A 56,753-nucleotide genomic window follows, 5' to 3' on the forward strand; every position below is an offset into this window, starting at 1 on the left:
TGGTGCGGCTGCGTCGGCCGCGGCAGCGGGTGCGATGAAGACCTTCTGAGTTGAAAGTCTCTCCGCTGGCCGAGAGGTCTAGAGTTGAACTACGCCCGGCCAATCCGGGCGGTCTCCCCGGACCCCGGTGACGCTTCGCGCTCCTGCGGCAGGTCTTAGGAGGCCGTCATGGCGGGCATCGGCTCAGGCGCCGACTCGGGTGCCGACTTACGTGGGCGGACCGATTCCGGTCAGCGGGATATCGGCGCCGCCGCCACTACATCGCGGGCCTTGTTGACCATATCGGTCGATCCGGCCGCGAGCAGACCGGTGGTCGCCCTGACCGGTGAGCTGGATATCGCGACCGCTCCCGCCGTCAAGACCGTCTGCTTCGAAACGTTCGAAGCCCGCCCCCGCCCGTACGTCGTCGTCGACCTGGCCGGGTTGTACTTCTGCGACTGCGCGGGCCTGAACGCGTTCGTCCTCATCCACAACTGGGCTCTCACAGGTGGCGGGTGGGTCCGGCTGTGCCGCACGGACCGTCGCATGCAGAAGATGCTCGACATCACCGGACTCGCGGCGACGCTGCGCTGCTATCCGACCGCCGTCGATGCCTTCGCCGATATCTGAACTATCTGCGCCACCCCGTTTGGATCCGGCGATTCGGGTACTCATGGGCGGAAGCCCCTTTGAGGAGGCCCTCATGATCACCGCCGTGGTCTTCATCGCCATCGCCATAGTCCTGGTCGTCGCCGTCGTGGCGTACAGCGGCCGGCACGAGTACGCCAAGCGCCGGATCCGTACCTCGTTCGGGCCCGAATACGCCCGGGTGCGGGCCGAGCAGGGCGGAACGCGGGCCGCGGACCGGGAGCTGGCGCGGCGCAACCAGATGCACGACAGGCTGCGCCTGGAGCCGATCAGTGCGAACGACCGGGACTTCTACGCCACGTCCTGGCAGCACATCCGAGGCGGCTTCCTCGAAGACCCGGGGGTCGCCGTGACCAGTGCCGCGCAGCTGCTGGCCCGGCTGCTGGAAGCCAAGGGCTATCCCGGCGACGATCAAGGCGAGCAGCTGGCTCTGCTTTCGGTCCAGTACGGACCCGCCCTGGCGGACTACCGCCAAGCGCTGTGGGTCAGCGAACGCCTGCGGTCCGATCCGGCGTCGATGCCGACCGAGGTGAAACGCGAAGCCCTGATGCAGTACCAGACCCTCTTCGAAGACCTGCTGACCGAACCCGGTGCAGTGGTGTCGCGCAGGATCAAGGAATCGGAAGTCACGCCGTGAACGCCGAACCGGTCGTGGACCAGGACACCTTCCCCACCGAGCCGACCCACCGGTGGGCTGACGACGGGGGCGTGCTCACCGAGGAGCGGCAGCCGGAGCCGGAATCCATGGAGCCGCTCTTGAGCGACGAGGCGGAGCAGGCGTTCCTCAGCCGCTGGGCCGAGATCCAGGCCGGCTTCGTGGAGGACCCGGCGGAGTCCGTGCGGGAGGCGGACCGGCTCATCAACGAGATCGCCGCGGCCCTGCAAAGCGCTTTCCAGGCCCGCAGAATCGATCTGGCGGCCGACTGGCAGGACGGCAGCCCCGGAACCGAGGGGCTGCGCATGGCCCTGCGGCGCTACCGAGCTTTCATCGGGGTCATCCTCCCCAAGTAACACCCCCTGGACCGGTGCCGCGTCTCACCCCGCGAGGCGCGGCATCGCAGCGGGGGACGCCGTCGTCCGAGCACGCCGTCCCGCTGCCCGGCACCGCTCCTGGCCTGCGCCCGGCCAGCGGCCGTAGAATGCCCGCAACGCACCCGACCATCGCAGCCCGACCGAGTTTTCGATCAGGTCTAGACCTTATGCCGGTCTCGTGACCCGCCTCGCTGCAATCAACCAGTGAGGTAATCGCTATGGCTGCTATCCCCTATGACGGCGTAGAGCCGTTTCCCGGCCACCCGCCGACCGCCACGACACCGGTTCAACGCAGAATTCAAGTGGCCGTGACGGCCTTGCTGGTCATCGCGCCGCTGCTCGGTCTCGTCGCCGCGGTGTGGTTGTTGTGGGGCAGGGGCGTCGGGGTCGTCGACCTGCTGCTGGCGGGCTTCTTCTACTTCCTGACCGGGTTCGGCGTGACCGTCGGCTTCCACAGACTGCTGACCCACCGGAGCTTCACCGCCAAACCGGCTCTGCGCGCGGGGCTCGCGGTCGCGGGATCGATGAGCTTCCAGGGTTCGGTCATCAGCTGGGTCGCGACCCACCGGCGGCATCACGCGTTCACCGACCGGCCCGGCGATCCGCACTCGCCCTACCGGTACGGCACCGGACCGGTGGGCCAGCTGCACGGCCTGGTCCACGCCCACTTCGGCTGGCTGTTCGGCGACGACCCGACCGACGTCGGCCACTTCGCCCCGGACCTGGTGGCCGAACCGGTCATGCGCCGGATCTCCGGGCTGTTCCCCGTGCTGTGCGTGGCGTCCTTGGCCTTGCCGGCCCTGGCCGGCTGGGCGATCGGCGACTTCGCCTGGACCGCGGGAGTCACGGCACTGATATGGGCCGGGCTGGCCCGGGTGTTCCTGCTCCAGCACGTGACGTGGAGTGTCAACTCCCTGTGTCACCTGATGGGGACGCGGCCGTTCGCGACCCGCCGCCACGACCGGGCCACGAACCTGTGGCCGCTGGCCCTGCTGTCGATGGGCGAGAGCTGGCACAACACCCACCACTGCGATCCGTCCTGCGCCCGGCACGGCGTGGATCGCGGCCAGATCGACCTGTCCGCCGGGGTGATCCGGCTGTTCGAGCGCCTCGGCTGGGCCACCGATGTTCGTTGGCCCGACCCCCGACGCTTGGCCGAACACCGGCTCGGTCCGGCGGCCGCGGCCGCGGCCGCATCCGCATCGGTGTCCGCATCCGCTTCCGCGTCTGCGCTTCCGCGCACCGGGCCGCTGACTCCTCGCGATCGGGCCAGGTAAGAGGCAGGGGCGCTATATACGCACCATCCCGATTCGCGCTATTGTGGCAGTACCTTCATACGCCCAAGACTCTGGCGCCGTGAATTCCGACGCGCCGTATGCGGTCGGGGCAAAAACCGGTTTCATCTTCGGCCGCGAAAGCCCTCCCACGCAGCCGACGCCCCACATGCGAAAGCGTAGGGCGCTCAATGGGCAGGACTTCCATCAGCACGCCGACATGCGAGGTCCGGCCTCGCGTGCCACGAGGTCAACCGCGCCGTTCCCGGTTGGGCCGCCGACTCCGCGCCCGTCCCGATGCCACAGCCGTGTTTCTCCCGCACCAGCGAGACCGGGCCCGCGTGCCCGCCTTCGAGCCCGCCTCCGCCTCCGAGCCCGCCTTCGAGTTCGCCTCCGCCCCCGAGCCCACCTCCGAGCCGCGGATCGGTCACGGCCGCGATCGCCACGGCCGCGACCGGACCGACCAGCGGGCCGCGGCGCTGCGGTCTTTGGACCGGATGCACCGCCTGGCGCCCGGTGACGCCGAACGGTCCGCGCTGCGGGTGGCCGTGATCACCGAGTACATGCCCTACGCCCGCTACGTCGCCGGCCGCTACGGCGTGCACGGCCAGGCCGCGGAGGACGTTCTCCAGTCCGCTTACGTCGGCCTGGTCAAGGCGGTCGACCACTTCGATCCCGACTTCGGCACCGCGTTCCTCACCTTCGCCACCCCCACGATCCTCGGGGAACTCAAGCGCTACTTCCGGGACACGACGTGGGCGGTCCATGTGCCGCGGCGCATCCAGGAGCTCAGCAGTGAACTGCGAGACGCCACCGAGACCCTCTCGCAGGATCTGAACCGGGCTCCGACCGTCTCCGAACTCGCCGTGCTGCTGGCCGCCGATCCGGGGGAGGTGGCCGACGCGATCGGCGCGACCGGGCTGCACGCCGTGGGGTCGCTGGACGTGCCGGCCGCCACCGAGGACGGGGCCGGCTCGATGCCGGGCGACCTGATGGGTGCCGACGATCGTGGCATCCAGAACGTCATCGATCGCGAGACCCTGCGGCCGCTGTTGGCGACTTTGTCCGCGCGGGAGAAGGAGATCCTGCTCATGCGCTTCTTCCGGAGCATGACGCAGACCGAGATCGGCCAGGAGCTCGGGGTCTCGCAGATGCAGGTCTCCCGTCTGCTCACCGGGATCCTCGGCAGGCTCAGGACACACGCCGACGGCGACGCGCGGTAGTCGTCGGCCGCGATCGTCTACCGGCTGGTGAGGCGGTAGGGGATGGTGCAGATGACGACATCGGTGCTGGCGCGCAGAACCGCTGCCAGCAGCAGACCGCGCTGGTTCTGCAGGATCCGGTAGCGCCATCGGCGCGGCTGGACCTCGACGATGAGGACGGCGACCTGCCGACTGCCCTCCGCCGCCTGCCGGACGTAGGAAACCATCGGGTGGACCAGCGACCGGTGCGGACTCACCAGGGTTTCCAGCCGGACACCGGGATCCCACCGGTCCCAGGCGTCGCGGAACTGCGAGCATTGCCCGGGATCGGGCCAGACGCTGACCGCGACGACATCGTCGGCCAGCGATCGGGCGGCGTACAGGGCGTGCTCGGTCAGCTTGCTGACACTGCCGACCGGGACGATCACCAGGCTTCGGGTCGGCGGGGGCGCGGGTGTGGGGTTTCTGGACAGGTCCAGTTCGCGGCCGACCGCCGTGTAGTAGCTCTCGATCCGGGCGAACAGCAGCATCAGCGCCGGCACGGTGATCACCACGACCCAGGCCCCGGCGGCGAACTTGGTCATGATGAACACGACGGCGGCCAGCCCGGTCAGGGCCGCGCCGGTCCCGTTGAGGGCGGCGCGCAGCCGCCAGCGGGGCGGGCGTTCGCCGAACCAGTGGCGGACCAGCCCGGTCTGGCTGATGGTGAATCCGATGAAGACCCCGATCGCGTACAGCGGGATCAGCCGGTCTGTGGCCGCGTGCACCGCCGTCAGCAGCAGCCCGGCCAGCAGCGCCAGGGCGACCACGCCGTAGCGGTAGACCGGGCGTTCGGCGCGCAGGCCGAACAGGTGCGGCAGGCGGTTGTCCCGGGACAGCAGGCTCATCAGGACCGGCAGTCCGCCGAAGCTGGTGTTCGCGGCCAGGGCCAGGATCAGGGTGACGATGATGTTCGTGGCGTAGTACGCCCAGCCGGTGCCGAACGAACCGGCGGTGAGCTGTGCCAGCACCGTGACGCCGCCGCGCGGTGCGACATGCTGCCGGTGGATCAGGATCGCCAGTCCGAGGAGCATGGCGGCCAGCAGCCCGCCGAGCATCAGCTCCGTGCGCTGGGCGCGTTCGGCGCGCGGCTCGCGGAAGGTCGGCACCCCGTTGGCGATGGCCTCGATCCCGGTCAGCGCCGAGCAGCCGGCGGCGAAGGCCTTCAGGATCAGCAGCACGCTCACCGCCTCGACGGCATGGACGGGCACTGCGGTGCCCACCACCGCCGCCGGATGGGTCCGGAACAGCCCGGCGCCGATGACGGCGAAGATAGCGCCGAGGAACAGCAGCATCGGCACCATGAAGGCCCGGGCGCTCTCGGCGACGCCCCACAGGTTGATGCCCGCGATCAGGACCAGTCCGAGCAGGGTCAGGCCGAGGATGTGGTGCGCCAGCGACGGGAACACCGAGGCCAGGCTCGCCGCGCCGGCCGCCAGGCTGACCGCGACCGTCAGGACGTAGTCGACCACCAGGCTGGCGGCGGCCAGCAGGCTGACCGTGCCGCCCAGGTCCTTCTTGCCCACCGCGTAGGCGCCGCCGCCGTCCGGGTGCACCGCGATGACCTGGCAGTAGGAGACCACCAGCACCGCCAGCAACACGGTGATGGCCACGGTGATCGGCAGCGTCAGGCGCAGCGCGGAGGTGCCCGCCACGGCCAGCACCAGCAGTATGGACTCCGGGCCGTAGGCGACCGAGCTCAACGCGTCCAGCGACAGCGCGGCCAGGCCGCCGAAACTCGTCAGATGATCTTTCTCGCCCTCGCCGTGCCGGTGCGGGACGCGTGGCACGAGCTTCTTCGACGCCGTTCCGTAGCCCATGGCAGATCCAGATCCCTGATGTCGAAGCCCAGTCCAGACCAACGCTATCGATCGGTCGCGGGAATCGATCGCAACGCCACCGGCCGAAACGCGGGTCGGCCGACGGGCTCCTGCTGTCCGGAACGCCGGAGATCAAACCGGAGACCAAATCAGAGACCGAACCAGAGACCAAATCAGAGACCGAACCGTGCGGCGCCGACGTGATCACGGAGCTCGCCGGCTCCATGGTGTTCGTTCCAGCGGTCAGGCGCGCCACAGTTCGGCCGCCGCCGCCGAGCGTTCGGCGACGTCACGGGCCAGATCGGACAGCCGCAGATTGCGGTGGCGGGCGTGTTCGCGCAGCAGCGCGAACGCTTCGTCGACGCTGATCCGGTGGCGCTCGGCCAGCACGCCCTTGGCCTGTTCGATGACGATGCGGCTGTTCAAGGCGCTCTGCAACTGTGCGGCGAGCAGCTCGGCCTGGTGCAGGCTGCGCTGGGCCAGGATGCCGATGGTCGCCACGTCCGCCAGCGCCTGTCCGGCGCGGACGTCGTCCTCGGTCAGCACCCGGCTCTCGGCGCTGAAAAGGTTCAGGGCCCCGATGACGTTCTCCCGCAGGCGGAGCGGCAGGGCGTGCACCGCCACGAAACCCGAATCCCGCGCGGCCTCGGCGAATTGGGGCCAGCGCCCGGCATTGGCCCCCAGATCGGCGTTCACCACGGGAGTGCCCGTGCGGCAGCAGTCGATGCACGGACCGGCGTCGGTCTGTAGTTCGAACAGCTCCACCAGCCGCGCGCTCTCGGTGGAGGCTGCCGCGGCGTGCAGATGCCCGCGCTGGTCGATGAGCATGATGCCGGCGGCGTCCACGTCCAGGAGCCGCACACAGCGCCCGGCCAGAGTGAGCAGGAAGTCGATGACGTCGAAGTCGTCGACCAGGGTGTCGGCCACCTCGACGAACGTCTCGACGAGTTGTCGTTCACGGGTCACGCTCATGCCTCCAAGGTAGACCCGCCAGGCAGGTCGCGGGGGTGGCCGCGCCGTCCTGTCGAGGTCGGGGATGTCTCTGATCCGGGTGTCACTGATCGGGCTGTCACTGAGCCGGGTTTCATGGCGTAGGTCCGGGTGCCGCAGGTCCGGGCGCTGTAGGTCCGGCTGCCATTAGGCCCGGGCGCGCCATTAGGTACGGGCGCCATCGGTCCGGGTGTCACCGATCCGAGGCGTTGAAGCGCAGGCGCCGGGCCACCACGTCGGCGGCGACGTCGGCGAGCGGACGGTCCTCGGCCCAGGCGCGGGCCCGCAGCCGGACCAGCGCCTCGGCCAGGTTCACCTCGAGCTGCACGCTGACCATCCCGGTCGCCTGGTGCACCTCGGCCCGATAGGTCACGGGCTGTGCCCAGCCGGGGCCCGGTTGCCCACCGTCCTCGGGCGTGGACCATTGCCGGTGTAACAGGGCGAGCGTCACCGCGTCGGCCAGGGCGAGCGCGTCGGCGATCTGGGCCGCCGCCAGGGCGCCGGGGGCGCGACGATGCGCGAGCATCGTGCCGACCCCGATCGCGCCGATCCGCAGCGGGAACACGAACAGCGCCCGCGCGCCCAAGCCCATCGCGGCCGGGGTGAACGCAGGCCAGCGGGCCAGGGCGTCGGCCAGATCCGGCGTCAGAACCGGGACCCCGGTCACCGCGGCGTCCCGGCTCGGTCCCTCGCCGAGCGTGAACTGCAGGTCCTCCAGCGCGGTGCCGACCGCCTCACCGCCCCAGGCCGGCACCGTGCCCGCGGGCCCGGTGCCCACCCCGGCACACATGCCGTCGACTCCCACGATCACTGCGACTGTCGAAGAGGCCAGATGCGACAAGCCGTCGGCGCCGTCACCGCTCCCGCCACGGTCCAACTGCGCCAGGACCATGGCCATCCGGTCGCTGACCACCTCGGCACCGCTTTCTTCGGAACACGCCAACGACACCGGACATCACCTACGGTAGTGCCCGCCCAGCGGCCTCGAAGGCCACCGTGCCGAGTCACGATGCGGCCGGATCGCCCGCCCGCGGCCGGGGCGCTCTCTGTGTACACCGACGTTCATGACGGCTATCCTCCTGGCGGGAGTCGGTCCCGGTGCATGGCGGCATTCGTATGGGGGGTTGTCGGTGGCTGAGATCGGGACGTTGGTGGGGGGTCGCTACCGGCTGATCGAATTATTGGGCGTAGGCGGCTTCGGCCGGGTCTGGGAAGCGACCGACGAGCAGCTGGGCCGGGCCGTGGCCGTCAAGGAAGTCATGCTGTCGCTGTTGCCGCCGGCGCAGCACGCGGAGCGGCTCGACCGGGCCCGGCGCGAGGGGCGCAACGCCGCGGCTCTGGCGGATCACGCCAACATCGTCACCGTCTACGACGTCGTCATCGAGGACGGCGCGCCGTGGATCGTCATGCAGTTGGTACGCGGCACCTCGCTGCGGACCGCGTTGCTGTCCGATCACGCGGATCCGGAATCGGCCGGCGCTCCGCTGGAAGTGGACGCCGTGGCGAGGATCGCCGAAGCCATGCTGTCCGCGCTGGGCTTCGCGCACAAGGCCGGGATCGTGCACCGGGACGTCAAACCGGCCAACATCCTGCTCTCCGACGACGGACAGATACTGCTCACCGACTTCGGGATCGCCAAGGCCGAGACGGATACCACCATGACCGTCTCCGGATCGGTCATGGGTTCCATGGCGTACATAGCGCCGGAGCGCGCCGAAGGCGAGAACGACGGTCCGGCTTCCGACCTGTTCTCCCTCGGGGTGACGCTGTTCGAGGCAGTGGAAGGCGTCTCGCCGTTCGCGAAGAAGAACAGCCGGACCGGCACGCTGACCGCGATCCTCACCAAACCGCTGCCGCCGATGACCCGCGCCGGACGGCTCGCCTCGCTCATCACCGCACTGACACTGAAGCCGCCCGAGCAGAGGCCCACCGCCGCCCAGGCCCAGGCGCTGCTGTCCGGCGGCAAGGCCGACGGGTGGACCGCCCCGTCTCCGGACCTCGTAGCCACCGAAGCAGTACCTCAGCACGCGAAGGCGGCCCCGAATAAGAACTCGAAGATGCCGTGGGAATCAGTGACCTTGGGCGCCAGCTCCGGGCTCCCGCGCCCGCCGGTCATCGACACCCCGCAACCGCAGGCGCCGAACAGTCCTGCGCCCTCGACGTCTTCCAGTTCAGGATGGGGCTCCATCATCGGCGGGCTTCTCTTCATCGTCGTCTTGGTCTTGCATCAGCCCATCTGGAACTACGTCCACGACCATTTCACGAGCGCGACGCCCTACGACATCAAGAACATCAAGCAAGGCGAGTGCTTCTATGCGATGCCGCCGGGTGCCGCCAAGAACGGGCCCTGGGCTCCGCTGGCGTGTGGAGCCGCACCGCCTGCCGGTGAAGCGGTCTGGCAGGTGCTCCGCCGCTTCGACGACCCGACGGCCACGTGCACCACGGATACCGTCCCCGGATGGGGCGGCTCTGACGAACGCTGGCAGCCGAGCGACAAATCGTACACACTCTGTGCCGGACTGGTGAACGACCCCACGGCGACCGCGGCACCGTCGTCGTGACGGGTAGGAGCAGGACGCCGGCTCACACAGGGGCCGGCCGGACACGGGCTGGGGGTCGGGCGATGGAGATTGTCACCGCACAGATGTTGGCCGGTGCGTTGTCGAAGGCACTGGACGCGGCTGGCGGCGAAGCCGGGCGGCGAAGCCTGGCGGGTCTGGCGTGGATCGTGGGGAAGTGGAAGACGCGCTCCGGCGGCGAGGCCGGGGAAGCGCTGCCCGCATTGGACGGCCCGCTGAACCCCGAGCAGATACCAGGACTGGCGCAGGCCCTGGCCGCCGCGGCCGCCGCCGATCCGACGCTCGCCGCCGAACTGGCCGACTGGCACCGCGCGGCTGTCGTCACGGTCACGGTCACCGGCGCCGGCGACGTGACCGGCACGGTCTCGGGGACTGTGGACGGTTCTGTCGTGCAGGCTCGTGACATCGCCGGACCTGTCACCTTTAACTAGCGCGCCTCCGGCTAACGCACCTTCAACCAGCGCGCCTTCAGCCAGCGTTCAACGAGCGCCTATCCATTGCGCTGTTCGCAGACGCCGCCGGTGGCTGGATCCCCTGCGGCGCAGCGCCAGGAAGCACTCTGCGTCGTCGCAGTATGTTCCTGTCTGCTATTGCCGCAAGGGATTCGGCCGATCAGCAGGGGCCTTCGCTACGGATGCGGATGGTCGTCGATCCGCACCAGGTTGTGCCCGCGCAGGGTGTAGAGCAGCCCCCGCTCGTCGTTGTTGAGGCTGGGGCCGCTGTACCAGGCGCCGTTGATGCCGGCTGCGACCACTGTGACTGCGAACGTCTTCGGGTCGAAGCGGAACAGCGTTGTGTCGGAGACCGCGTAGACGACGCCGCGGTTGACGAGTAACTGTGAGAAGCCGGGGCAGATGGCGCCCAGGTTCTGGGTGTGGACGATCGCGTGGGTGTTCAGGTCGACGACGAAGAAGCCGCCGCTGAGGCTGAGTCCGTACAGGTGCCGGTCGCGGACTGCCAGCGCCGACAGGCCCAGGGTCTGCTTCGACTCCAGGCGCCACAGTTCTCGGCCGGCCACCGGGTTCCAGGCCAGGATCGTGCCGCGCGGGCCGGTGTGCTGCGCGTTGTCGCCGCCCAGGTACGCGATGCCGTCGTGCGAGGCGACGGCGCGGATCATCTGGTACTGGTCGATCGGGTTGATCCAGGATCTGGCCTTGCCGGTGCACGGGTTGTAGGCGACTAACGATCCGCCGCCGTCGCTGTCGTCCTGGAGCCCGACCAGTATCAGTTCGTTGGTACTGTCCCAGCACATGCCCACCGGTCGGTTCTGTGCCGGTGGGAACTGCGCAACCTGGTGCTGTGGCTTGCCTGAGGCCGGGTCGTACCGCCAGATGCCCTCGGAGTCGTACTGCGACGTGTACAGCACCCCGTCCAGGACCACGGCGTGCTTCGCCTCGCCGGGGAACTGGAGGTCGACGACCGTGCCGTCCTTCAGCGAGTGGCGCGCGATGCTGCCGGTGCCGCCGATGTAGGCGTAACCGCCGCCGGCGGCGACTCCCATGCACAGCTGCGGGTCCGTCGGCGCTCCCGCGCTCCCGAGGTCGGTGACGGTGGCGGCGCCGGTCTGCGGGGCGATCTCGGCGACGAACCCGTACGCGGAGGTGACCTCGACTTTGCCCGCGTAGGCGTCGACGCCCCAGATCTCGCCGAGGTCCAGGCCGTTCAGCCCGATGGTGGTCAGCGTCTTGGCCGTCGTCGAGTAGGCCTGTAGCCCCAGGTCGGTGGAGTAGTAGATGTCGCTGGCGACAGCGGCGAACTTCTTGACGGTGAGGCCGTTGGAGGCCAGGACGGTGTAGGACGAGTAGTCGTCCAGGTCCATCGCCGCGAAGTGCGCCGTGCCCGGCCCGCCCGAGCCCGAGGTGCCGATCGCCAGCAGGTCGCCGATGACGGCGAGGTCGCGCAGGCTCGGGTCGCCCGCCAACTCCCGCGGCACGATCGAAGTGAACTTCTTCGACGCGCGGTCGTAGGCGAACAGTGATGCCTTGCTGGCACCGTTCCCGCCCGCCAACAGGCTGCCGGCGCCGAAGAACACCGTGGTGTCGGTGGCGGCGACGCATTTGGCCAGGGTGGCGCCGGGATCGGGGATTCCGAGGTTGGAGATCGCGCCGGACGCCGGATCGTACTGCCACAACGCCGGTGCGGTGTCCGAGCCGCCGCCGACGGCGTAGAGCGTGTCGTCGGGAGCCGTGGCCACGGCCCGCACGTCACGGTCGCCGATCTCGCCGAGGGCGACGGCCGGTGCGCCGGGGTTCGTCAGGTCCCAGCGGAACAGGTTCGCCGGGTCGGTCGGGGTCTTCGAAAGCGTGCCGGCGTACAGGTAGCGGCCTGTCGGATCCGCGGCCAGCGCCTGGATGGTGTAGCCGGCGCTGAGCTCGGTGTGCGAGACGACCTTGCGGGTGCCCAGGTCGAACCCGATGACGCGCGGCGGGCTGAGGTTGCGGGAGCCGATGTAGAGCACATCGCCCACTCGCAGGCCGCTCATCAGCGAGAACTGGACGACGCCCGGACCGAGGTCGGTGATCGTCGGCGCCCGGCCGGCCGCGGTGGCCGGAGCCGCCGCCGCTGCCAGAGTCGTTGCCGGAGCCGCTGACGCCGACGTGCTCAGCAACGGCCCGGCGGCCGTACCGAGTATCCCCGCGCCGCCCGCTTGTAACAGCCGACGCCTGGAAAGGGCAGAATTAGCCATCGTTTTCTCCTTGATCATCCCTGGTCGTCGATGCGGACGAGGTTCCGATCGCGCATCGTGTAGAGGTAGCCGTTCTCGTCGCTGCCGATGTGCGGGCCGCTGTACCAGGCGCCGTTGATACCGGGGACGACCGCCGTGACGGCGAAGGTCTCGGGATCGATGCGGAAGACCGTGCTGTCCGAGACGCCGTAGACGAATCCGCGGTTGACCACCAGCGCCCCGAAGTCGGTGCAGACGCTGCTCATGTCGACGGTCTGGACGGCCGTGGCGGTCGTCCGGTCGATCACGGTCAGTCCGGCGGCGTGCCGTCCCATCGCGAACAGGTAGCGGCCCTGGACCGCCAGCGCCGCGATACCCGCGCCCATGGTCGGGACCAGACGCCACAACTCCCGTCCCGCGACGGGGTCCCAGGCGACGACGGTGCCGCGGGGCCCGGTCGGATAGATGTTGTCGCCGCCGAGGTAGGCGATCCCGTCGGCCGTGGCGACCGCGCGCACCGTCTGCGAGGTGTCGATCGGGTTGACCCAGCTCGTGATTCCGGCGGTCTTCGGGTTGTACGCGGCCAGCGATCCGCCGCCGGCCGTGTCGTCCTGCGCACCCGCCAGCAGTAGGCCGTTGACGGCGTCCCAGCAGATGTTCAGCGGCCGGTTCTGTCCGTTCGCGAGCGCCGCGACCTGATGCGGCACGCCGCTGTTCGGGTCGTAGGACCAGATGCCCTCGTTGTTGTACTGGCCGGTGTAGAGCACGCCGTTCAGCACCAGCGCGTCCTTCGCCTCGCCCTCGAAACTCAGGTTGACCACCGCGCCGGTCGACAGCTCGTGCCGGGCGATCGTGGAGGTGCCGCCGAGGTAGGCGTAGCCGCCGCCGGCTGCGACTCCCATGGCGAGTTGGGCGCCCGCCGGGGCGCCGGCCGCCACGAGATCGGTGCGCACAACCGATGCCGCGGTCGGGTCGATCTCGGCGACGAAGCCGTCCGCGGACACGGCTTCGAGCTTGCCGTCGCCGGTGACGTCCAACCCCCACAAGGTCCCGAGATCCGCGGTCTCCACCTGAGTGGTCGACTTCGATGTCGTGGAGTAGGCCCACACGTAGGGGTCGTTCACGAAGTAGACCTGATCGCCCTGCTGGCGGAACAGGACCGCGGTCCTGGGGATGACTGTGGCGGACGTGTAGTCGGCGAGGTCGATGAGGGCTGACTTGCCCAGCCCGTTCACCCCGACGGCGAGACTGTCATCGAGCACTGACAGTGAGGTGACGGAGACCCCGGTGGCGAACGCCGGCGGCAGAATCGAGGTCGGCTTCCGGGTAGTGCGGTCGAACGCGAACAGCGAGGCGTTGCTCGCGCTGCCGCCCCCGGCGAGCACACTGCCCGCACCGAAGAACACCGCCGTGTCCGTCGCCGCCACCGCTTGCGCGAGGGTGGCGCCCGGATCGGGCACGCCCCAGCTGGTGATGGCGCCGGTCGCCGGGTCGTACTCCCAGAGCGCGGGAGCGTTCTGCGCGTTGCCGCCGACCGCGAACACCTTGCCGTCCGGCGCGACGGCCAGGGCCCGGACGTCGCGCTCGCCGGTCTGGCCGAGCGCGACCGCCGGGGTGGCGGGCGTGGTGAGATCCCAGCGGTACAGGTTCGGCGTGCTGTCGGCCGCGTTGCGCAGCACACCGGCATAGAGGTAGCGGCCGGTGGCGTCGGCGGCCAGTGCCTGGATGCTGTAGCCGGACCCGAGGTCAGTGCTCGACACGACTGTGCGGGTCGGGACGTGGAACCCGATCAGGCGCGCCGGCGCGAGATTGCGCGAGCCGATGTAGACGGTGTCGCCGACGAGCAGCCCGCTCATCAGTGAGAACTGGACGACACCGGGCCCGAGGTCGGTGATGGTCGGTGGCGTGGAGCCCGGGTGGCCGGGCTCGTGGTGGTGCGTGGGCGGTGCCGCCGACGCTCGGGCACCCAGCAGCGTGGTCGCCGCCGCGGCCAGGCCGAATCCGCCGCCGGCCTGCAACAGCCGACGCCGGTTGATGGGACGAGGATCCAGCATTGTGACTCCTCATGATTGGGTTCGGACCGTGGATTCCCCCGTTCGGAAGCGCGCTGTCCGATCGCTGGTGGGGGAGAGTAACGGAGGACTTTCGCTTACGGCAAGAGGCCTTCGGCGCCTAGAGCCTTCAAAAGCAAGGTCAACAAGGCGATCCATGCGCCTATTCATAGGAGGCACGCGAGTCCTCGACCAGAACTTCAAAGGGCCTGCCAGCAGCGGCCTTTGATTGATATCTTTTCTATCAAGTGAAAGCAGCGGTATCACTCGCTACCGAGAGGGGACGGCAAGGTGCTGGCTGATGAGCGGCGGCGCGCGATCCTGCGCGCCGTGGGCCGTGAGGGTTCGATCACCGTGCAGGAACTGGCGACGGAGATGGGCGTCTCCGCCGTCACCGTGCGCCAGGACGTCAGGGAGCTGGCCGAGCGCGGGCTCCTGACCCGGGTGCACGGCGGCGCGCGGGCGCTGGCCGCCGCCACGGCTCCGGCACCCGGGTCACCGGCCGCACAGGGGCGGTACACCCTCGGGCTGGTGGTGCCGCCCGGCGGCTACTACTACCCGGAGGTGATCCGCGGCGTCCAGAACGCGGCCCGCGCCCGCGACGTCCGGGTCGTACTGGCCGTCTCGGGGGAGTCGCTGGCGGCGAACCAGGAGCAAGTCCGCCAGCTCACGGTCGGTCGTGGCATCGACAGCCTGCTGCTGATGCTGCACCCCGGACTGCAACTCCTGACCGACGTCGAGCAGTGGCTGGACAGCCTCGATGTTCCCGCCGTCCTGGTCGAGCGCCGCGCCGGGCGGGGCGCCGGCCGGCTGGAACAGGTGGCCTCCGACCACGCCTACGGCGCGGCGCTCGCCGTGCGCCACCTCGCCGGGCTGGGGCACGACAACGTGGCCTTGGTCGCCAGAGCCGAGAGCCCCACCTCGGCCCTGATCAGCGCCGGATACACCGATGCCGTCCAGGCCCTGGGGCTGACGGCCGGGCCGGAATACCGCATCAACACCTCCGACGACGCGGCCCCGGCGGAGGCTCGTTTCGAGGACGTGGTCCGGGCCGTGGAAGCCGGCGAGGTCCGGGCGGCGCTCGTGCACAACGACCTGGACGCCATCGCCCTCGTCGGCGTCCTGCGCGCGCGGGGACTGCGGGTGCCGGAGGATCTGGCCCTGGTCACCTACGACGACGAAGTCGCCGAGCTGAGCGACATCCCGCTCACCGCGGTGGCCCCGCCCAAGCAGGCGGTGGGGGCGTGGGCCGTGGACCTCGCCGTCCGCCGGCTGTCCGATCCCGCCGCGCCGCTGGCCGAGGTCCTGCTCCGGCCGGAGCTGCGGGTGCGCGCGTCGTGCGGTGCCGACCTCCGGACTACCGCCTGATCCGCCTGATCCGCCTGATCCGCCTGATCCGGCCGATCCGCCTGATCGGGCCGGTCGGCTCTTTCACTTACTTTCGAATGACATCGAACTGTTGACTTGCTGTCGACTGTAACGAATGATTGCGGTGACACCCCAGCGAACGAACGGTGACACCTCATGTTTCGTAGACGTCTGACAGCTTTGGCCTGCTCCATATCGGCTCTCGGCCTGCTCGTCGCGGGATGCGGGAGCTCGAGCAGCGGGGGATCCCCGGCGGCTCAGAAGCAGACCGGACAGGTCACCTTCTGGTCCTTCGTCAAGGGATCCGACCAGGTCGCCGCGGCCTTCAACCAGACCCACCCGGGCATCAAGGTGACCTTCCAGACGGTGCCCTCGGGCCAGGAGTACTACTCCAAGCTCGAGAACGCCGTGAAGGCGGGGACCGCCCCGGACGTCGCGGTGGTCGAGTTCCCCCAGCTCCCGGAGTTCGCCACCCAGGGCATGCTGGAGAACCTTGATTCGACCCTCGGTCCGGTGGTCCAGAGCGATTTTCCGGACTCGGTGCGACAGCTGGTCGATCTGGGAGGTCACACGTGGGGGGTGCCCCGCGACGTCGCCCCGCTGATGCTGTACTACCGCAACGACTTCTTCGCGGCTCATAAGATCGCCGTCCCGAAGACCTGGGACGAGTACCAGACCATGACCCAGCAGGTGAAGGCCGCCGATCCGATGGCCCGCGGCGGCGTTCTGTTCACCGACAACCCCGGACTCCTGACCGCGCTGGCCTGGCAGGCCGGAGCACAGTGGTTCGGCACGAAGGGCGACGCCTGGCAGGTGTCCCTGGACGACGCCGCCTCGACGAAAGTGGCGGACTACTGGGGTGACCTGGCCCAGCACGACCTCGTCTCCTCTTTGACCACGCTCGATCCGTTCTGGACCAGCGTTCAGCAGAACCGCACCGTCGCCTACGTCTGTGCCAGCTGGTGCGCGGGATCGCAGCAGGCGACCGTCCCGGACCAGACCGGCAAGTGGTCGGTGGCGCCGGTCCCGACCTGGGACGGCAAGCCGGCCTCGGCGATGTACGGCGGTTCGTCCTTCGTCATCCCGAAGGGTGCCAAGGACAGCGCCGCCGCCGCGGAGTTCATCAAGTGGATCACCACCGATCCCGCGGGGATGAAGGCCTGGGTCGCCTCCGGCACCAGCAGCATGTTCCCCGCCGATCCCCAGCTCGTGCCGGTCACCAAGGCGGCGTTCCAGACCGGCTACTTCGGCGGCCAGGACATTTACGCCGTGGGCAGTTCCTCCTATGACGCGGTCGTGCCCGGTTGGACGTGGGGACCGGTCATGGGCACCACGAACACGGCGATCGTCGACCAGATCTCGAACGTCGCCGGCGGCGGCGTGCAGCTCTCCGCGATCTTCGCCGACGCGCAACAGGCCACTGTCAAGGACATCGAACACCGCGGCATGAAGGTCGCCCCCTGAAGACGTGAGCCCTGGTCCATTCATTCCGTCTCAATTGAGGAAGGCCGGTATGGCTAGCCCGTCCGCCCGTGCACAGCGCCGTACCGCCGCGCTGCTCCTGGCACCGTTTTTCGTCCTCTTCGCCGCGGCCACCCTCGCCCCGCTGTTCTACGCGGGGTGGATGAGCCTGTTCACCACCCGCACCTCCGGTCTCGGCTTCGGCGGCACCCGGCAGGTCTTCATCGGCCTGGGCAACTACGTGACCGCGTTGGCGGACCCGGCGTTCCGGAACGGGTTCCTCACGATCGCCGCGTACGTCGCCGTCTACATCCCGGTGATGATCGGCGGCGCACTCGTCCTGGCCCTCCTGCTCGACTCGGCTCTGGTCAAGGCGCGCTCGTTCTTCCAACTCGCCTTGTTCCTGCCGCACGCGGTGCCCGGGCTGATCGCGGCGCTGATCTGGGTGTACCTGTACACCCCCGGGCTGAGCCCGGTGATCAGTTTCCTGAACTCCGGCGGTCTCCACGTCAGTTTCCTGTCCTCAGGCAACGCGGTGTTCTCGGCGGCGAACATCGCGGTCTGGGAGTGGATCGGCTACAACATGGTCATCTTCTACGCCGCCCTCCAGGCGGTCCCGCGCGAGACCCTCGACGCGGGGAGGATCGACGGCGCGGGAGGCATCCGCACCGCCCTGTCGATCAAGGTCCCGATGATCCGTCCCGCTATCGCCCTGGCTCTGCTGTTCACCGTCATCGGTTCGATCCAGCTCTTCACCGAGCCGATGGTCATCTACAGCGCGTCCGGCGCGATCGGCAGCAGCTGGACCCCCAACATGTATGTCCAGACCGCCGCCTTCACCCGCGGCGATTTCGGTCAGGCGGCAGCCGCCTCGCTGCTGATCGCCTTGTTCGCCGCGGCGTTGTCCTATCTCGTCACCCGCTTTTCGCGCAGTAGGAGGCAGCCGTGAGCGAACCCACGACACTCAGCGCCCCGGCATCCGCCCCGGCCCGTGAGCGGAACAGCGCGGGCAAGCTGGACCGGCGCCCGGCACCGACTACGCGGAAACAACCCTCGGCGCTGCTCTCCAAGACCGCCGTGACCGCGATCCTGGCTCTGGCCGCCCTCTACACCCTGCTGCCCATGCTCTGGCTGATCATGTCGTCGACGAAGAGCCGCCAGGACCTGTTCGCCACCAACGGCTTCGCGCCGGGACACGGCTTCGCCCTCTTCAGCAATCTCAGCCACCTGTTCACCACCGACAACGGCATATACCTGCGCTGGATCATCAACACGGTCTTGTACGCCGGCCTCGGCGCCCTGCTGGCCACCGTGTTCAGCGTGGCCGCCGGATACGCGTTCGACAAACTGGCCTTCCCCGCCAAGGAGAAGATCTTCGCCCTGGTGCTGATCGGGGTGATGGTGCCCGCGACGGCGATGGCCATCCCGCTGTATCTGATCGCTGCCAAGGTCGGACTGGTGAATACCTACTGGGGTGTCTTCATCCCCGGCCTGGTGTTCCCCTTCGGGGTCTACCTGGCCCGGGTGTTCAGCGCCGCCTATGTCCCCGACGAGGTCCTGGAGGCCGCGCGGCTGGACGGGGCCGGGGAGTTCAAGGCCTTCCTGCGCATCGCCTTCCCCATGCTCGGGCCGGCCTTCGTGACCATCTTCCTGTTCCAATTCACCCAGATCTGGAACAGCTTCTTCCTGCCTCTGGTGATGCTCTCGGACCAGAAGCTGTACCCGGTCAACCTCGGGCTGTACGACTGGTACTCCTCGGCCCTGTCCCAGGGCCACCCAGAGGACTACCTGCTCGCGGTCGTCGGATCGCTGGTCTCCGTCGCGCCCCTGATCATCTTGTTCCTGATGCTCCAGCGGTACTGGAAGGCCGGCATGACGGCCGGCGCCGTCAAGTAGCACTCGTCATAAGGATCGTCTTGCTTCCGACTCAGCCCCGCCCGCACGCCCTGTTCGCCATGGGCCGCCGGCACCGCGACGCACTGTTCCCACCGGCCGCGATCCAGCGGCTGACCCGCCTCGTCGACATCGATCCGCAACTGCTCGCCGAGGACTTCGACCGTGCGCCGGACCTGGCACCGGTCGAAATCCTGATCACGTCCTGGGGATGCCCGCCGCTCGATGACAGGGTCTTGACCCGCATGCCGGCGCTGAAGGCGGTCGTCCACGCCGCGGGGAGCGTCAAACACCATGTGACGGACGCCTGCTGGGACCGTGGACTGCTGGTCTCCAGCGCGGCCGCCGCCAACGCCGTCCCCGTCGCGGAGTACACAGTCGCCGCCATCCTGTTCGCCAACAAGCGGGTGCTGGAGCTCGGCGCGCTCTACCGCGAGCACCGGGCCGCCCTGGACTGGTCGGCGCACTTCCCGGACTTCGGCAACTATGGCAGGACGGTCGGCCTGGTGGGCGCGTCCCTGGTGGGTCGCAGGGTTCTGGAACTATTGCGTCCCCACGACTTCGACGTCCTGCTCGCCGATCCGCACGTGGACCCGGCGACGGCCCGGTCGATGGGCGCCCGGCTCGTCGGCCTCGACGAACTGCTCACCGCGTCGGACGTCGTCTCGCTCCACGCCCCGGCCCTGCCGGAGACCCACCACATGCTGGACGCCCGCAGACTGTCGCTGCTGCGGGACGGCGCCACGCTCATCAACACCGGCCGGGGCTCGCTGATCGACGGCCAGGCGCTCACCGCCGAGGCTTCGTCGGGCCGCATCTACGCCGTGCTCGACGTCACCGACCCGGAGGTGCTGCCGGCGGCCTCGCCGCTGTACTCGCTGCCGAACGTGCTCTTGACGCCGCACATAGCGGGCTCGCTCGGCGGGGAACTCCAGCGCATCACCCGCAGCGCGCTGGGGGAGATCGAACGCTACTGCGCCGGGCTGGACTTCGCACACCCGGTGACCCGCGCGGCACTGGCTACCTCTGCCTGAGGCGTCTGAGTACTCCTCTTTGTCAATCAGTTGTCTGCTCTGAACGAGCTAAGGGGTCTGATCGCCAGTGGCGCCTTCCCGATCCGGGGCTGGTCCTGGCCTAGCCTTCGCCTGAAACCAATCGGTTCCAGGAGGGATTCACGTGCACACAACCATGCGTATCGGGGCCGCGGCCGCGGCGGTTCTCGCGGCCACAGGTATCTCGGCGGGAACAGCTTCGGCCGCGGAACGCGGCCATTCCGCCTTCGACCGGGGCGCCGACCGGGTCGTGTTCGCCCAGACCGACGCCACTACCGGCAACCAGGTCGTCGTCTACCACCGCGGCGACGATGGCCGCCTCACCCGGCTCGCGGCCTACGACACCGGCGGGCTCGGCGGTGTCCTGGACGGGTCGGCGGTGGACCACCTCGCCTCGCAGGGTTCCCTGACCTACGACCGCGAGCATCAGCTGCTGTACGCCGTCAACGCCGGCAGCAACACGGTCTCGGTCTTCGCCGTCTACGGAGACCTGCTGCGACTGCGCCAGACGCTCCCCTCCGGCGGCACCTTCCCGGTGAGCGTCGCAGTGCACGACGACGCGGTCTACGTACTCAACGCCCTGGACGGCGGCTCGATCCAGGGATACACCGTCGAGGACGGCCGCCTGCGCGAGCGGCGCGCGTGGAACCGTCCGCTCGGGCTGGACCCGAACGCCACGCCGCAGTTCACCAACACCCCCGGGCAGGTCGGATTCGCTGACTGGGGGCGCAAGCTGGTCGTGACGACCAAGGCCAACGGCAACGACGTCGACGTCTTCGCCCTCGGCTACGACGGCGCCCCCGCGCCGGCCCCGGTGGTGACCAACCTTCCGAGCGCGGTGCCGTTCGCTTTCGTCACCGAGCCGGACAGCGCAACGCTGTATCTGACCGAAGCCGGGCCGAACGCCGTGGCCTCGTTCCGCGTTAACGGCGACGGGACGCTCACGCCGCTGCACACCGCCGCCACCGGCCAGGCGGCGACCTGCTGGATCACCGCGGTCGGCGACCTGTTGTACGTCTCCAACGCCGGCAGCGCGACCGTCAGCATCTACCGCGCCGGCGTGGACGGCTCGCTCCAGCCGATCGGCACCGCGGCCACCGACCCGGGCACCGTCGACTCGGCCGCGTCCCGCGACGGCCGGTACCTCTACGTGCAGACCGGCGGCCAGGGCATCCTGGACGGGTACGCGATCAACCGCGACGGCACGCTGCGCCCGATCGGCTCTGAAACGGTGCCGAACGCCGTCGGCGGCGAAGGCATCGTGGCCAGCTGAGCAGAGATTCTCCGCGCGACCGGTCCTGGCAGTCGGCCTGTTTGCCGGCTGCCAGGGCCGGCGAACGTCGACCACTCGGCGTAACTACGCAGGCCAAGGCATGAGAACGCTGCTTAGCGTTGGCACCATGCATCCTGCTCGCAACCATGCCTTGTACTACAGCAACGGGAACTACGAAGCATTCGCGCGGCCGCGCAAACCGGCGGGTGTCGAGGACAAGACGGCGTGGTTCGTGGGCGCGGGCCTGGCCTCGATGGCCGGCGCGGCTTTCCTGATCCGCGACGGACAGATGCCCGGCGACCGGATCACGATCCTGGAGCGCCTGAAACTGCCCGGCGGTGCCCTGGACGGTATCGAGAAGCCGAAGAAGGGCTTTGTGATCCGCGGCGGCCGGGAGATGGAGAACCACTTCGAGTGTCTGTGGGACCTGTACCGGTCGATCCCGTCGATCGAGGTCGACGGGGCCAGCGTTCTGGACGAGTTCTACTGGCTGAACAAGGATGACCCGAACTCCTCCCTGTGCCGCGCCACCTGGAAGCAGGGCGAGGACGCGCACACCGACGGGCAGTTCACCCTGTCGGACGCGGCGCAGAAGGACATCGTGAAGGTGTTCCTGGCGACCCGGGAGCAGATGGAGGGCAAACGGATCGACGAGGTCTTCGGGGAGGACTTCTTCGCCAGCAACTTCTGGCTGTACTGGCGCACCATGTTCGCCTTCGAGACCTGGCACAGTGCGCTGGAGATGAAGCTGTACCTGCACCGATTCATCCACCACATCGGCGGCCTGCCGGACTTCTCGGCGCTGAAGTTCACCAAGTACAACCAGTACGAGTCCCTGGTGCTGCCGCTGTACCGGTGGCTGGTGGATCAGGGCGTGACGTTCATGTTCGACACCGAGGTCACCGACGTCGACTTCCACATCACCGGCGAGCGCAAGCAGGCCACCCGGATCCACTGGGTCAGCGGCGGCACGCCCGGCGGCGTCGGCCTCGGCGAGAACGACCTGCTGCTCATGACCATCGGCTCGCTGACCGAGAACTCCGACGACGGCGACCACCACACCCCGGCCCGGCTGGACACCGGCCCGGCTCCGGCGTGGGACCTGTGGCGCCGCGTCGCCGCCAAGGACCCGGCCTTCGGCCGCCCCGACGTGTTCGGCGCCCACATCCCGCAGACCAAGTGGGAATCGGCGACCGTCACCACCTTGGACCGGCGGATCCCGGCGTACATCGAGAAGATCTGCCGGCGGGACCCGTTCAGCGGGCGGGTCGTCACCGGCGGCATCGTCACCGCCAAGGACTCGGCCTGGCTGCTGTCCTGGACGGTGAACCGCCAGCCGCACTTCAAGCAGCAGCCGCGGGACCAACTGGTGGTGTGGGTGTATTCGCTGTTCGTCGACAAGCCCGGCGACTATGTGAAGAAGCCGATGCAGGAGTGCACCGGCGAGGAGATCACCGCCGAGTGGCTGTATCACCTGGGCGTGCCGGTCCAGGACATCCCGGAGCTGGCTGCCGGGGCCGCGACCTGCGTGCCGGTGATGATGCCGTACGTGACCGCGTTCTTCATGCCGCGCACGGCCGGCGACCGCCCCGACGTGGTCCCGGAGGGCGCGGTGAACTTCGCCTTCATCGGCCAGTTCGCCGAGACCACCCGCGACTGCATCTTCACCACCGAGTACTCCGTGCGCACCGGCATGGAAGCCGTCTACCGGCTGCTCGGCGTCGATCGCGGCGTGCCGGAGGTCTTCGCTTCCACGTACGACATCCGTGCCCTGCTGGCCGCCACCACCCGGCTGCGGGACGGCAAGGAGCTGACCCTGCGTGGCCCGGCCAAGCTCCGCAAATGGCTGGGCCGCAAGCTGGACACCAACGAGGTCGGGGAACTCCTTAAGGACGCGGGACTCGTCGGCGAGGAATGAGTGCGTCCGGGGGCCGACCGACTGCGTAGGCATACCTGGGGCGACCTCGACGTGACCGAGGCGCGAACGCCCGACCCGGCGCTCGTGTAAGCGGTGCGCTCCGGCGGCCGCTGCCCGTTTGACGTCCGGCCGGCTGGTACAGTGGAGGCCGATACCGCCGCACGGTGGCGGTGCAACCCACCGGCACAGCGGGACCGTCTGTCCCGTGCTTTGGTACCCGGTCAGGGTCGTGATCGCTGAGATGCCGCGATCGCCTTGAGTTCTTGCGACGAGCAGAGCTTTGAACCGTCGCGCCGGTCGTTCGGTCGAGCGTTTCGCAGAGCACGAAGTAGTGAGGACCCCGCTGTGACCACGTATGGCTTTCTCAGCACCTATCCGCCCACCCGCTGCGGACTGGCGACGTTCAGCTCGGCGCTGCTTCATCAGCTGACCGGCCAGGGCTTCCGGGACCGCGCCGGCGTGGTCCGGGTCGTGGACGAGGTGTCCGCCGAGGTCCACCCGGACGTCGTCGCCAACCTGGTCAACGGCTCGCCGAGCGGCCCGTCCGCCGCCGCCGCGGTCCTCAACCGCTTCGACATCGCCCTGGTGCAGCACGAGTACGGCGTCTACGGCGGTCCGGACGGCGCCGAGGTGCTCGACGTCCTGGCCGAGGTGACGGTTCCGACGATCGTCGTGCTGCACACGGTGCTGTCCGCCCCGTCCGCGCGGCAGCGCCAGGTGCTGGAGCGGATCGTGGACTCCGCCACCGCCGTCGTGGTCATGTCCGCCACGGCCGCGCGCCGTCTCGACGAGGTGTACCGGGTCGACCCGGCCAAGGTCTCGGTCATCCCGCACGGCGCGCTGACCGGCCGGCGGCTGTCCCCGCCGGCCTCGTTCGACCCGTTCACCCCGCCGGACCCGACCCCGAAGCGTCCGCTGATCCTCACCTGGGGCCTGCTCGGGCCGGGCAAGGGCGTCGAGGCCGGGATCGAGGCCTTCGCCGGCCTGGCCGACCTGGACCCCGCGCCGCGCTACCTGGTCGCCGGCCAGACCCACCCCAAGGTCCTGGCGCGCGAGGGCGAGGCCTATCGCGACTCCCTGGTCCGCCGGGCCGAGGAGCTGGGCGTCAGCGCCGACGTGGAGTTCGCCCCGGAGTACCGCAACGCGGAATCGCTGATGGACCTCGTGCGCGCGGCCGACGTCGTGCTGCTGCCGTACGAGTCGACCGAGCAGGTGACCTCCGGCGTCCTGATCGAGGCCATCGCGGCCCGCCGCCCGATCGTCGCCACCCGGTTCCCGCACGCCGCCGAACTCCTCGCGGACGGCTCCGGGCTGGTCGTCGCGCACGGGGATGCGGCCGCCATGACGCAGGCTCTTCGCACCGTCCTCACCAAGCCCGCCACGGCGGCGTCCATGACGGCGGCCAGCAGCCGCCTCGCTCCGACCCTGGACTGGTCCGCCGTCGCCGCCTCCTACCGGACGCTGGCCACCACGCTGCTCCAGGCTCGTGCCGAGATCGCGGCCTGATCGCGTCCTGATCGCCGTGTGATCGCGATGTGGTCCGCGGCCGCCACGCCTCGTCGAACAGTCCGGTGCCCGGTGCCCGGTGCCCGGCGACCGGCGCCCAGGCCGAAAGATGCTGGTCGCGAAGGTCGCGAAGGTCGTGCGGGTCGGCTCAGCTGCGCGGCGGTTCCTCGTCGGGTCCGGCGTCGACCGCGTGCCGTAGGTCGGACAGCGCCTGCCGCATCAGTGCGCTGAAGTCCGCCGTGGCGTCGGCGGCCCAGTCGTCGTAGGCGGCGTCGAAGGCGGCGACCGCAGCCTGTGCGGCGAAGGCGGCGGTTCTGGCCGGGGTCTGGCGTTCGCCCAGGGACTTGGCGATGGCGGCGGTGAGGGACGCCATCTTGATCAGGTTGCGTTCCTGCAACTCGGTCGAGGAGGCGATCAGGCCTCGACGGATTCGGGCGGGTTCCCGGTACGGCGTCAGGTCCAGGCCGCCGCGGGTGAGGGCGGCGACGGCCGCGTCGATGGGTTCGGCGTCGGCATCGGTTTCGGCCAGGTAGCCGAGGATGTCCGCTTCGAAGGCCTGCGCTCCGGCGAACAGGACTTCCCGCTTGTCCGCGAAGTGGTTGAAGAACGAGCGCTTGGTCAGTCCGGCCCGCTCGGCGATCTCGGTGACGGTCACGTCGGCGTATCCACGCTCGGCGAACAACTCCCAGGCAGCTTGTTGCAGCCGCTGCACGGCGTTCGGTTCCCAGCGTCCCATGGCCTCCAGCCTACCCGGTGACTGCACCTGGTGCCATCGCTGATTGCACTTGGTGTAGTCCCGTGCCAGACTCGTGACTGCACCCCATGCAATGCACTCAGTGCAGTCACTGATCCGGAAGGAGAAGGCCTTGAGCACCGACCCCGCCGCCAACCGCGCTGCTGGCACCGCCGCCAACACCGCGGCCTGGATACCGGCCAAGCGCGCCCGACTGGAAGTCGGACCCGCCCCCTACACCCCGCCCGCCGACGACCAGATCGTCATCCGCAACCGCGCCGTCGCGATCAACCCGCTGGACTGGATCATCCAGGTCGAGCCCTTCGCCTACCGCTGGCTGGGCTACCCGACGGTGCTGGGCTCGGACGTCGCCGGCGAAGTCGTCGAGGTCGGCGCGGCCGTCACCCGGTTCCGGGCCGGCGACCGGGTACTGGCCCACGCGGTCGGCACCGACAAGGACGCCAACCGTGCTGCCGAAGGCGCCTTCCAGCTCTACACGGTCGCGCTGGAGCGGATGGCCAGTCCCATCCCGGACACGATGCCCTTCGCCGAGGCCGCGGTCCTGCCGATGGCGGTCTCGACGGCCTCGGTCGGCCTGTTCCAGACCGACCACCTGGCGCTGCGGCACCCGTCGGCCGGGCCCGAGCCGACCGGGCAGACCGTGCTGGTGTGGGGCGGCTCCACCAGCGTGGGCAGCAACGCCGTCCAACTCGCCGCGGCCGCCGGGTACGAGGTCGTCGCCACCTGCTCACCGCACAACTTCGGATACGTCCAGTCCCTGGGCGCCACCCGCGTCTTCGACTACAACAGCCCGGACGTCGTGGCCGACATCAGCGCCGCCTTCGCCGGCCGCACGCTGGCCGGCGCGATCGCCTTCGGCACCACCGGCGCCGCCGCGTGCGTGCGGATCGCCGGGGCATGCCAGGGCACGAAGTTCGTGTCGATCGCCACCCCGCCGGTCTCCTTCGCCCCGGCCGACAACACCGGCCGCCTGGCCCGCCCGCGCATGATCGGGCGAATGATCGGCGGCAACATCGGCCTCCAGCTCGCGGCCCGCCGGCGCGGAGTCCGGACCAAGTACATCTTCGGCACCGCGCTGAAGGCCAACGAGGTCAGCCTCGCCGTCTACCGCGACTTCCTGCCCGCCGCGCTGGCCGAGGGCCGATATGCGGCCGCGCCCGAACCGATGGTCGTCGGGCAGGGCGTCAAAGACTTCCAGCACGCCATGGACGTGCAACTCAAGGGCGTCTCGGCCGCCAAGGTCGTCGTCACCCTCGACTGACGGCCCACATAGCCGGACAGCCGCGGAAGCAGCCATGCCAAGGCCATGACTCAGGACCCTCAGGACCGGTCCTGCGGGCGGTTGCAGGCGCTTCTAGAGGCGGCGCGCACCGCAAAAGGCAGCACCGGCCGGGAACGGATGGTTTCCGTTGCCGGCCGGCGACTGGGCGTGGCAGATCGCTGGTGGGGGACCGCGAAGACCGCGACCGACGGCTGAAACCAGCGATCGGCGATCGGCGACCGGGTATCAGCTGTCTGCGACTGTCTCCGGGCGTTAGGCCGATGCCCGACGGCCGTCACGGATTCAGGCGGAGCCGCCGGGCCGAGGCGGGGGAGCGGAATGGGTCCGCGAATCGGAGCCGGCGTCCCGGTCGACGGTCGCGGCCCAGCCGGCCAGCAGGTCCAGGGCATCGCGGGTGGGGGTGGCGGGCTCGGCGCTGTAGGCCATGATGGTCAGCCCGGTGTCTGCGGGCAGTTCCAGGGCGTCGTAGCTGAGGGTGAGTTCGCCGACGACCGGGTGGTGGATCTGCTTGACGCCGCCGTGGTGCAGCAGGACGTCGTGGGCGGCCGGCGCGGGCGAGGGCTTCCAGGACGCCGTCGGAGACGCCGCGGGCGTTGCCGCGTTCGAGCTTGATGTAGTAGTCGGCGCTGACTCCGGCCAGGAGCGCGACTTCCTCGCGGCGCAGACCGGTGACCCGGCGCTTGCCGCCGTTGGTGGACAGGCCGGCTTGTTCGGGGGTGATTCGGGCCCGGCGGGAGGTGAGGAAGTCGCGGAACTCGGTGCGGGCGTCCATGCCCACCACGGTACGTCCGTCTCTGTGTGCGTGAGGGGGCCTGGCAGTACCTGGAATGACAGGAACCCTCTGGTCGCAGGCCAAAGGTGGCGACCCGTGCCAGGGTGGGAGACATGGAGTACACACGATTGGGAACGTCAGGGCTCAAGGTCAGCCGGATCGCCTTGGGCTGCATGAGCTTCGGCGACCCCGCCAAAAGGCTGACCTGGGTCCTCGACGACGCCGCGGCCGAGCCGGTCTTCCGCCAGGTGGTCGAGCTCGGCATCACGTTCTGGGACACCGCGAACATCTACGGCCTGGGCACCTCCGAGGAGATCGTCGGGCGCGCGCTGCGCAAGTACACCCAGCGTGAGGACGTCGTCCTGGCGACCAAGTTGTGGGCGCCGATGCATCAGGGGCCGGGCGGTTCGGGCTTGTCCCGCAAGGCGGTCATGGAGCAGATCGACGCCTCGCTGCGGCGCCTGGACACCGACTACGTCGACCTCTACCAGATCCACCGCTTCGACCCGCAGACGCCGGTCGAGGAGACGATGGAGGCGCTGCACGATGTGGTCAAGGCGGGCAAGGTCCGCTACATCGGCGCTTCGTCGATGTGGGCCTGGCAGTTCGCCACCATGCAGTTCGCCGCGCAGGCCAACGGGTGGACCCGCTTCGTCTCCATGCAGGACCAGTACAGCCTGATCCACCGCGAGGAGGAGCGCGAGATGTTCGGCCTGCTCGCCGACCAGGGCGTGGGCAGCATCCCGTGGAGCCCGCTGGGCGGGGGGATCGTCACCCGGCCCTGGGGCGAGCGCTCCACGCAGCGCGCGGAGGTCGGCCGGACGGTCGACGACCAGGACCGGCCGATCTTCCTGGACAGCGACCGGCCGATCGTCGAGGCCGTCCAGCGCATCGCCGAGGCCCGCGGCGTGTCGATGGCGCAGATCGCGATGGCCTGGGTGTTGAAGAACCCGGTGGTCTCCGCCCCGATCGTGGGCGCGACCAAGCCGCATCACCTCGCCGATGCCGCCGCCGCGCTCGACATCGAGCTCACCGCCGAGGAGATCGGCTCCCTCGAAGAGCCCTACGTCACGCGCCAGCCCACGTTCTTCTGACCCCGACCCCGGTTGACTTTTGGTCGCTGACCAACTTTACTGAGCTCAGGATTTGGTCAGTGACCAAAATCGAGATCGGGAGCACGACATGACCGCGAAGACATGGTTCATCACCGGCGCGTCCAAGGGATTCGGCAGGCAGTGGGCTGAGGCGGCACTGGAACGGGGCGACCGGGTCGCCGCGACGAGCCGGGCCGACGGCGCGTTCGACGACCTGGTCAAGACCTATGGCGACCAGGTGCTGCCGATCCGGCTGGACGTCACCGACCGCGCGGCCGTCGAGGCCGCGGTGCGTCAGGCCGCCGAGGGCTTCGGCCGCCTCGACGTCGTGGTCAACAACGCCGGCTACGGCCTGTTCGGTATGGTCGAGGAGATCAGCGAGGAACAAGCCCGCGCGCAGATCGAGGTGAATCTACTCGGCCCGCTGTGGGTCACGCAGGCCGCGCTGCCGTACCTGCGCGCCCAGGGCGGCGGGCACATCATCCAGGTCTCCTCGATCGCGGGCGTCTTCTCACTGCCGGGCCTCGGTGTCTATCACGCCTCGAAGTTCGGCCTGGAGGGATTCACCGCGAGCCTGGCCAAGGAGGTCGCGGACTTCGGTATCAAGGTCACCCTGGTGGAACCCGCCGGATACGCCACCGACTGGGCAGGACCGTCCGCCGTCCACGCCGAACGCCTGCCCGCCTACGACGGCCTCCGCGCCGGCATGCAGCGGCCGGCCGGCGTGCGCGGCGAGCCGGTCGCCACCCGCTCGGCGATCCTCGCGGTCGTCGACGCCGAAGAGCCGCCGCTGCGGATCTTCTTCGGCAAGGGGCCCCTCGCCGTGATCCGCGCCGAGTACGCGTCCCGCATCGAGGAGTGGGAGCGTTGGGATACGGTGTCCCAGGCGGCGTTCGGCGCCTGAACGGGGTGTGAGCATGCGCTGGACGCTGGACGACGTGATCGAGGCGGCGTTCACCGAGCTCGAAGCCGAAGGGCTCGACAAGCTGACGCTGCGCGGGGTCGCCCGCGCCCTGGGCTCCCACCTCAACTCGGTGAGCTCCTACGTGAAGACGAAGCAGACGCTCATCGAGACGATGGCCGACCACATCGTCGGCTCCGTCGACGTCACCCGCCTCCCGGACGAAGCGGTCGAACGCGCCCGCACCGTCGCCACCCGCTACCGTGATGCCCTGCTCGCCCACCGCGATGGCGGCCGCCTGGTCGCCGGCACCTTCACCGGCACCGGCAAGACCCTGCGTGTCGCCGACACCATGGCCGGCGCCCTGCTGGACGCCGGATGCGACAAGCCCGAGGCGGCTCGCCTGTGCTGGGCGATCGTCTACTTCACGCTCGGCCTGACCCAGGAACAGCAGACCCCCTCGGCCAACCCCCGCGGCTCGTTCGACGAACTCATCGCCACCGGCGGCTACCCCTCGCTGGCCCGGATCGGCGAGCACCTCATGGTCGCGGACTCCTTCGACGATCGTTTCCAGTACGGGCTGTCACGGCTACTGCCCCGCGGCGCTTGAAACGCCTACGACGGCACCTGAAACGGTCAGCCCGATCACGAGAATCGCGATCAGGGCGAACCGTCTGTCGGCGAGGCGCACGAAATGCGCGGCCATCATCGTCAGCCTGCTCACCGGCAACATGACGAGCAGGCTGCTGCCACCGGCGAGGACCACGGTCGCCAGGTCGGAGTCGAGCCAAATCAGCGCCGTGCCGACAGAGAAGAGTGCGGCGGCTATGAACGTTCCGACGCGCATCAGGGTGGCGATTCGGTCGGCTAGGAGTTGGTCGGCGACTCCGGTCTGCGCGGTCTGCGCGGTCGGTGCGGTCCTTGCGGTCCGTGCAGTGCGTGGGTACATGAATCCACCTTCGAGTATTCATACCCTGACATGCGGCGGAGCGTCCGACTCGGGCGCTGCACCGCTGATCTGGCCGCGTATCGGCCGCGAGCACCGAGGCAGCCTGCACCATCATGACCGTGTTCTTGGCTGGCCTCCTGCTCGCCCCGGCGCCGCTCATACCGCATGCGGATGCGTGACTACGCCATCCAAGGAGCGCCGTACAAAGGTCTCGATCTGTCCTTGCTCTCGGCGCCGAAAGCGCGCTTAGGAGTGATCATTGCGCACTGCTTGGTCGTGTAGAAGAGCCAGAAGTGCTTGACTGACACCAACCGCACAAAGCCAGGGCGTCGGTGCTGCGCGGGGCGAGGTTGGCCAGTGATCGTTTCAGCGCCGACCACACGCCTTCGACTGGATTCAGGGTTGGTGTGTAGGCGGGAAGATAGAATACGGCCAGCCAGTCGCGCTCGGCGAGCAACTTCTTCATCGCGGCGTCGTGGTGGCTGGTGTGTCCCAGACCACGACGATGTTGGCGCGCCCAAGCTGCTGGTGCGCGGCATCCAGCATCCCGGCCAGGTCGCGCTCGCGGAAGCCCTTCTTCTCGTTCTTCCGGCCGTGGTACGCGATCGCCCGGTAGATCAGCCGGGTGCGGCACCCGGGCCCCACCGCGATCATCCCGGCCAGGTTGACCCGGCCCGAGCCCTTGCCCGACACCAGGACTTGCGGGGTGTGCCCACGCCGGGACCAGGTTCGGGCCTTGGGCGGACGCAGCGACTGCCCGGCTTCGTTCTCGAACAGGATCCAAGCGCTCAGCCGGGCGGCAGTACTTTTACCTGCGGCCAGGTCTTCTTCACCCAGGTGACGACCTTGTCCTCATCGCGCTCAGCCGCGACATGCTGCGGTACCTGCGGCGTCCAACCGATACGGTGCAGCAGGTAGGACACATCACGCGGGGTGTAGCGGACCCGGAACAACTCGAAGATCAGCCGTGTCACCCGGGCCAGGGTCCAGCGCTGGTCCTCAACTCAGCCGTGCGCGGCCGAGCCCTCCTCCAGCGCCTGGCCGAGGGTCTTAAGCTGCACTTCATCCAGCCGACACGGGGCCCCACCCGGGCCCTTCGACGCCAGCGCCTCGGCTCCGCCGGCCTGCCAGGCGCGCTTCCACCCGTTCACCGACTTGCGGGTCACCGCCAGCCTACGCGCGATCTCGCCGACATCGTGCCCGTGCTCGAAACGCTCGGCCGCGGCGAACCGCAGCGCCTCCCGCCGCGGCCCTGGCTTTCATGCTCAGGCCGCCTCTATCCGGGTACCTCATAGTTCGAACATGCAGCAGCCGCGCGGCCGCCGTCACCATGGCGAACCCGGCGAAACGTCAGCCCTTCATCCTCAGTGGCTTCTCACAAGGATATAGACAATCACCACTTCAAAGATCGGGATGACGACGGCGTCGGTGGCTCGCAACCTGCGAAACCCGTTTGTTCCAACGGTGACCGGGATCAGCAGCATCACCACATAGATCGCCAAAAAGCCGCACGGGTGCAATCGCGAGCATCCCGCTCCGCACTTCCTTCGGTGACATATGGTGCTGCGCGCTGATCTCCATACCCGAACCCCCTCGTCACGAACTGCGGCCCATGACACACCAGCCTGGTCAGCCACGGTAAGACAGCCAACGGTGCCTCTACCCCGGGCGCCGGACGGGGGCATGCGACGACGCATCGTCGATGAGGCCTGCCTACAACCCTCTGAGATGTGGGTTGACATGGACGATTGGCTTCTGGCTAGCCATCTGTACCAGGCTCGGCTCGTCAGCCTCTGCGTTGTTCATTAGAGCATTGAGTTTCCCCTTGAGCCCGCCCCAGTCGTTCTGTCGCCACAAGTCGGCCGGCGGTCCGCCCCACGTGTCCGGACCGCACAACTTCTCGACGTCAGCGATCGCGTTGCGGATGTTCGTGAACAACCTGTTGACCGTTTCCATGTCGGCTTGGCACTGCGGTCCCTGCGTACCGTCGGGGGGCGGGGTCATGATGTGGCCTTCAAATTGATCGAGGTGGGTTGGGTTGTCAATTGTTTGGCGATTTGTGCGTCTGTCGCTCCACACAGATGGTTCCCTGCGACCACGTCGTACTCGACGAGTGCGGAAAAATAGCCGGCAGACGGATTACTCGCGTTCGCCGCCCACTGCGCGTATTCGGAATTGATGCTGATCGAGCCAGGGGTCAGCTGACCACTCTTCAACCAGCTCGCGTCAGCTGGGGGGCCACCTGCCGAGCCCTGCTTCATCCATCCGGTGAAAATCGCCGACTGGCCCACAACCGCTGCCACATAGTTGTCGACCCCTGTCCAACCCAGCGTCGCTGGAAAAGACCCGCGGCTGCCGTCGGGCATCGGGAGACCTGCCCGGCACACGAAGTCAAACAAGGAGACAGCTGGCCGCGGTGTGGCGGTGGTAGACGAGGCACTACAGATGTAGTCACTGCGGGTTGAGGCTTCCCAGTCCTCCAGTGGCTTGAGATAGGCCTGGACCGTGGCGTCCGCCGTCCACGTCCGGAAAACCGGGCTTGTCGCAGCCGTCGCGGGATCGATGAGCCCGTTGACCAACCAGGTGGCGCCAGCTGGCGGGCCGCCGGGCTCGCCTTGCCGCAAGTGTCCCTGATACAACGCCGCCTGAAGCAGGATCGTCCGGGTGTAATCCTGCAGCGCAGTCCATCCAGCATCGTTGCACGCGACGTCGGCGAGTGTCGCGTTGTCAAGGATTGCACTCGGCTTCGGCCGCGATGCGGGCTCGGACGATCCGCATCCGCTGAGGGTCAGAAGAGCACCGACCGCGGCCACTGCAATTTTACGAGTGGGACGTGCCTGTCGGCGCCCCTTGTGCTGGTCCATCGGCCTCGTCATTGGGTACGCCTTAAGGATTGTTGCCGAACTGGGAATCGCCCGGATTCGTCAGGCTAGTGATGTTCGTGAAGGCCTGCGACGCGAGGCCGTCGTACGGCTTGAGGGCGGCCACGGTGGACTGATTGTTCAACACCCAGGCTTGAAACGACCCATCGACCTTGCTAGGCAGGATTTTGCCGTTCTGATACCACGGCGCCCCCTGAGGCGGAGGTACCGTGATCTTGCCGGTGTCCATCAGCGCCTGCAAGGCCGGCACTTGCATCGACTGCCAGGCGGCTTCCCGCTGTGCCTGAGTCACGTCGCTCGCCTTTTGTGCGTTGTTTGTGGGCTGGGTCCCGACCTTGTTGGCCCAGAACGGCGCCATGAACCCAGTGAACGCCTGCCCCAGCCCCAGCGGCACCCCGTCCAGCGGGACGTTCCCCGCAGCTCCGGTGATCGCGTTGACGTAGGCCTGGTCAGCGGCATTGGCACTAGCCGCAGCCTGGTCTTGAGACTGGGCGTTGTAGTAGGCCGCTGCGTGCTGTGTGCTGAAGGAGATCCCGAGGAGTGCCGCGTACTCGTCGTAAGAGGGGTTCGGGTCCTTCCCAACCAGGCTTTGACGCACGGCGCCGTAAGCACCCGCCTGGATCGCAGTGTTGAAGATGTTCACGTTGCCACCGTCAGCGAACGCCTCGGCCAGCAGACCGTTGATCTGGCCCTGGTTAACCGTCAGCACCCACTGCCCGTCGGACAGCCTGGTCACAGTCGGATTCTGATCCGTACCAGCCGCCGTCTGGGGTGTGACGTTCGCTGACCGCGCCAAGTCATCGAGATAGGTACCGGCCACGTTATCCAGCGCGTCGGAAATCTCCGGAGGTGCCGAGCGCTGCATCGACGGGCTTTTCTTGTCCGTGATATACAGCGCCTGCGCCGCCTGCATGACGTTGAGGGCCGCCAACGCCGAGTTCTGCCCGTTCGGGTCGCCGCCCCGGTACTGCGTGGCGAGGGTGATGAGTTGCCCTGGGAAGTACGCGTCGGAGGATCCATCGAAGTTGTCACTTGTCCACTGGTTGCTCACCAGCGCCTTGGCATTGTCCAGCCCGTGCGCTGGATCGGACAACAAACCGGTGGCCGCGCCCTGGTTGTCGCTGATCGCCTGTAGAACGGCCAGCGTGGGGTCGTTCATCTTTATGTCGGCAATGATCGCGGCGTTGCTCGACGAGTCGATATTGCCCTTCGGCGCGAAACCTAGCGAGTTGTACCACGCGTCGCCAGGATTGTTGAAGGTTGCCGGCATCCCCTCCACGTCGAGCCCATCTGGGTAGTCGACGCCGGGACGCTGTGTCACCGTCCCCCGCCACTTCAGCACCGATGTGCCTACGGCATCCAAGAGCCCGGGGTCCCACCGCGACCCCATCGGCCCGTTCGCCAGCAGCTGGCTCATCGACCACATGTCGTTGTTAGGCGGGTCGCTCAGTATGCTTTTGTAATCGCCGATGTCCATATTTCCGTCGGCCGCCGAGCTCGTCGCGGCCTGGACGGCTGACGCGTAACGACTGACGATCTCCTGGGAGTCGCTGCTCAAGACGGCGCCGTACGAGGTGGTCCCATCCTCCTGATGCAGCGCGCGGGCGACCTGGGTCGAGCCCGCAAGACCGCCGGCCTTCATGAACGCCTGCAGGTATGTTGGGTCGTCCTGGTTGTCGGCCAGATCTTGAGAGATCTGGCCGATGACGGCCCGGGATCCGGGGTCCTTGGGATTGGCCAACGCCTGTTGAAACGCGACGGTCTGGTCCTTAGCGGCCTCGGCGATCGCCTGGTCCTGAGTGTCCCACGGCAACTGGATCATGGGCGAGGCAGCGAAGGCACTCCCGTTCAGGCCCGCCGAGCCCACGCCGAAACCGCCGCCCAGTTTCTGCAGTTGCTGGGCCCGGTCCGCACGGCCGGCCGCCGCCGTCGCGACATCCTGCAGCTCATTGATGATCGCGGGAAGACCGTCCGCGGACCACGAACCCCAAGATTGCAGCAGCGTGCGCGCCGTCATGCCGTCACTGCGCAGCGCGTCGACAAGCGCTTGGAGCTTTGCAGCCAGTGAAGCCAGGCGGTGTGGATCACAACTCACGAACGCCATGTCATCCCCCGGTAATTTGTATGACCAGTGCAACATATCATCGTAATCTGAGACGTAACCACGGTAGACGACACCGCACGTCGGAGGATGGCCGCCGTTGAGCTGATGAGAAATAGTGAACTGGATCGGCGGGTTGTCGGAATATCGAAGACTCCCGCATCAGCAAGGCGTAGGAGGAGTTGGACGCCACCAACGAACGGCTGGCCAAGCCACCCGTGGCGGACGTGGCGAACGTCCACCGCATGGGCATGTCCATAGTCGGGCGCCCGGCCGCCACAGCGCAGTGCCTCTTGAGCTTGCTCATCGCGCGTTCTACCTCATGGGTGGCCAGCTGGCGCGGCAAATCTCTGCGATCAGCTCGCCAGTCGGCGGCGGGACCAAGCAGATCCACTGTATGCCTGGAGACGCTGCGGGGAGGTCGTCCTAATCGGCACCAACCCCTTGATCTACTCAACCGGAACCAAGCGCACGGCGACGATCACCTGGGGCGGCTTCGGCGCCAGCCGGCTCTGCGGGGGCGAGCTGAGCAAGGCGCCGCTCAAGGCGCAGAGTCAGGTCGGCGGCCTTGCGAGCCAGGCTGTCCGATGATTCCTTGACCTTCTCGCCGATCCGCTCTCGCTCGGCTGCCAGGCGGCTACACCGCGCGCGTGCAGGAGTGCATCCGCTTCTACCGTGCCCTCGGGCTGGACTTCACCTCAGAACAGCCCGGCGTTGGCCCGGAGCACTGCGTCGCCGTCTTCGCCGACGGCACTGTCTTCGAGATCTATCCGCCGCGTGATGGCCAAACGACAGGGCCCCTTCGGCTCGGCCTGACGCTCACGCCGTCGCAGAACAGGGCCCTCATCGCGTCCGGGACGTGCACGCTCGCCGGCCCGTGCGGCCGCAGAGTAGTTGTCAAATCCTGTGTATCACTTAGCCCGTCTGATGCGGTCGGGAGCCTGCGGGGCTGCGTGGGGTGGTGGGGGTTGAGGCGAGTCTGTCAACGCCGAATCCGCTGATCAGGAGTCGTTCTTTGCGGTTGCCGGTGAGGAGCTGGGTCCAGTCGACGAAGCCTCCGTCGCCGATTTCCAGTTCGTGGTCGGCGATCTCGGCGTAGACCTTGAAGCACAGGCCCGTGTTTAGCCGTGCCCGCTGGTCCGGTCGGGATCTTCGAGCACGTGGACGTCAGGTAGCCCGGCAAGTTATTGGCACAGAATCCGTGCCCTGATCTGGTTGCCTACGGTCCGGTATCCTATGATCGCGTTCGGTCGATGATGGGATTGCGACGACGGGGGTGCCGACTGATGCTGATTAGGCGCGACAAGGTTCTGATGATGGCGGTTGCAGCCGTCATCCTGCCGGTGGCGGCGTGCGGTTCCTCGCAGCCGGCAGCGAAGATCACCCCCGGCCCCGGTGGGGGCACGACCACTGCGTCTGCGTCCCCGACTACTTCGGCGACCTCGACTGTGCCGACCGCTTCGACGTCTTCCGCGGCGCCGACGAGCAACAGTTCCCCCGCGGCTGCGGGCGGGCTGCCGGATCTGACGCTGCCGCCGGATGTCACACTCCAGTTCAACCTGCCGAAGACCGGCGATGCGGCGAAGGACGGCGCGTTGCAGGGTCTCGTCCAGGAGGAGGAGGCCCAGTTCAAGGCGACCGAGCTCGGGGTCAGCAGCGGTCCGATCGTGGACGACTTCGACATTCAGGACGCGAACAACAGCATCAAGGCGCTCCTGATCCTCCAGCAGCGCAAGGGAGAGACCGTCACCGGCACGAACATCTACTACGACTGGAAGTTCCCAGAAGTGGATCCCGGTGAAAAATCAATGCAGATCACCTTCTGCGAAGACGAGAACAAGTTCCTCAGCAAGAGCCGTACGACAGGTCAGGCCCTCCCTCAGCAGACTGGGCTGGCACAGATCTACAGCTTCAAGGTGGACATGCTTCTCGATCACGATGGGCGGTGGAAAGCCTCCTACTACACTTGGAAAGCAGGGGACGCGGGATGCCAGGCAGCCGAAGGGCACTGACCGGCCTCGCTGCGGTCATGGCAACCGCCGGTCTTTCCACAGGGACAGCATCTGCATCCGACCACGGCCCGACGCCTTCACCACCGGTGCGCTTGCATGAAAACCAAGTCACCATCAGCCTGGCCACGACCACCAGCACGCAGTACAAGGATGGCGGTGGCGGGAACACAGGGGTGAATTACAAGGTGCCGCCGTGCTGGTACCAGCCGGTCCAGCCGCAGGACAGCGCGGCGTCGTTCCAGAAGCTTCTGCAGCAGTACAACTTCGACGAGCACCATACGGATCCAGGCGGTCAGGGCTGGCCTGATTTCCCTCAGTGGTTGCAGGGCTGGACCGATCAGCTGGCGGCCCACGAGAACGACAAGCCACCGGGTGCGTGGTACGAGTCCGACTGCACCGACTGGAGCACTTCCGCGGCTCAGGCCTGGGGACAGTCGAACCCTGATTTCCTTTACGTCCCGGCGAACACCGCGCCGGTTGGAGGCGTTCCCACGATCACCCCAGCGACGCTGGCCCAGTACGCTCTGGCCTCGACGGTCCTGCCCCCGCCGACGCCGACGTTCAGCCCAGACCCCACGCAGCCCAGCTATGTGAATCTCCCCACCTGGGCTTGGCAGTCGGCCGGCAATACGCTCGACCTCACGGCGACGCTCGGCGCGCAATCGGCGACTGTTGTCATGACCCCGACGGCGATGACGGTCACCTCGGACGGGCCCACCGCAAGGGGTGTCCCGAACGTGTGCCGACAGGTCGGTACCGTCATCGGGGTCCCCTGGGTACGCGGCGATTCCGAGCCGACGTCGCCTGGCTGTGGGCTGACATTCACCGCGCCCGGCAACTACGTCGTCCACGCCGACGTCATCTGGCAGATCACCTGGACCTCACCGCAGGTCACCGGCGTCCAGACCTTCCCCGACGTTCATATGAACACCGACACGGCGATCACCTCCAAGGAGATCGAAACCATCAACTGAGACATCCGGCGGCCCGGCTTCGCGGCCATGTCTGAGATCCAGTCAAAACGCGATGTTGGCCGCTAACTCCTCGCTTACCAGGCAGGTGGCTTCGTGGAGCAGTTCTCTGCGAACGCCTACCGCAACAAGATGAAGGGCCTCTCCGGCGCCATCAAGTACGCCATCGAACTCGGCCACCTCAGCGCCAACCCGCTGGACCGGATCACCAAGTCCGCACCGCGCAAAGGCACCACCATCGACCGCCGCGTCGTCGTCAACCCCGTCCAGGCACGCAAGCTCATCGAAGCAGTAAAGGAACAGGGTCGCGGCCGCACCGGCGCGCACATGACGGCCTTCTTCGCGATTCTGTACTACGCCGGACTCCGGCCGAGCGAGGCCCTGGCCTTACGAGCCCAGGATTGCACTCTGCCGAAGAAGGGCTGGGGCGAGCTGTGCTTCGCCGAATCCTCCCCCTACACCGATAAGGCCTGGACCAACGACGGCGGCTACAGCCCACGCAAAGCCCTGAAGCATCGACCAAAGGATCAGAGCCGCGTTCCGGCCTGCCCGGACCTCGTAAGGATCCTGCGGGTCCACCTGGCCGAATACGGCACCGCCGAAGACGGACGACTGTACGCCCGCGATGACGGCGAGAAGATCCGCTCCGCCACCTACGCCAAAATCTGGGCCGACACCCGCCGCGACGTTCTCACCAAGGTCCAATACGACTCCCCACTCGGCAAACGGCCATATGACCTGCGCCACGCCTGCGTATCCACCTACGCCAAATGCGTCGACGGCCAGGAAGCCCTCGCCCGCGAGCGCATCGAACGGGCACTCGGCTGGAAGGACGACGAGGCGTCGTAGAGACGCCGCTGAGCGGCAGATTTTCCGCGCATGTGCCGCGATCTTCAATAAGCCATGATCAAAATCGCGTCCAAGTGCGACAACGTACTCGAACAAGGATCGCACTAGAAATGGCGCCGACCTGCTGCGCGGGTCATTGACCAGCAGAAAGAGGTTCCCCGAATGGGGAACCAGAACGCTCGTTCGTAGGGCGCGTGCGGCCTTTGCAGCGTGTGCGGTCTGCGTGGCCTGCACCGTCGGTCCGGTCTGCGCGGCCGGTGCCGTCGACACCTCGTCCGGCGTCACGGGGCGACGCCCCAGTCGAGCCCGAACGCGTTCGCGGTCATCGGGACGGCCAGCGCCAGAAGGACGCCGGTGAACACGATGCGCAGCCCGGGGCCGGTGGCGTGAACCAGGGCCCGGGCACCCAGGACCGATCCCGCGAGCGAGCCGAGCACCACCGGGGCGGTCAGGTCGACGTGGAGCGTCCCGGACAGGAGGTAGGCGCCGGCTGTCCCGCATGCCGTGGCGCCGATCATCAGGTTGGCCGTCGCGGACGAGGCCTTGATCGGCAACCGCATCGCCGCGTCCATGGCGGGGATCTTCAGGACGCCGCTTCCTATGCCCAACAGCGCTGACAGGGCCCCGGCGCCGAACATGAGCGTCGCCCCGAGCGGCAGCCGTGCCACCTGGTAGGAGACCGTCCGTCCGTCGTGGTCGGTGAAGCCGGCGTCCAGTGCGCTGCTTAGCGAATCCCGAAGGGCCGGCTCCGGCGAGTCCAGCGAGTCCAGCGAGTCCAGCGAGTCTGGCGTGTGGGAGCGTCGGCCGATGATCATCTGGACCGCGGAGACCATCAGGACCGCGGCGAACACCCCGTACAAGGCTCCCTGCGGGATGGTCCCGATCAGCAGCACTCCGACGATTGCCCCGGACGTCGTCGCGACTTCCAGCAACACGGCCAGGCGCAGATTCGTCAAACCGGCGGCGAGGAACTGCGGAGCGCTGGCGCATGAGCAGGCGATCACCGACACCAGACTGACGGCGACCGCGGCCGGGAAGGGGACGTGCGCGACGAGGACGAGGAGGGGCACCACGAAGATGCCCCCGGCCATCCCCAGCGCGCTGCCCAGGGCGCTGGCCGCCAGGCTCCCGGAGAAGAGCCCTGCGAACAGTGCGACCGTCACAGGCCGTCCCCGGCCTTGGCGCCCGGTCGGGGCAGGCGGGTCGTGAAGGTGATCGCGTCGCCCCGATAGTGCAGGATCTCGTAGTCCACGGGCCGCTGCCCGGTCGTGTAGGTCGTGCGCTCGATCCTGAACACCGCGCTTCCCTCCTCGACGCCGAGCGCGTGCGCCACGACGGAATCGGCCGTGCCGGCCTGGAGCGCGTATGAGGCTTCGAGGAGCGGCGTGCCGTGCCGGGTTTCCAGGAGGGTGAAGATCGGTTCGTTCTCCAGGTCGTCCTCGGCGACGAGCCGTCCGAGGTCGGGCGGGAGATAGGTGCGGTCGAACGAGACCGGGTGGCCGGCGGCGAGGCGGACCCGCTCGATCTGGGTCACCGTGGCGCCGAGCGGCAGTTCCAGGGCCTGGCGTACCTCCGGCGGCGCGGGCACTTCCTCGACCATCAGCACCCGGGCGTGGGAGGGAAGGCCCTGCGCCTCCATGTCCTCGACGAAACCCGTCAGCGCTGTGAGCGGCTGACTGATCCTCGGCGTCGCGACGAAGCTGCCCCGTCCGTGCTGGGTGACCACCAACTGCCTCGACACCAGGTTCTGGATCGCCCGGCGCACCGTGATCCGGCTGACGCCGAACCGGTCGATCAACTCGTCCTCGGTCGGCAGTCGGTCGCCGGGGTGCAGGTCGACGCCGAACCGGGCGACGAGCGCCTGTTCGATCTGCGCGTACAACGGGGCGTCCGTGGTCATGGGGTGACTCTATCATCATGTCGTTATAATGACTTGAGTGCAGGGGCCGTAGTCCGGAATGCGGGCAGACCAGTCCGGCACCGAGGGCCGATCTATGCTGGCAGTGCAGTCGGTCCGCCCCTGTCGGCCAGACAGGGACGGCGTAAGAAGGGAACCCGGTGGAACTCCGGGACTGCCCCGCAGCGGTGAGTGGGAACGACCGCCGTCATGTGCACTGGGTCCGGTCGGATCTGGGAAGCGACGGTCAGTAGGTGTCCGCCTTTGGCGGACGGGCCCACGAGTCCGAAGACCTGCCGCTGCCCGTGCGCGACCGCGCGCGGAGATCACGGTGGTCTCGAGGGCGGGCCGGCGGACATAGCGGACGGGACAGCCGTACCCCTGGCGGTGCGGGTGGTGAGCCGTCCTCTGTTTCCTTGCGCGCCTTGCGCAGACCTCCGCGATCGCCGGAGATCTGCTCGCGAAGGAGAGCATCTTGTCTGGTCAGCCGACCGCTTCCACCACCCGGGCCACCGTCTACGGCTACCCGCGCCAAGGCGCGAGAAGGGAGCTGAAGAGGGCTGTCGAAGGGTACTGGCAAGGCCGCGTCAGTGCCGAGGCACTGCGTGCGACCGCCGCCGGGCTGCGCCGGGAGAACTGGCGACAGCTTGCGCAGGCCGGTATCGACGAGGTCCCCACCGGGGACTTCTCGCTCTACGACCACGTCCTCGACACCAGTGTGATGGTCGGCGCGATTCCCGGGCGGTACCGGGCGGCCGTGGCCGCCGACGCGCTCGACGGCTACTTCGCGATGGCCCGCGGCGCCCAGGACCTCGCGCCGCTGGAGATGACCAAGTGGTTCGACACCAACTACCACTACCTGGTGCCCGAACTCGCCGCGGACACCGTCTTCACCGCCGATCCCACCAGGCAGGTCGCGGAACTGCGGGAGGCGATCGAGCAGGGGCACCGGGCCCGCCCGGTGCTGTTGGGGCCGATCAGCTACCTGCTGCTGGCCAAGCCGGTCCTGGACGCCTCGCCGTTGTTCGAGCCGATCAATCTGATCAACCGCCTCCTGCCGGTCTACGGCCAGATCCTGGCCGCCCTGCGGGCCGCCGGGGCCGAGTGGGTCCAGCTGGACGAGCCCGCGCTGGTCCAGGACCAGCCCGAGGCGATCTTGGGCACGGCGGCGCGCGCCTACCGGGACCTGGGACGGCTGACCGATCGGCCCAGCATCCTCGTGGCCTCCTACTTCGACCGGCTCGGCGCGGCGCTGCCGGTGCTGGCCAAGGCCCCGATCGAGGGGCTGGCGCTGGACTTCACCGGTCCGGCCGCCGCGAACCTGGACGCCCTGGCCGCGGTCGGCGGGCTGCCGGGCAAGCGCCTGGTGGCCGGGGTGGTCGACGGCCGCAACATCTGGATCAACGATCTGGCGAAGTCGCTGGCGACCCTGGGGACGTTGCTGGGGCTGGCCGACCGGGTCGACGTCGCGGCCTCCTGCTCGCTGCTGCACGTGCCGCTGGACGCCGCCGCCGAGCGTGACCTGGATCCGCAGGTGACGCGCTGGCTGGCCTTCGCCCGGCAGAAGAGCACTGAGATCAGCACCCTGGCCCGCGGAATGAACCAGGGACCTGACACCATCCGGGCCGAGCTGGCCGCCAACCGCGCGGCGCTGTCCTCGCGCGCCGGGTCCGCGCTCACCCGGGACGTCGCGGTGCGGGCTCGGGTCGAGGCCGTCACCGAGGCGGACGCGCGCCGTTCGCAGCCGTACCCGGAACGTTCGGTGGCGCAGCGGGCCAAGCTCGGGCTGCCGCTGTTGCCGACTACCACCATCGGCTCCTTCCCGCAGACTGCGGAGCTGCGCACCGCGCGGGCGGATCTGCGGGCCGGGCGTATCGACGCCGCCGGTTATGAGGAGCGGGTGGCCGCCGAGATCCGCGAGGTCATCGCGTTCCAGGAGGCGGCGGGGCTGGACGTGCTGGTGCACGGCGAGGCCGAGCGCAACGACATGGTCCAGTACTTCGCCGAGCAGCTGAACGGCTACCTGGCCACGCAGCACGGCTGGGTGCAGTCCTACGGCACGCGCTACGTCCGCCCCGGCATCCTGGCCGGCGACGTCTCCCGGCCGGCGCCGATGACGGTGCGCTGGACCTCCTACGCGCAGTCGCTGACCGCCAAGCCGGTCAAGGGGATGCTCACCGGTCCGGTCACGATGCTCGCCTGGTCCTTCGTCCGCGACGACCAGCCGGCGGCCGACACCGCGCGGCAGGTGGCGCTGGCGTTGCGGGACGAGGTCGCCGACCTGGAAGCGGCCGGGGTCGCGGTGATCCAGGTGGACGAGCCGGCGCTGCGGGAGACCCTGCCGCTGCGCGCCGCCGCCCGGCCGGCCTACCTGGACTGGGCCACCGAGGCGTTCCGGCTGGCCACCAGCGGCGTCCGTCCGGACACCCAGATCCACACCCACATGTGTTACGCCGAGTTCGGCGACATCATCGAGGCCATCGACGCCATCGACGCCGACGTGATCAGCCTGGAGGCGGCGCGCTCGCGCATGGAGATCGCGCGCCAGCTCGCTGGAGTGGGCTACCCACGGGAGGTCGGGCCCGGGGTCTACGACATCCACTCCCCGCGGGTGCCTGGCGCTGACGAGGTGACGTCGATGCTCCGCACCGGTCTGGAGGCGATTCCGGCGGCACGGCTGTGGGCCAATCCGGACTGCGGGCTGAAGACGCGCGGCTGGAGCGAAGTGCGCGCTTCGGTGGAGAACATCGTTAGCGCGGCGCGGACGGTGCGCGAGGATCTTGCGGAGGTTGTGAGCTGAGGGTCGACGGCTGGCTGAAGGGAGAGGCTGGCTGAGGATTGACGGCTGGGGTGGCGCCTTGCGGAGATGCCCGCGGAGGTCGCTGCCCCGGCCGTTCAGCGAGTCATGCCGGTCATGCGAGTGACGCGCTGTCCTTTCGGTCGGCGCCGTCTTCACCGGTGCCGTGTCCCGTTCCGTCGACCAACCATCATCTCCGCGTTGCCCGCGAGCAATACTGTGTCGGGGCGCTGCGATAAGGCTCCGCGTGGATGTTTTTCCCGATCGTCACGGCTAAGGAGACCCTCTGATGCCCGACATCTCCCGACGCAGACTCCTCACCTCGGCTGGAGCGCTGAGCGGGGCGGCCCTGGCTGCGGAGTTCCTGCCGCAGAACGTGCAGCGTGCGCTGGCCGCCACCCCATCCCGGACCGGGCGGCCGAACCGGTTGTCCGATATCAAGCACGTGGTGATCCTGATGCAGGAGAACCGGTCGTTCGACCACTACTTCGGCACGCTGCCGGGGGTGCGCGGCTTCGCCGACCCCGCCGCGTTGACGCTGGGTACCGGCAAGTCGGTCTTCCACCAGCCCGATCCGCAGAATCCCGACGGCTACACGCTGCCGTTCCATCTGAACACCTCCACCAGCAGCGCGCAGGCGATCCCGTCCACCAGCCACGCCTGGAGCGTTCAGCACAGCGCGTGGAACGGCGGCAAGATGGACAACTGGCTGCCGGCGCACCGTGCGGCCGACGGTAAGAACGGCCCGTACACCATGGGCTACTACACCGAGGACGACATCCCCTTCCACTTCGCGCTGGCGAAGAACTTCACGATCCTGGACGACTACCACTGCTCGCTGATGGGCCCGACCTGGCCGAACCGGCTGTACCTGATGAGCGCCTGGATCGACCCCGAGGGTGTGGGCGGCGGTCCCATCACCAGCAACCAGCACAACGAGCTGTACAAGTGGAAGACCTATCCTGAGGCGCTGACCGAGGCGGGGGTCTCGTGGCGGGTCTATCAGGAGGTGGACAACTACGGCACCAACGTCCTGGAGTACTTCGACAAATACGTCAACGCGCCGGTCTCCTCCCCGCTGTACCAGAACGCCCTGCGCACCTACTCCTCCGACCGGTTCGAGCACGATGCCGCGCACGACAATCTGCCGACGGTCTCCTGGATCCTGCCGACCAGCTGGCAGTCCGAGCACCCCGACTACACCCCGGCGGCCGGCGCCGACTTCGTCGCCGGCAAGATCGACGCCATCGCGTCGAATCCGGACGTGTGGGCCAAGACGGTCTTCATCCTGAACTACGACGAGAACGACGGCCTGTTCGACCACGTGCCGCCGCCGACCCCGCCGGCCGGGACCGCGGGGGAGTTCGTCGACGGCGTACCGATCGGCGGCGGGTTCCGGGTGCCGTGCATCATCGTCTCCCCGTGGACCGCCGGCGGCTGGATCAGCAGCGCGACCTCGGACCACACCTCCACCCTCCAGTTCCTGGAGCGGCTGACCGGCGTGCGGATCCCGAACATCACCGACTGGCGCCGTGACACCTTCAGCGATCTGACTTCCGCGCTGGGCTTCCCGGCCCGCAGCGCCCCGCAGCTTCCGGACACCAAGCGTCCGCTGGCGCGCGCGGTCCAGGAGATCGCGACGTTGCCCGCCCCGGCGCTGCCCGGTGCCGACCAGTCGATGCCGGGACAGCAGCACGGCAGCCGTCCGCGTCCCCGGCCCGGCGCGTAGCGCCCGCTTCGCAGAACTGACAGGAGGATCCAGCATGTCCAACGACAGTTCACAGACTCCGGGCGCCGGGACCGACGCGACCGGCGAGATCGACGTGATCGGCACGACCGGTGGGATCGGCACGACCGGCGAGACCGACACGACCGACGCGATCGGCGAGACCGACGTGCTCGAACTCGTCGTCGAGCCGGCCACCGAGAACGCGCCGCGCGCTCGAACCCCGCGGGTGGCGGGCTCCGTCGCGGCGATCGCCGTCGTCGCCGCGGGCGCCATCGCCATCGGCGCCGCGAACAGTTCCGCCGGCCCGCGGCACTCCGCCGCCGACCAGGTCTCCCACGCGGTGCCGGCGGCGGCGGTCGGCGCGGCCGGCTACCAGGTCTACGTGGCCGCCGCCGGCGGCTACGCGGTCGCCACGTTCAACACCCACACCGGTACCCAGGGCCCGACCTACGGCACCGACTCCGCCATGGGCATCGCGCTCTCGCCCGACCACAGCACCCTCTACGCGGCGAACACCGGCCAGTACGGAGTGCTCGCCTTCGACGTGGCGACGAAGAAGAGCACGACGATCCAGGTCGGCGCCTATCCGCAGGACGTGGCGGTCTCCCCGGACGGCAAGACCGTGTACGCCACCGTCACCGGCGGCGACACCGGCCCCGGCGGTTCGAACACCGTCGCGGTGATCGATGCCGCCACGGACAAGGTCGTCTCCACTATCACCGTCGGCTCCGCGCCGCGTCGCATCGTCCTGAGCGCCGACGGCAAGCGTGCCTACGTCGGGACCGGCCAGGGTGTCTGGATCGTCGACACCGCGACCCGTCGCACCGTCGGGGTCGTCCACACGCCCTCGGACGTGCGGGGTCTGGCGTTGAGCCCGGACGGATCCCAGCTCTACGCGACCGCCCCCGACGAGGACGAGGTCCTGGTCATCTCCACCCGCGACGCGTCGGTCCGGCACACGTTCAAGGCCGGGGCCGAGCCGTGGTCGGTCGGCGTTCTGCCGGACGGCTCCAAGCTCTACGTCGCGGACATCAACTCCAACAGCGTCTCGGTCCTGGACGCGCGCACCGGCCGGACCACCGCCGCGATCACCGTCGGCTCGCTGCCGACCGCCATCGGCGTCACCCCGGACGGCACGCAGGTCTGGGTGGGCAACACCCTGTCCGGCAGCGTCTCGGTGATCGACACCGCGTCCGGCAAGGTCGTGTCCACCATTCCCGGCGGGCCTGGAACCAGCGCCCTCGACGACGCGCCGACCGACATCGTGTTCGCGCCGGCGTCCTGACCCACCACGCGACTGTGCTGTTCGTCCCGCCGGGCGAGCAGCACAGTGGGGTGCAGACAACGGCGGGGTGCAGACATCTGTCATCGAGGGCTCACAAAAGCTCTGACAATGCCACTAACAATTAATGGCAATAGCTCCGATTTATTGAAAATGGGGTATAATCGGGGCATCCGAGGAAGCGTTACTCACTAACATCCGCGCTGGTGTCGCCCCTGGGTCATGACAGGTCCGCTCGCGGACCGGATGGGGCGGCCTGCTTATGGCGCTTCCCACCTTCTTCCCTCCACCCTTGCAGGGTGATGCCTGCGGTGCCCCGCTTCTCCCGCGGCTGGTCTTGGAGCCGACCTTGGCGCAGACCGGGACGTTCGACGGCGCCTGGTGGCCGCGCTCGCGCCACGTCCTGGCCGAGCTGCCGGACCTGATCACGGCGCTGACCGCGCACCTGGGCCGCATCGTGCGGATCGGTCTGGACATCGAGGCCTGGGACGACGTGCCGCGCAGCGTCACCGTGGACGGCCAGGTGATCCGGATCAGCTGGTTCCCGGGCCGGGACCGGACCATAAGCGTCAGCCTCGGCTTCCAGAACCACTTCCTGTTGCTGGTCGTCCCGCCGGCGACCGGCGTGGGAACGGCGCGGACGGCCATGGCCGAGGCCGCCGGGCGCGACAACCACGCGAGCGCCGCGGACCTCCTTCCGTGACAGCTCAGCCCGGGACTGATTGAGCGGCGTCCGCGAGCAGGCCTGCTGGTACTGTCGACCGTGACGCCGTCTTCCAGCGACGGTGCAGCCCACCGGCACAGCGCAGCCTTCTGCTCCGCGTCTTGGTCCCCGGTCAGGGTCGTGGTCGCCCTCCATCAGCGCGATCGCCTCGAATGCGACAACAGCGAGCACCCGCGATACCGCGATACCGCCCTGCTCGCCCTCCGTCCGAACGACGAAGTGAGGGCTCCGCCATGACCAGCTTTGGCTTTCTGAGCACGTACCCGCCCACCCAATGCGGCCTGGCCACCTTCAGCGCGGCCCTGGTGCGCCAGCTGACCGGCCAGGACGGCGGCGACCGGGCCGGTGTGGTCCGGGTCGTGGACACCGTGCAGCCGGCCGTGTCTGCGGACGTCGTCGCTCAGCTGGTCAACGGCTCGCCAGCGGGCCCGGCCACGGCCGCGGCGGCGCTGAATCGCTGCGACGTCGCCATCGTGCACCACGAGTACGGCATCTACGGCGGCCGGGACGGCGAGGACGTGCTGCGGGTCCTGGCCGAGACGGAGGTCCCGGTGATCGCGGTACTGCACACCGTCTTGGCCGCCCCCACCGCGCACCAACGTCAGGTGCTGGAACGGATCGCGGACGCCGCGGCCGCGGTCGTGGTGATGTCCCAGACCGCCGCCGACCGGCTGGGTGCGGGCTACCTGGTCGACCCGGCCAAGATCTCGGTCATCCCGCACGGCGCGCTCACCAGCCGGCGCCGCTCGCCCCTGGCCTGCCTCAACCCGTTCGCCCCACCGGCGCCGGCCGCCGCCGCGCGGCGACCGATCGTCCTCACCTGGGGTCTGCTCGGACCGGGTAAAGGCATCGAGTGGGCGCTTGAGGCCTTCGCCGGGCTCGGCGGCCTGGATCCGGCGCCGCGATACGTGATCGCCGGCCAGACGCATCCCAAGGTGCTGGCGCGGGAGGGCGAGGCGTACCGGGACGGCCTGCGGGCCCGGGCGCGGGAGCTCGGTATCTCGGCCGACGTGGAGTTCGATCCCGAATATCACGATCCTGACGTGCTCACGGACCTCGTCCACAGCGCCGACGTGGTGCTCCTGCCCTACGAATCGACCGAGCAGGTGACCTCCGGCGTGCTCATCGAGGCCGTCGCCGCCAGCCGGCCGATCATCGCGACCCGCTTCCCGCACGCCGTGGAACTGCTCGCCGACGGCACCGGGCTGCTGGTGAAGCACCGGGACGTCCCCGCCATGACCGAAGCGCTGCGGGCGGTCCTCACCGGGCCGGCCCTGGCCGAGTCCATGACCCAGGCCTGCGGCCGCATCGCGTCCGACCTGGCCTGGAGCACCGTGGCGGACTCCTACCGGGCCCTGGCCACGTCGCTGCTCGGCACCCCGATCACCACCCCGATCACCACCCCGATCACCACCCCGATCACCACCCCGATCACCCCGATCGCCCCGATCACCGCCGCTGCATGAAACCCGACATCTCCTTCGCCCACCTGCGCCGGCTCAGCGACGACACCGGTCTGTTCGAGCACGCCCGCGGCGCCGTGCCGCGCCGCGAGCACGGATACTGCCTCGACGACGTCGCCCGCGGCCTGCTCGTCATCTGCCGCGAACCCGAGCCCGACGCCGGCCTGACCGCGCTGGCCGAGACCTACCTGGCCTTCGTCGCCCACGCTCAGGACCCTGACGGGTCGTTCCACAACCGGCTGGGCCTGGACCGCCTCTGGCACGACGAACCCGGCGTGGGCGATTGGTGGGGGCGCGCGCTGTGGGCGCTGGGCACCGCCGCGGTCCGCGGCCCGCAGCCGTGGATCCGCAGTGCGGCTTTGGCGATGTTCGACAGCGGCGCGGTACTGCGCTCGCCCTGGTCGCGCAGCAACACCTTCGCGGCGTTGGGCGCCGCGGAGATCCTGGCCGTCGATCCGGGGCACGAAGGCGCGCGCAAGCTGCTCGCCGACGCCGCGCGGCTGATCGGGGCACCCCGGGCGGACGACGCGTGGCCCTGGCCCGAGCCGTGGCTCAGCTACGCGAACGCCGCGCCCGCCGAAGTCCTCATCGCCGCCGGCCACCTGCTGGACGACAAACGCCTGCTCGCCGACGGCCTGACCCTGCTGGGCTGGCTGCTGGACGCGCAGACCCGGGACGGGCACCTGTCCCTGACCCCGGCCGGCGGTCACGGCCGGGGCTGGACCGGCCCCGGCTTCGACCAGCAGCCGATCGAGGCCGCCGCGCTGGCCGACGCCTGCGCCCGGGCCCTGGCCGTCACCGGCGCCGACCGCTGGGAAGCGGGCCTGGCCCGCGCGATGGCCTGGTTCCTCGGGATGAACGACTCAGGCATCCCGCTGGCCGACCAGAGCACCGGCGGCTGCTGCGACGGCCTGGAGCGCGAGGGCCGCAACGAGAACCAGGGCGCTGAGTCGACGCTCGCGCTGATCTCCACTTTCCAACATGGCCGCAACCAACCAAAGGAGCGTCTTGCTTAACCTCGAACTCGGCATCGTCGCGCACTCCCGCAAGGAGAACGAACACCGGCTGCCCATCCATCCCGCGCACTTCGAGCGTATCGACGCCGATGTGCGGGCCCGCATCCACCTGGAGCAGGGCTACGGCGAACGCTTCGGAATCCCCGACAGCCAACTGGCCCCGCTCGTCGCCGGGTTGAAGTCCCGGGCCGAGCTCGTCGCCGCCTGCGACGTCATCGTGCTGGCCAAGCCGCTGCTCGAAGACGTCTCGGAACTGCGCGAAGGCCAGACCCTGTGGGGCTGGCCGCACTGCGTCCAGGACACGAAGCTGACCCAGACGGCCATCGACCGCCGGCTGACGCTGATCGCGTTCGAGGCGATGAACCACTGGACCGGCGACGGCTCGTTCAACCTGCACGTGTTCCACAAGAACAACGAGATGGCCGGGTACTCCTCGGTACTGCACGCGATGCAGCTGGTGGGCTCGACCGGAGACTACGGCCGGCGGCTGAACGCCGTGGTCATCGGCTTCGGCGCGACGGCGCGCGGCGCGGTGACGGCGCTCAACGCCCTCGGCGTCCACGAGGTCGACGTCCTCACCGGCCGCGGCGTCAGCGCCGTCGCCTCGCCGATCCACTCCGCGCGCATCGTCCACTTCGACCACGACGAGGCCGACGACACCGACGACCCGCGCCGCAGCCATGCCCTCACCGAGGACGGAAGCCAGCCGCTGGCGGAGTTCCTGGCGGGCCACGACATCATCGTGAACTGTGTCCTGCAGGACACCAGCGCGCCGCTGACCTTCCTGATAGAGGAAGACCTCGCGACGCTGGCCCCCGGCACCCTGGTCATCGACGTGTCCTGCGATGAGGGCATGGGCTTCAGCTGGGCGCGCCCGATGACGTTCACCGAGCCGATGTGCATCGTCGGCAACGGGGTGCAGTACTACGGCGTCGATCACAGCCCCTCCTACCTGTGGAACTCCGCGACCTGGGAGAACAGCGAAGCCCTGATTCCCTTCTTGCGCCCGGTTCTCGGCGGCCCCGAGGCCTGGGAGGCCAACGAGAGCATTCGGCGCGCCATCGAGATCCAGGACGGCGTGATCCAGAACCCGGCGATCCTGGAGTTCCAGCACCGGTCGGCGGAGTATCCCCACCTGGCGCAAGTCGGGAGAGAGCAGGAATAGCCATGCCGGAACTCACGATCCGTCCGGAGGAGATCCGGGACGCGTTGCAGCGTTTTGTCGCCTCCTACGAGACGACGGCGGCGCCGATCGACGAGGTCGGGGCTGTCACGGTGATCGGTGACGGTATCGCCAGGGTCGAGGGTCTGCCCTCGGCCATGACGAACGAGCTGCTGAAGTTCGAGGACGGCACCCTGGGTATCGCGTTGAACCTGGATGTCCGGGAGATCGGCGTGGTCGTCCTTGGCGACTATGAGGGAATCGCCGAAGGCCAGTCCGTTGCGCGTACCGGCGAGATCTTGTCCACCCCGGTCGGTGACAAGTTCATGGGCCGGGTGGTGAACCCGTTGGGTGAGCCGATTGACGGTTTGGGTCCGGTTGAGGCTGAGGGCACTCGGGTCCTGGAGTTGCAGGCTCCGGGCGTGATGGCTCGGCAGTCGGTGAGAGAGCCGCTCCAGACCGGTATCAAGGCGATCGACTCGATGACGCCGATCGGTCGTGGCCAGCGTCAGCTGATCATCGGTGACCGGCAGACCGGTAAGACCGCGGTGGCCGTGGACACGATCATCAACCAGAAGCAGAACTGGGAGTCGGGCGACCCGAAGAAGCAGGTCCGCTGCATCTATGTCGCGATCGGTCAGAAGGGTTCCACCATCGCGGCTGTGAAGGGCGCGTTGGAGGAGGCCGGCGCGATGAAGTACACGACGATCGTGGCCGCCCCGGCTTCGGATCCGGCGGGCTTCAAGTACCTGGCGCCTTACACCGGTTCGGCTATCGGCCAGCACTGGATGTACGACTCCAAGCATGTGCTGATCGTCTTCGATGATCTGACCAAGCAGGCTGAGGCGTACCGGTCGATGTCGCTGCTGCTGCGTCGGCCGCCGGGGCGCGAGGCGTACCCCGGTGACGTCTTCTATCTGCACTCGCGTCTGCTGGAGCGTTGCGCGAAGCTCTCCGATGAGATGGGTGCGGGCTCGATGACCGGTCTGCCGGTGATTGAGACCAAGGCGAACGACATCTCGGCGTTCATTCCGACGAACGTCATCTCGATCACCGACGGTCAGGTCTTCTTCGAGACGGACTTGTTCAACTCCGGTGTGCGTCCGGCGATCAACGTGGGTACCTCGGTGTCCCGGGTCGGTGGTTCGGCGCAGGTGAAGGCGATGCGTTCGGTGTCCGGTTCGCTTCGTGTGGAGTTGGCGCAGTTCCGGGATCTGGAGGCGTTCGCTGCTTTCGCCTCGGATCTGGACGATGCGTCTAAGGCGCAGTTGGCCCGTGGTCAGCGGATGGTGGAGATCCTGAAGCAGGGTCAGTACACGCCGTATCCGGTCGAGGACCAGGTGGCGGCGATCTGGATCGGTACGTCGGGCTCGATCGATGATGTGCCGGTGTCCGATGTGCGCCGTTTCGAGAGCGAGTTCATCTCGTTCTTGAAGACCGACCACGCGGGCATCTTGGCGACCGTCCGGGAGACCGGGCAGCTCTCCGAGGACACCGTCTCGGCGTTCAAGGACGCGGTCGCGCAGTTCAAGCGCGGCTTCGAACTCGGCGACGGCACGCTGCTGGCCGACCAGGGCAAAACCGAGGCCATGGACGAGGACAACGTCGGCCAGGCCACCATCGCCAAGCACGTCAAGGCCCGGTGACTGCTCTATTGGAGTGATTCTCCCGTGGGTCTGCCGCAGCGGTGCGCGCCGAACTGTGCTATAGTGATCTTGTTGCAGTAGTGGTACCCATGAACTTAGTGTGCGCCTGATGCTTTGCGGCTCAGGCGTCTTTTGTTTTCCGGAACTCTCCGGGTGGGGTCATTTCCGCGGCAGGGGACTCCGCACGGTGTGGGGGCCCTTCGATCCCCACAAAGAAGGAAAAGTCATGGCTACAGGCACCGTCAAGTGGTTCAACGCGGAAAAGGGCTTCGGGTTCATCGAGCAGGATGGCGGCGGCGCCGACGTGTTCGCTCACTTCTCGAACATCGCTGCCGACGGCTACCGCGAGCTGCAGGAAGGCCAGCGCGTGAGCTTCGACGTCACGCAGGGCCAGAAGGGCCCGCAGGCCGAGAACATCGTTCCGGCTTAATCGCGAGCCAGGGTATCCGCCTTTCCGGATGACTCTTGAGTGCGGCCCGGTACCTGCAAAAGGTGCCGGGCCGCACTTCGTGGTGTCACGGTGCCGGACGGGCCGCACGGTCAGCCGGAGCCGACCCGGCCGGGTTCAGCGGAACCGGCGCGCTGCCGTGTCGGCGGCTGGTGCCGCCTCGACGACCGGTTCCGCCTTGATGGCGGGTGCCACCTCGACTTGCCGGCGCGGCCTCTTGCCGGCGCGGCCTCACCTGTTGCCGGGGCGCGGCCTCACCTGGCCGTGCGGAGCTTGGTGAGCGCCTCGGCCAAGATGGCATCGGCATCGGCGTCGCTGCGCCGGTCGCGGACATAGGCCAGGTGGGATTTGAACGGGCCCGCCTGCACCAGGGCCGGGGGGTTGTCGGGGTCCAGGCCGGCCGGACGGTCACAGTCGTGACAGTCCCACGTGGTGGGAATCTCCGCGGACGCGGCGAAGATCGGGCTCGTCGAATGGCCGATCGCGCACCAGAAGGTGACCGCGACCCGCGTTACCAATTGCCCTCGTTCGTTCTCGCCGCTGGGTCCAGCCCCGATTCTGCTCCCACGTATTCCGCTGCGCGCCATGCTATGGAGCCTCCTTAGCCGCGGTCGGCACTGAGCTCAGCTGAGCGAACCGTCCCGCTGTGACGAACAGTACGCCCCTGCGGTAACACGAGCGGGAAACGAGACGATCGCTGACCGGCGGGTCCTGCGTCCGGGGCGCGGTTCGGGGGCGGTTCAGGCACGGTTCGGGCCGCCGCTCGCCGTGGACTCCGGGCCGAGCACAGCCGCCGACGGGTGCTCCTCGACGGCTGGTGGTCGACATCAGTGCACTGACCGGCACTGATGCGGCTCAGACGGATCCCTGCTGGCCGGCCCCGGTGTCGATGAGAATCTGCTGCGCGTCCGCCACGTTGTCCTGCCGGACGGCCTGCGCGATGGCCGCCTTCGCCGCCTCCGCGTCCGAGTCCGGCGGTATCACCAGCAGCGAGAAGAGATCCCGCTCGCCCCGGGTGATCAGGATCGTGTCGTCGCCGACCGGGTAGGAGTCGATGCGTACCACCTGGCCGTCCACGACCAAGCGGGTCGGCAGGCCGTCCCAAGCGGTCGCGTCGAGCCCGACGCGGGTGATCGGCCCGATGTGCCGGGCCAAGGCGCTGACCAGGGCCGGAAGCTCGGAATGGATACGCCGGGAGCGCGGCCACCAGGCCCCGTCCAGGACGCCGCCCGCGCGAGGCCCGATCGTCTCCAGGCGCAGGATCGCGGTCCCCGGGACGGCCGTGTGCACCGCCGTGGGCAACTCGCCCCCGGCCCGGGGCGGCGGGTCGGGGATGTCGCGTCTTGGGGAGTTCGCCATGACAGATCGCCTGTTCCCGGCAGGTCGAGAAAGCGGGTTCCCTCTCTCGTCACCCACTCTACGTCGCGTGCAGGCTTCCGGCAGGGGGCGACCAGTGGCGTTTGGCGACTGGCGATCAGATGACCGGGACCGGCGGAGCCGCGAGCAGCGCGCGGTCCCCGTCGATGCCGTGGTTCAGCGCGGCCTCGACGTCCTCGTGCGGGGTTCCCAGGCGGGGCGTGCTGACCTCGCTGAGGCGGTGGTAGTGCTGCTCGCTGAGGTCGAGGTGCACAGAGCTCAGGTATTCGTTCAGCTGTGTCAGAGTGCGAGGGCCGGCGATCGGGATCAGTGCTGTTTGTGCCAGGGCGGCGCGGCGGCGTAGCCAGGACAAGGCGACCTGCGGCGCGCTGGCGCCGATCTCGTCGGCGATCGCCAGGACGGTGTCGACGACCGCGGTGCGCTGTGCGCTGCCTTCGATCGCGTCGCCGCGTGCGCTGAGCCGACCTTGCCCGCCCTGCCGGTACTTGCCGGTCAGCAGCCCTCCGGCCAGCGGGGAGTACAGGAGCATGCCGAGGCCGTGGGCCTGCGCCATCGGAAGCAGTTCCCGGTCGGCGGAGCGCTCGGCCAGGCTGTACTCGGTCTGGATGCCGACCAGCCGGGCCAGGCCGCGCAGCTCGGCGCGGACCGTGGCGCCGGCGACACGCCAGGCCGGGAAGTTGGACAGGCCGCCGTGCCGGATCTTGCCGGCCCGGATCAGGGTGTCGAAGCCGGCCAGGATCTCCTCGATCGGCGTCGTGCCGTCGGGGAAGTGCGGCATGTAGACGTCGACGTAGTCGGTGCCCAGGCGGCGCAGGCTCGCCTCCAGGGAGCGGACCATGACCTTGCGCCCGTTGCCGGTGGTGCCGGGCGCGGGCTGCGCCTGCCTGGTGCCGCTGTACTTGGTGATCACCACGAAGTCGTCGCGCCGGCCGCCGAGCAGCCTGCCGAGCATGGTCTCGGCCCGCCCGTCCTGATAGATGTCGGACGTGTCGAAGGTGGTGCCGCCGGCCTCGACGAACGCCTCGAAGATCTGCCGCGAGCCGTCAGGTCCGGCGCCGGCCTGCGTGGTGGAGAAGTTCGCCGTTCCCAGCGCGTACTCCGACACGCGCAGTCCCGTCAGCCGGCCGAACGTCTGGTAGCGCATGGCAACTCCTGGATTCCGGTGATGCGGGGTAGACTTCACGACGGTATCAAGAAAAACGAGGGGTCGCTCTTTTTATGCCGAAGGTCAGCCAGGCCCACCTGGACGCCCGCCGCCAGCAGATCGTCGACGCCGCCCGGGCCCGGTTCGCCAGCCACGGCTTCGCCCGCACGTCGATGGCCGATATCGTCACCGAGTCCGGTCTGTCCAACGGGGCGATCTACCGCTACTTCACCAGCAAGGAGGAGATCGTCGTCGCCGTCTGCGAACAGGCCGGCGACGGCCTGCCCCGCGAGCTCACCGCCGAGGCCGTCAACGGGTTCCTGGAACACGTCCGCACCCTGGCGCGGGACACGGACCACGCTCGGCTGGTGGCCCAGATCTACGCCGAAGCCGCGGTCTCGCCGCCGCTGGCAGCGGTGGTGCGCGAACAACTCGCGGCGCTGCGGGCGGCAGTCGCCGACTTGCTGCCCGGCCGCCGAGGCCCGGACGCCGAACGGGCCGCCGAAGCCTTCGTGGCCCTGTGTGCCGGCTACAACCAGCAGCTTGCGATCCGGGGCGATGTGGACCCGGCGCCCTTCACCGCGGCGCTGATGGCGATCATCGAGGCACCCGAACGGGTGGCCGGGGAGCGCGCCGCCGCTGAATGAATGATCTCTGAGGCCAAGATCGAATCGCTGATTTCGATAAAGCTTCCCGGAGGAGACACCAGTGATTACTCGGCTCAGGACTGCCAGCGTGCGCGCGGCGGCCG

At 68.7% G+C, this 56,753-nt stretch carries 52 protein-coding genes, 3 pseudogenes and 1 riboswitch (2 of these 56 running past the window's edge); of the genes and pseudogenes, 34 read left to right on the plus strand and 21 right to left on the minus strand.

Features of this window, described 5'->3' with window-relative positions; translation table 11 throughout:
• The 6 genes from IZR01_RS01650 to IZR01_RS01675 all read left to right on the plus strand — a co-directional run.
• Positions 1-38, plus strand: partial view of a hypothetical protein gene (locus tag IZR01_RS01650; RefSeq protein WP_194892514.1) — the 3' portion only. The gene continues 127 nt to the left of window position 1, outside the view; 38 of the gene's 165 nt are visible here — the last part of the coding sequence; its start codon lies beyond the left edge, outside the window; its stop codon occupies positions 36-38.
• Between the two features lie 130 nt (positions 39-168).
• Positions 169-609, plus strand: a complete 441-nt coding sequence (locus IZR01_RS01655; RefSeq protein ID WP_194922605.1) for an STAS domain-containing protein — start codon at positions 169-171, stop codon at positions 607-609.
• A 73-nt stretch (positions 610-682) separates the two neighbouring features.
• Complete coding sequence (locus IZR01_RS01660; RefSeq protein ID WP_194922606.1) at positions 683-1,264, plus strand: hypothetical protein; 582 nt, start codon at positions 683-685, stop codon at positions 1,262-1,264.
• Complete coding sequence (locus tag IZR01_RS01665; RefSeq protein ID WP_194892511.1) at positions 1,261-1,638, plus strand: hypothetical protein; 378 nt, start codon at positions 1,261-1,263, stop codon at positions 1,636-1,638. The genes IZR01_RS01660 and IZR01_RS01665 overlap by 4 nt, the downstream gene beginning before the upstream one ends.
• 239 nt (positions 1,639-1,877) lie before the next feature.
• Positions 1,878-2,936, plus strand: coding sequence for an acyl-CoA desaturase (locus IZR01_RS01670; protein ID WP_194922607.1), 1,059 nt, complete (start codon positions 1,878-1,880; stop codon positions 2,934-2,936).
• 338 nt (positions 2,937-3,274) lie between these two features.
• Positions 3,275-4,156, plus strand: a complete 882-nt coding sequence (locus IZR01_RS01675) for a SigB/SigF/SigG family RNA polymerase sigma factor (protein ID WP_323746168.1) — start codon at positions 3,275-3,277, stop codon at positions 4,154-4,156.
• Between the two features lie 17 nt (positions 4,157-4,173).
• Here the strand turns inward: IZR01_RS01675 and IZR01_RS01680 are convergent, their stop codons facing one another.
• The 3 genes from IZR01_RS01680 to IZR01_RS01690 all read right to left on the minus strand — a co-directional run bounded on the left by IZR01_RS01680 (position 4,174) and on the right by IZR01_RS01690 (position 7,933).
• Positions 4,174-5,994: an APC family permease gene (locus tag IZR01_RS01680; RefSeq protein ID WP_194892509.1), complete on the minus strand. Its 1,821-nt coding sequence runs from the start codon at positions 5,992-5,994 to the stop codon at positions 4,174-4,176.
• 243 nt (positions 5,995-6,237) lie between these two features.
• Positions 6,238-6,966, minus strand: a complete 729-nt coding sequence (locus tag IZR01_RS01685) for a GAF and ANTAR domain-containing protein (RefSeq protein ID WP_194892508.1) — start codon at positions 6,964-6,966, stop codon at positions 6,238-6,240.
• Between the two features lie 211 nt (positions 6,967-7,177).
• The gene (locus IZR01_RS01690; protein WP_194922608.1) at positions 7,178-7,933 is read right to left on the minus strand and encodes an ANTAR domain-containing protein; all 756 of its coding nucleotides are present in this window, start codon (positions 7,931-7,933) and stop codon (positions 7,178-7,180) included.
• 181 nt (positions 7,934-8,114) lie between these two features.
• Between IZR01_RS01690 and IZR01_RS01695 the strand changes: the two genes are divergently transcribed.
• Both IZR01_RS01695 and IZR01_RS01700 read left to right on the plus strand, forming a co-directional pair.
• On the plus strand, positions 8,115-9,545 hold the full coding sequence (locus IZR01_RS01695; protein ID WP_194922609.1) for a serine/threonine-protein kinase: 1,431 nt from the start codon (positions 8,115-8,117) through the stop codon (positions 9,543-9,545).
• A gap of 62 nt (positions 9,546-9,607) precedes the next feature.
• Positions 9,608-9,994, plus strand: coding sequence for a hypothetical protein (locus IZR01_RS01700; protein ID WP_194892505.1), 387 nt, complete (start codon positions 9,608-9,610; stop codon positions 9,992-9,994).
• Positions 9,995-10,191: 197 nt separating this feature from the next.
• On the opposite strand, the gene IZR01_RS01705 is transcribed toward IZR01_RS01700, so the two are convergent.
• Both IZR01_RS01705 and IZR01_RS01710 read right to left on the minus strand, forming a co-directional pair.
• A complete protein-coding gene (locus IZR01_RS01705) occupies positions 10,192-12,249 on the minus strand; it encodes an outer membrane protein assembly factor BamB family protein (RefSeq protein WP_194922610.1) in 2,058 nt (685 codons plus the stop codon).
• A gap of 14 nt (positions 12,250-12,263) precedes the next feature.
• Positions 12,264-14,282, minus strand: a complete 2,019-nt coding sequence (locus tag IZR01_RS01710; RefSeq protein ID WP_194922611.1) for an outer membrane protein assembly factor BamB family protein — start codon at positions 14,280-14,282, stop codon at positions 12,264-12,266.
• Between the two features lie 288 nt (positions 14,283-14,570).
• Here IZR01_RS01710 and IZR01_RS01715 point away from each other — a divergent pair, with 288 nt between their 5' ends.
• The 8 genes from IZR01_RS01715 (at position 14,571) to IZR01_RS01750 (ending at position 24,750) form a co-directional block, all read left to right on the plus strand.
• Positions 14,571-15,647 (plus strand): substrate-binding domain-containing protein, encoded by a 1,077-nt coding sequence (locus IZR01_RS01715; RefSeq protein WP_194922612.1) that lies wholly within the window; start codon positions 14,571-14,573, stop codon positions 15,645-15,647.
• Positions 15,648-15,803: 156 nt separating this feature from the next.
• Entirely contained in the window at positions 15,804-17,111 is a 1,308-nt protein-coding gene (locus tag IZR01_RS01720) for an ABC transporter substrate-binding protein (RefSeq protein WP_194922613.1), read from the plus strand.
• A 49-nt stretch (positions 17,112-17,160) separates the two neighbouring features.
• Positions 17,161-18,057 (plus strand): carbohydrate ABC transporter permease, encoded by an 897-nt coding sequence (locus IZR01_RS01725; protein WP_194892500.1) that lies wholly within the window; start codon positions 17,161-17,163, stop codon positions 18,055-18,057.
• Positions 18,054-19,004 carry a carbohydrate ABC transporter permease gene (locus tag IZR01_RS01730; RefSeq protein WP_323746167.1) on the plus strand — a complete coding sequence of 317 codons (951 nt, stop codon included), beginning with the start codon at positions 18,054-18,056 and terminating at the stop codon, positions 19,002-19,004. The genes IZR01_RS01725 and IZR01_RS01730 overlap by 4 nt, the downstream gene beginning before the upstream one ends.
• Before the next feature lie 59 nt (positions 19,005-19,063).
• Positions 19,064-20,035, plus strand: a complete 972-nt coding sequence (locus IZR01_RS01735) for a hydroxyacid dehydrogenase (RefSeq protein ID WP_194922643.1) — start codon at positions 19,064-19,066, stop codon at positions 20,033-20,035.
• A 142-nt stretch (positions 20,036-20,177) separates the two neighbouring features.
• Positions 20,178-21,326 carry a lactonase family protein gene (locus IZR01_RS01740; protein WP_323746877.1) on the plus strand — a complete coding sequence of 383 codons (1,149 nt, stop codon included), beginning with the start codon at positions 20,178-20,180 and terminating at the stop codon, positions 21,324-21,326.
• 151 nt (positions 21,327-21,477) lie between these two features.
• Positions 21,478-23,244 (plus strand): oleate hydratase, encoded by a 1,767-nt coding sequence (locus tag IZR01_RS01745; RefSeq protein ID WP_194922645.1) that lies wholly within the window; start codon positions 21,478-21,480, stop codon positions 23,242-23,244.
• A 345-nt stretch (positions 23,245-23,589) separates the two neighbouring features.
• A complete protein-coding gene (locus IZR01_RS01750; protein ID WP_194892499.1) occupies positions 23,590-24,750 on the plus strand; it encodes a glycosyltransferase in 1,161 nt (386 codons plus the stop codon).
• A 148-nt stretch (positions 24,751-24,898) separates the two neighbouring features.
• On the opposite strand, the gene IZR01_RS01755 is transcribed toward IZR01_RS01750, so the two are convergent.
• Entirely contained in the window at positions 24,899-25,486 is a 588-nt protein-coding gene (locus tag IZR01_RS01755) for a TetR/AcrR family transcriptional regulator (RefSeq protein ID WP_194922614.1), read from the minus strand.
• 130 nt (positions 25,487-25,616) lie between these two features.
• Here IZR01_RS01755 and IZR01_RS01760 point away from each other — a divergent pair, with 130 nt between their 5' ends.
• Positions 25,617-26,765 carry a zinc-binding alcohol dehydrogenase family protein gene (locus IZR01_RS01760; protein WP_228558787.1) on the plus strand — a complete coding sequence of 383 codons (1,149 nt, stop codon included), beginning with the start codon at positions 25,617-25,619 and terminating at the stop codon, positions 26,763-26,765.
• A gap of 303 nt (positions 26,766-27,068) precedes the next feature.
• Here the strand turns inward: IZR01_RS01760 and IZR01_RS54745 are convergent, their stop codons facing one another.
• From IZR01_RS54745 to IZR01_RS54755, 3 genes and pseudogenes are all read right to left on the minus strand, one after another.
• Positions 27,069-27,212, minus strand: a complete 144-nt coding sequence (locus IZR01_RS54745) for a hypothetical protein (RefSeq protein WP_267254743.1) — start codon at positions 27,210-27,212, stop codon at positions 27,069-27,071.
• Positions 27,213-27,218: 6 nt separating this feature from the next.
• Positions 27,219-27,317: pseudogene (locus IZR01_RS54750) on the minus strand (MmyB family transcriptional regulator); the annotation flags it as partial.
• 16 nt (positions 27,318-27,333) lie between these two features.
• Positions 27,334-27,558 (minus strand): annotated as a pseudogene (locus IZR01_RS54755) (helix-turn-helix domain-containing protein); the annotation flags it as partial.
• Positions 27,559-27,671: 113 nt separating this feature from the next.
• On the opposite strand from IZR01_RS54755, the gene IZR01_RS01770 reads away from it, so the two are divergent.
• From IZR01_RS01770 to IZR01_RS01780, 3 genes are all read left to right on the plus strand, one after another.
• The gene (locus IZR01_RS01770) at positions 27,672-28,652 is read left to right on the plus strand and encodes an aldo/keto reductase (RefSeq protein ID WP_194922616.1); all 981 of its coding nucleotides are present in this window, start codon (positions 27,672-27,674) and stop codon (positions 28,650-28,652) included.
• An 88-nt stretch (positions 28,653-28,740) separates the two neighbouring features.
• Positions 28,741-29,556 carry an SDR family NAD(P)-dependent oxidoreductase gene (locus IZR01_RS01775; RefSeq protein WP_194897045.1) on the plus strand — a complete coding sequence of 272 codons (816 nt, stop codon included), beginning with the start codon at positions 28,741-28,743 and terminating at the stop codon, positions 29,554-29,556.
• Between the two features lie 13 nt (positions 29,557-29,569).
• Positions 29,570-30,163, plus strand: a complete 594-nt coding sequence (locus IZR01_RS01780) for a TetR/AcrR family transcriptional regulator C-terminal domain-containing protein (protein WP_194922617.1) — start codon at positions 29,570-29,572, stop codon at positions 30,161-30,163.
• Here IZR01_RS01780 and IZR01_RS01785 read toward each other — a convergent pair.
• The 7 genes and pseudogenes from IZR01_RS01785 to IZR01_RS01810 all read right to left on the minus strand — a co-directional run bounded on the left by IZR01_RS01785 (position 30,143) and on the right by IZR01_RS01810 (position 35,488).
• Positions 30,143-30,400: a hypothetical protein gene (locus IZR01_RS01785; RefSeq protein ID WP_194897043.1), complete on the minus strand. Its 258-nt coding sequence runs from the start codon at positions 30,398-30,400 to the stop codon at positions 30,143-30,145. The genes IZR01_RS01780 and IZR01_RS01785 overlap by 21 nt on opposite strands.
• A gap of 358 nt (positions 30,401-30,758) precedes the next feature.
• Positions 30,759-30,968 (minus strand): transposase, encoded by a 210-nt coding sequence (locus IZR01_RS52065; protein WP_267254740.1) that lies wholly within the window; start codon positions 30,966-30,968, stop codon positions 30,759-30,761.
• On the minus strand, positions 30,965-31,195 hold the full coding sequence (locus IZR01_RS52070) for a hypothetical protein (protein WP_194922618.1): 231 nt from the start codon (positions 31,193-31,195) through the stop codon (positions 30,965-30,967). The genes IZR01_RS52065 and IZR01_RS52070 overlap by 4 nt, the downstream gene beginning before the upstream one ends.
• A gap of 95 nt (positions 31,196-31,290) precedes the next feature.
• Positions 31,291-31,491 (minus strand): annotated as a pseudogene (locus tag IZR01_RS49930) (helix-turn-helix domain-containing protein); the annotation flags it as partial.
• 15 nt (positions 31,492-31,506) lie between these two features.
• Entirely contained in the window at positions 31,507-31,737 is a 231-nt protein-coding gene (locus IZR01_RS49935) for a helix-turn-helix domain-containing protein (protein ID WP_228558805.1), read from the minus strand.
• A 765-nt stretch (positions 31,738-32,502) separates the two neighbouring features.
• On the minus strand, positions 32,503-33,366 hold the full coding sequence (locus IZR01_RS01805) for a hypothetical protein (RefSeq protein ID WP_194922619.1): 864 nt from the start codon (positions 33,364-33,366) through the stop codon (positions 32,503-32,505).
• A 22-nt stretch (positions 33,367-33,388) separates the two neighbouring features.
• On the minus strand, positions 33,389-35,488 hold the full coding sequence (locus IZR01_RS01810; protein WP_194922620.1) for a hypothetical protein: 2,100 nt from the start codon (positions 35,486-35,488) through the stop codon (positions 33,389-33,391).
• 1,283 nt (positions 35,489-36,771) lie between these two features.
• Between IZR01_RS01810 and IZR01_RS01815 the strand changes: the two genes are divergently transcribed.
• The 3 genes from IZR01_RS01815 (at position 36,772) to IZR01_RS01825 (ending at position 39,317) form a co-directional block, all read left to right on the plus strand.
• Complete coding sequence (locus IZR01_RS01815) at positions 36,772-37,497, plus strand: hypothetical protein (RefSeq protein ID WP_194922621.1); 726 nt, start codon at positions 36,772-36,774, stop codon at positions 37,495-37,497.
• Between the two features lie 92 nt (positions 37,498-37,589).
• Positions 37,590-38,471, plus strand: a complete 882-nt coding sequence (locus IZR01_RS01820) for a hypothetical protein (RefSeq protein ID WP_194922622.1) — start codon at positions 37,590-37,592, stop codon at positions 38,469-38,471.
• A gap of 93 nt (positions 38,472-38,564) precedes the next feature.
• Positions 38,565-39,317 (plus strand): site-specific integrase, encoded by a 753-nt coding sequence (locus IZR01_RS01825; RefSeq protein ID WP_194897037.1) that lies wholly within the window; start codon positions 38,565-38,567, stop codon positions 39,315-39,317.
• Positions 39,318-39,598: 281 nt separating this feature from the next.
• On the opposite strand, the gene IZR01_RS01830 is transcribed toward IZR01_RS01825, so the two are convergent.
• On the minus strand, positions 39,599-40,480 hold the full coding sequence (locus IZR01_RS01830) for a sulfite exporter TauE/SafE family protein (RefSeq protein WP_194922623.1): 882 nt from the start codon (positions 40,478-40,480) through the stop codon (positions 39,599-39,601).
• Positions 40,477-41,217 (minus strand): GntR family transcriptional regulator, encoded by a 741-nt coding sequence (locus tag IZR01_RS01835; protein ID WP_194922624.1) that lies wholly within the window; start codon positions 41,215-41,217, stop codon positions 40,477-40,479. Before IZR01_RS01835 ends, IZR01_RS01830 begins: the two co-directional genes overlap by 4 nt.
• 92 nt (positions 41,218-41,309) lie before the next feature.
• A riboswitch (cobalamin riboswitch) is annotated at positions 41,310-41,529 on the plus strand.
• 160 nt (positions 41,530-41,689) lie between these two features.
• Between IZR01_RS01835 and metE the strand changes: the two genes are divergently transcribed.
• From metE to IZR01_RS01880, 9 genes are all read left to right on the plus strand, one after another.
• A complete protein-coding gene (gene metE / locus IZR01_RS01840) occupies positions 41,690-44,014 on the plus strand; it encodes a 5-methyltetrahydropteroyltriglutamate--homocysteine S-methyltransferase (RefSeq protein WP_194897034.1) in 2,325 nt (774 codons plus the stop codon).
• Between the two features lie 286 nt (positions 44,015-44,300).
• Positions 44,301-45,740, plus strand: coding sequence for an alkaline phosphatase family protein (locus tag IZR01_RS01845; protein WP_194922625.1), 1,440 nt, complete (start codon positions 44,301-44,303; stop codon positions 45,738-45,740).
• Between the two features lie 34 nt (positions 45,741-45,774).
• Positions 45,775-47,025: a YncE family protein gene (locus tag IZR01_RS01850; RefSeq protein WP_194922626.1), complete on the plus strand. Its 1,251-nt coding sequence runs from the start codon at positions 45,775-45,777 to the stop codon at positions 47,023-47,025.
• 259 nt (positions 47,026-47,284) lie between these two features.
• Complete coding sequence (locus IZR01_RS01855) at positions 47,285-47,725, plus strand: DUF5994 family protein (RefSeq protein WP_228554733.1); 441 nt, start codon at positions 47,285-47,287, stop codon at positions 47,723-47,725.
• A 254-nt stretch (positions 47,726-47,979) separates the two neighbouring features.
• On the plus strand, positions 47,980-49,212 hold the full coding sequence (locus IZR01_RS01860; RefSeq protein ID WP_194922627.1) for a glycosyltransferase: 1,233 nt from the start codon (positions 47,980-47,982) through the stop codon (positions 49,210-49,212).
• The gene (locus tag IZR01_RS01865; RefSeq protein WP_194922628.1) at positions 49,209-50,225 is read left to right on the plus strand and encodes a glycosyltransferase; all 1,017 of its coding nucleotides are present in this window, start codon (positions 49,209-49,211) and stop codon (positions 50,223-50,225) included. The genes IZR01_RS01860 and IZR01_RS01865 overlap by 4 nt, the downstream gene beginning before the upstream one ends.
• Positions 50,218-51,390: a N(5)-(carboxyethyl)ornithine synthase gene (locus IZR01_RS01870; protein ID WP_194894898.1), complete on the plus strand. Its 1,173-nt coding sequence runs from the start codon at positions 50,218-50,220 to the stop codon at positions 51,388-51,390. The genes IZR01_RS01865 and IZR01_RS01870 overlap by 8 nt, the downstream gene beginning before the upstream one ends.
• A gap of 2 nt (positions 51,391-51,392) precedes the next feature.
• The gene (gene atpA / locus IZR01_RS01875) at positions 51,393-53,033 is read left to right on the plus strand and encodes a F0F1 ATP synthase subunit alpha (protein WP_194922629.1); all 1,641 of its coding nucleotides are present in this window, start codon (positions 51,393-51,395) and stop codon (positions 53,031-53,033) included.
• Between the two features lie 226 nt (positions 53,034-53,259).
• Positions 53,260-53,463 (plus strand): cold-shock protein, encoded by a 204-nt coding sequence (locus IZR01_RS01880; RefSeq protein ID WP_194894901.1) that lies wholly within the window; start codon positions 53,260-53,262, stop codon positions 53,461-53,463.
• 272 nt (positions 53,464-53,735) lie between these two features.
• Here the strand turns inward: IZR01_RS01880 and IZR01_RS01885 are convergent, their stop codons facing one another.
• The 3 genes from IZR01_RS01885 to IZR01_RS01895 form a co-directional block, all read right to left on the minus strand.
• Positions 53,736-54,068 (minus strand): RNA polymerase-binding protein RbpA, encoded by a 333-nt coding sequence (locus IZR01_RS01885; RefSeq protein ID WP_194894903.1) that lies wholly within the window; start codon positions 54,066-54,068, stop codon positions 53,736-53,738.
• Positions 54,069-54,336: 268 nt separating this feature from the next.
• Positions 54,337-54,840: a DUF5994 family protein gene (locus tag IZR01_RS01890; protein WP_194894904.1), complete on the minus strand. Its 504-nt coding sequence runs from the start codon at positions 54,838-54,840 to the stop codon at positions 54,337-54,339.
• A 115-nt stretch (positions 54,841-54,955) separates the two neighbouring features.
• A complete protein-coding gene (locus tag IZR01_RS01895; protein ID WP_194922630.1) occupies positions 54,956-56,002 on the minus strand; it encodes an aldo/keto reductase in 1,047 nt (348 codons plus the stop codon).
• A 74-nt stretch (positions 56,003-56,076) separates the two neighbouring features.
• Between IZR01_RS01895 and IZR01_RS01900 the strand changes: the two genes are divergently transcribed.
• Both IZR01_RS01900 and IZR01_RS49940 read left to right on the plus strand, forming a co-directional pair.
• Positions 56,077-56,649, plus strand: coding sequence for a TetR/AcrR family transcriptional regulator (locus IZR01_RS01900; RefSeq protein WP_194894907.1), 573 nt, complete (start codon positions 56,077-56,079; stop codon positions 56,647-56,649).
• Positions 56,650-56,710: 61 nt separating this feature from the next.
• Positions 56,711-56,753 carry the 5' portion of a hypothetical protein gene (locus IZR01_RS49940; RefSeq protein ID WP_228558789.1) on the plus strand. 647 nt of this gene lie beyond the right edge of the window, so only the first 43 of its 690 coding nucleotides appear in the window; it begins with the start codon at positions 56,711-56,713; its stop codon lies beyond the right edge, outside the window.

Origin of the sequence: Catenulispora pinisilvae, assembly GCF_015356865.1 — a bacterium.
GTDB lineage: Bacteria > Actinomycetota > Actinomycetes > Streptomycetales > Catenulisporaceae > Catenulispora > Catenulispora pinisilvae.

What these genes read in the sequence shown, in the direction of transcription:
- IZR01_RS01890 (WP_194894904.1), bottom strand. Translation starts at nt 54,840, where the DNA reads ATGGCGAACTCCCCAAGACGCGACATCCCCGACCCGCCGCCCCGGGCC.
- IZR01_RS01855 (WP_228554733.1), top strand. Translation starts at nt 47,285, where the DNA reads ATGGCGCTTCCCACCTTCTTCCCTCCACCCTTGCAGGGTGATGCCTGC.
- IZR01_RS01680 (WP_194892509.1), bottom strand. Translation starts at nt 5,994, where the DNA reads ATGGGCTACGGAACGGCGTCGAAGAAGCTCGTGCCACGCGTCCCGCAC.
- IZR01_RS01725 (WP_194892500.1), top strand. Translation starts at nt 17,161, where the DNA reads ATGGCTAGCCCGTCCGCCCGTGCACAGCGCCGTACCGCCGCGCTGCTC.
- IZR01_RS01850 (WP_194922626.1), top strand. Translation starts at nt 45,775, where the DNA reads ATGTCCAACGACAGTTCACAGACTCCGGGCGCCGGGACCGACGCGACC.
- IZR01_RS01770 (WP_194922616.1), top strand. Translation starts at nt 27,672, where the DNA reads ATGGAGTACACACGATTGGGAACGTCAGGGCTCAAGGTCAGCCGGATC.
- IZR01_RS01805 (WP_194922619.1), bottom strand. Translation starts at nt 33,366, where the DNA reads ATGGACCAGCACAAGGGGCGCCGACAGGCACGTCCCACTCGTAAAATT.
- IZR01_RS01735 (WP_194922643.1), top strand. Translation starts at nt 19,064, where the DNA reads ATGGGCCGCCGGCACCGCGACGCACTGTTCCCACCGGCCGCGATCCAG.
- IZR01_RS52065 (WP_267254740.1), bottom strand. Translation starts at nt 30,968, where the DNA reads ATGAAGAAGTTGCTCGCCGAGCGCGACTGGCTGGCCGTATTCTATCTT.
- IZR01_RS01655 (WP_194922605.1), top strand. Translation starts at nt 169, where the DNA reads ATGGCGGGCATCGGCTCAGGCGCCGACTCGGGTGCCGACTTACGTGGG.
- atpA (WP_194922629.1), top strand. Translation starts at nt 51,393, where the DNA reads ATGCCGGAACTCACGATCCGTCCGGAGGAGATCCGGGACGCGTTGCAG.
- IZR01_RS01900 (WP_194894907.1), top strand. Translation starts at nt 56,077, where the DNA reads ATGCCGAAGGTCAGCCAGGCCCACCTGGACGCCCGCCGCCAGCAGATC.
- IZR01_RS01660 (WP_194922606.1), top strand. Translation starts at nt 683, where the DNA reads ATGATCACCGCCGTGGTCTTCATCGCCATCGCCATAGTCCTGGTCGTC.
- IZR01_RS01720 (WP_194922613.1), top strand. Translation starts at nt 15,804, where the DNA reads ATGTTTCGTAGACGTCTGACAGCTTTGGCCTGCTCCATATCGGCTCTC.
- IZR01_RS01780 (WP_194922617.1), top strand. Translation starts at nt 29,570, where the DNA reads ATGCGCTGGACGCTGGACGACGTGATCGAGGCGGCGTTCACCGAGCTC.
- IZR01_RS01755 (WP_194922614.1), bottom strand. Translation starts at nt 25,486, where the DNA reads ATGGGACGCTGGGAACCGAACGCCGTGCAGCGGCTGCAACAAGCTGCC.
- IZR01_RS01810 (WP_194922620.1), bottom strand. Translation starts at nt 35,488, where the DNA reads ATGGCGTTCGTGAGTTGTGATCCACACCGCCTGGCTTCACTGGCTGCA.
- IZR01_RS01835 (WP_194922624.1), bottom strand. Translation starts at nt 41,217, where the DNA reads ATGACCACGGACGCCCCGTTGTACGCGCAGATCGAACAGGCGCTCGTC.
- IZR01_RS01815 (WP_194922621.1), top strand. Translation starts at nt 36,772, where the DNA reads ATGCTGATTAGGCGCGACAAGGTTCTGATGATGGCGGTTGCAGCCGTC.
- IZR01_RS01700 (WP_194892505.1), top strand. Translation starts at nt 9,608, where the DNA reads ATGGAGATTGTCACCGCACAGATGTTGGCCGGTGCGTTGTCGAAGGCA.
- IZR01_RS01705 (WP_194922610.1), bottom strand. Translation starts at nt 12,249, where the DNA reads ATGGCTAATTCTGCCCTTTCCAGGCGTCGGCTGTTACAAGCGGGCGGC.
- IZR01_RS01670 (WP_194922607.1), top strand. Translation starts at nt 1,878, where the DNA reads ATGGCTGCTATCCCCTATGACGGCGTAGAGCCGTTTCCCGGCCACCCG.
- IZR01_RS01895 (WP_194922630.1), bottom strand. Translation starts at nt 56,002, where the DNA reads ATGCGCTACCAGACGTTCGGCCGGCTGACGGGACTGCGCGTGTCGGAG.
- IZR01_RS01845 (WP_194922625.1), top strand. Translation starts at nt 44,301, where the DNA reads ATGCCCGACATCTCCCGACGCAGACTCCTCACCTCGGCTGGAGCGCTG.
- IZR01_RS01710 (WP_194922611.1), bottom strand. Translation starts at nt 14,282, where the DNA reads ATGCTGGATCCTCGTCCCATCAACCGGCGTCGGCTGTTGCAGGCCGGC.
- IZR01_RS01685 (WP_194892508.1), bottom strand. Translation starts at nt 6,966, where the DNA reads ATGAGCGTGACCCGTGAACGACAACTCGTCGAGACGTTCGTCGAGGTG.
- IZR01_RS01860 (WP_194922627.1), top strand. Translation starts at nt 47,980, where the DNA reads ATGACCAGCTTTGGCTTTCTGAGCACGTACCCGCCCACCCAATGCGGC.
- IZR01_RS01880 (WP_194894901.1), top strand. Translation starts at nt 53,260, where the DNA reads ATGGCTACAGGCACCGTCAAGTGGTTCAACGCGGAAAAGGGCTTCGGG.
- IZR01_RS54745 (WP_267254743.1), bottom strand. Translation starts at nt 27,212, where the DNA reads ATGGCCTACAGCGCCGAGCCCGCCACCCCCACCCGCGATGCCCTGGAC.
- IZR01_RS01885 (WP_194894903.1), bottom strand. Translation starts at nt 54,068, where the DNA reads ATGGCGCGCAGCGGAATACGTGGGAGCAGAATCGGGGCTGGACCCAGC.
- IZR01_RS01785 (WP_194897043.1), bottom strand. Translation starts at nt 30,400, where the DNA reads ATGCGCGTCGGAACGTTCATAGCCGCCGCACTCTTCTCTGTCGGCACG.
- IZR01_RS01775 (WP_194897045.1), top strand. Translation starts at nt 28,741, where the DNA reads ATGACCGCGAAGACATGGTTCATCACCGGCGCGTCCAAGGGATTCGGC.
- IZR01_RS01865 (WP_194922628.1), top strand. Translation starts at nt 49,209, where the DNA reads ATGAAACCCGACATCTCCTTCGCCCACCTGCGCCGGCTCAGCGACGAC.